The organism is Streptomyces sp. NPDC048424 (assembly GCF_040651555.1).
In the GTDB taxonomy this organism is placed as follows: domain Bacteria; phylum Actinomycetota; class Actinomycetes; order Streptomycetales; family Streptomycetaceae; genus Streptomyces.
The window spans coordinates 1-52,709 of record NZ_JBEZKE010000010.1; the positions used below are offsets into that span (position 1 = coordinate 1).

Sequence of the window (52,709 nt, forward strand, 5' to 3'; positions counted from 1 at the left end):
GAGCCCCGAGGCGTTCGGCGCCCTGCGGGGATCACCCCGACACACACCCGACCCCGCCCCAACCGGCCCGGTCCGATCCCAGCCCCTGCCACCATTCGGCTACGCCGCACAAATCCAGCCTCGCCGCACCATATTCAGCCCCTCCGGCGATTGAGGAGCGGGGTCCGGGGCGGAGCCCCGATCCTTGAGCCGCACCATCCAACCCCGCCGCACACCCAGCCCCACCGCATCACTCCAGCCCGGCCCCGCCAACTTCAGCCTCGCCGCACCAAAATCCAGCCCCTCCGGCGTTTGAGGAGCGGGGTGCGGGGCGGAGCCCCGATCTTTGAGCCGCACCATCCAGCCCGCCTCCGGCTTTGCCGCATCACTCCAGCCTCGCCGGCGTTTGAGGCGCGGGGTGCGGGGCGGAGCCCCGGCAGTGGCGCCGCGCCGGGAGACCGCGGCATCCCCCGGCCCGACACGGCCTAGGAGGCGGCCGGCAGGCAGCTCCGCAGGAGTTCGGGCGTGGCCTCTTCCAGGGAGCGGGCGAACACCCGCATCGGTGACGCGGGGACGGCCAGCAGCGAGGGCACGACCAGGACCCCGCAGCCGGCGGCCTCCGCGGAGGCCGCGCCGTCCGGCGAGTCCTCCACCGCCACGCACGCCTGCGGTGCGAGACCCAGCCGTTCCGCCGCCGCCCGGTACGGGTCCGGGTGCGGCTTGGTCCGGGTCGTGTCGTCGGCTGACAGGGTGAACGCGAAGGGGACATGGGCGAGCGAGCCGCCGACCACCGAGTCCACGACCACCCGCGGGGACGCGCTGACCAGGGCGAAGGGCACGCCCTGCGCCGCGAGCGCGGTCAGCAGCCGCTGGGCACCTGGCCGCATGGGCGCCCCTTCCTCCACCCGGCGGAAGAAGTGGTCGGTGAGGGCCGCCCCCACCTCGTTCGGGTCTCCCCCTCCCGAGACCCGTACGAGGTGTGCGGCGGTGTCCTCCACCGCGCGGCCGACCACCTCGGGGGCGTCCGCGTCGGTGAGCCGGTGGCCGAGGCCCTCGGCCACCTCCTCCGTGGCCCGCCACCAGAGCCCCTCGGTGTCGACCAGGGTGCCGTCCATGTCGAAGAGGACCGCGGCGAGGGCGCTCACACGGACCTGGCCACGACGAGCACGGGCCGCTCGGCGAGTCCCACGGCGGCCCGCGCACCGGGCACCAGGGCTCCCGCGTCCCGCGAGGGCAGGTCGGCCTTGACCGGTACCCCGCCGGGCAGTTCCAGGTGGAGCCGGGTCACTGAGCCGAAGAAGGAGGCGGAGACCACGGTGGCCGCGCCCTGGGCGTCGGCGGTCGCCGTGACGTTCTCGGGCCGTACGAGGACCTCCACGTCCGGGGTCGGGGGGACCGGGCCGTCCACCGGCAGGCGCGCTCCCGCCACCTCCACCAGGCCGGAGTCGGCGAGGCGTCCGGGCAGCCGGTTCATGGTGCCGACGAACTCGGCGACGAAGGGGGTCGCGGGGCGGTCGTACAGCTCGGCCGGGGCGGCGCACTGCTCCAGCCGGCCGGCGTTGAGGACGGCGACGCGGTCGGCCATCGACAGCGCCTCCTCCTGGTCGTGGGTGACGAACACGGTGGTGAGGCCGAGGGAGAGCTGGAGGCGGCGGATCTCCTCGCGCAGGTTCGACCGCACCTTGGCGTCCAGCGCGGAGAGCGGCTCGTCGAGCAGCAGTACGCGCGGGCGCAGGGCCAGGGCTCGGGCGAGCGCGACGCGCTGCTGCTGGCCGCCGGACATCTGGTGCGGGTAGCGGTCGCCGTGGTCGGGGAGGCCGACCAGGTCGAGGAGTTCGGCGGCGCGTTCGCGGCGCTGCGCCGCCCCGACCTTGCGGACGCGCAGTCCGAAGGCGACGTTGTCGCGGGCGTTGAGGTTGGGGAAGAGGCTGTACGACTGGAAGACCATGCCGGCGTCGCGGCGGTTGGCCGGGACCCGGGTGATGTCCTGTCCGTCGACGAGGACCTCGCCGGAGTCGGGCTGCTCGAAGCCGGCGACGACGCGCAGGGCGGTGGTCTTGCCGCAGCCCGACGGGCCGAGCAGGGCGAGGAGTTCGCCGGGCTCGACGGTCAGGTCGAGTCCGTCGAGGGCGACGGTGGAGCCGAACGCCCTGCGCAGGCCGCGGAATTCGACGCGCGCGCCGCCCGTCTGCTCGGTGCGGTCCGCGGGGGCGGTGCGGTCCGCCGGCTTCCCGGCCGCGGGGAGGGTGGTGGGCATGGGGGTCAGGACTCCTTGCGGGAGGTGGTGGCGGGGGCGGCCGCGGCGGTGGAGGGGGTGGTCCCCGCCCGTGAGAGGGCGATCAGCAGCAGCCAGGTGATGAGCAGGCTGAGGATGGAGACGGCCACCGACATGCGGGCCTGGGCTCCGGAGATCGAGACGATCCACACGGCGAACGGCTGGAACCCGAGGAGGGAGGCGATGGTGAACTCGCCGAGCACCAGGGCCAGGGTGAGGAAGGCGGCGCCGGCGAGCGAGGCCCGCAGGTTCGGCAGGAGCACGCGCAGGACGACGTACGGCCAGCTCGCGCCGCAGCTGCGGGCGGCCTCGACGAGCGTCGGCACGTCGACGGCGCGCATGCCGGCGTCGAGCGAACGGTAGACGAAGGGCAGTGCCAGGACCGTGTAGGCGAAGACCAGGACGAGGGGGAACTTCTCGTTCTGGACGGCGATGAAGGTCTGGTAGAGCGGGGTCCTCGACAGGTGTTCCGGGCCCCAGCGCAGCACCGTGGATATTCCGGTGACCAGGGCGATGGGCGGCACCACCAGCGGCAGCATGCACATCACCTCGACGACCGGGCGCAGCCGCGGGGAGCCGATGCGTACGGCCACCAGCGCGGGCACGGCGAGCAGCAGCGACAGTGCGATGGTCGCGGCGGCGAGGCCGAGGGAGAGCAGCAGGCTCTCGGTGAACCCGTCGGCGGAGAGCAGTTCGCTGTACGCCTCGAAGGTGATCCCCTGGCCGGGCACGTGCACGGTGAAGACGAAGGAGGCGAGGAGCGGGCCGAGGAAGTAGACGCCGGCGAGGGCGAGGACGGCTCCGCGCCAGATCCCGGGGCGGCGGGGGCCGCGGCGCCGGCGGGCCGGGGTGCCGGGCGGGGTGGAAGCGGGGGCCGGGGCAGGGTCCCGGGAGGCTCCTCGCGGGGTCCGGTCCGTGCGGTCGTCCGCCTGAAGCTCGGCCGGCGGGGCGGGTGGGTTCATCGCAGCCATCGGGCGCTCCGTCGCTGGAGGGGCAGGTAGACCGCCATGACCAGGCCGGCGATCAGGATCATGTCGAGGCCGAGGGCGAGCGCCACGTTCTCCTGGCCGGTGAGCACGTTCCCGGACAGCGCGTCCGCGATCTTGAGCGTGACGAGCGGTACGGAGCCGCCGACGAGGGCCGCGGCCGTGGCGTGGGCGGCGAAGGCGGTGCCGAAGAGCAGCACGAACCCGCCGAGCAGGGAGGGGGCGAGCACCGGCAGGCCGACGTGGCGCCAGAACTGCCATCCGGTGGCCCCGCTGCTCTGGGCGGCTTCGCGCCATTGCGGGCGCAGTCCGTCCAGCGCCGGGGCGATCACCAGCACCATCAGCGGGATCAGGAAGTACAGGTAGACCACGGTGAGGCCGGTGAAGGAGTACAGGTTCCAGCCGAGGCTGCCGAGGTCGGCGAGCTGGGTGACGACTCCGGAGATGCCGACGGTGGCGATGAAGGCGAACGCGAGCGGTACGCCGCCGAAGTTGGCGAGTACGCCCGAGGCGGTCAGTGCCGCGCTGCGCAGTCCCTTGGAGCGGGAGGTGACCACGGCCTGGGCGATCACGACGCCGAGTACTCCGCCGACGAGTGCGGTGAGGGCGGAGAGCTGGACGCTGCCGACCAGGGAGCCGAGGTAGGGGCCCTGGAGCGAGCGCGTGAGGTGTTCGCCGGTCAGCCGGGTGGCGCCGCTCGCCTGGTCGGTGCGGGTGACCGCGCCGAAGGCCATGGCGCCGAGGGGGATGCCGAAGCAGAGCCCGGTGAAGACGAGGAGCGGGAGGGCCGCGAGCCAGGTGCGCGGGCCGCGCCGCCGGCGGCTGGTGCCGCCGGCGGCGTGTGAGTCGGAGGTGGACATCAGGAGAGTGCCTTGTCCCACTTCTCGGCGAGGGTGGCCTTGGCCCGGTCGAGCTCCGTGGAGGCCGGGAAGGCGGGGGTGCCCTGGACCTGCGGGAGCTTGGTGACGGCGTCCTTGTCGGCGGTGCCGTCCTCGGTCATGACGGGCAGCAGCACCGGGCGGGCGTGTCCCTTGAGCCAGAGGTTCTGGCCCTCGGCGCTGTAGAGGAACTCCATCCACAGGCGGGCGGCCGCCGGGTTCGGGGCGTCCACGTTGATGGCCTGCGAGTAGAACTGGGCGAAGACGCCGTCGGCGGGGACGGTGACCTTCCAGTCGACGCCCTTGCCCTTGAACTGCTCGGCGTAGCCGGCGTTCAGGTAGTCCCAGTCGATGGAGATGGGCGTCTCGCCCTTCTCGACGGTGGCCGGGGTGGACTCGACCGGGATGAAGTTCCCGCTCTTCTTCAGCTGCCCGAAGAAGTCGATGCCCGGCTGGATGTCCGCGAAGGAGCCCTTGTTGGCGAGCGAGGCCGCGTAGACGCCGCCGAAGGCCGAACCGGACTTGGTGGGGTTGCCGTTGAGGGCGACCTTGCCCTTGTACTCCGGCTTGAGGAGATCGGCGAAGGTCTTCGGGCAGGTGGTGATGCGGGCCGCGTCGCAGCCGATGGAGACGTAGCCGCCGTAGTCGTTGTACCAGCGGGCGTCGGCGTCCTTCTGGGAGCCGGGGATCTTGTCCCAGGCGGTGACCTTGTACGGGGCGAAGAGCTTCTCGGCGGCGCCGCTGCGGGCGAAGGCGATGCCGAGGTCCAGGACGTCGGGGGCGCGGTCCTGGCCCTTGCGGGACTTGACGGCGGCTATCTCGTCGGCGCTGGAGGCGTCCGGGTTCTCGCTGTTCACCTTGATCTTGTACTTGGCCTCGAAGGCCTTGATGATCTCGCCGTAGTTCGCCCAGTCCGGCGGCAGCGCGATCACATTGAGCTTGCCCTCCTTCTGGGCGGCGGCGACGAGGGCCTCCATCGAGCCGAAGTCGGCCACCGAGGCCGCGGCGCCCGGCTGTACGCCGGTCTTGGTGGCGCCGGCGCCACCGGACTTCTGGTCGGGTGCCGCACCACACGCGCTGAGCGTGGTGAGTACGGCGGCGCTGAGCAGTACGGCCGCACCGCGACGGGCGGAGGAACTGAGCACGGTCTCTCCCGGAGACGAGGGTGGGTTCACTTGTCTGAACAAGTTGGCACCAGTTCGCCCGGGCCCGCTGTACGGACGGTGAACGGGACCTGTCCCCGGGAGCACGGCTCGACGAAGAGATGAGAATGACCGGAATACGTCGTGACAGGGCATGTTGGAATGATCATGAGTGCAGAATCGACGGGGTGATCCGTACACACCGACCAGGGGGCGAAGGGCATGGGCACGGTCCGATATCTGGAGATCGCCGATGCGCTGCGCCGGGCGATCCTCTCCGGCGAGCACCCGGTGGGCTCCCAGCTGCCCTCGGAGAGCGACCTGGCGGCCCGGTGGTCCGCGTCGCGCGGCACGGTCCGCCAGGCGGTGGCCACCCTCGCCGCCGAGGGCCTGATCGGTTCCCGGCAGGGCGCGCGGAGGATCGTTCTGCGCCATGAGCGCAGGCACAGCTTCGGCGAGCTGAACAGCTTCGCCCAGTGGGCCGAGGGGGTCGGGCACGAGGCCGCCAGCCGCTTCCTGTCCCGCACGCGCAGGCCCGCGACCGCCGAGGAGGCGGAGCGGCTCGCGGTGGCACCGGGCGCGGAGGTCCTCGCGGTGCTGCGGCTGCGCCTGCTCGACGGGGAGCCCACCATGGTCGAGCGGACGGCCTACCCCGACTGGGTCGCGGCGGCCGTGGAGGCGATGCCGGAGGACTGCCGCTCCATCATGGACCGGCTGGCGGACGACTCCGGGGTCGTCGCCCACTACGGCGAACACCTCATCGACGCCCTACCCGCCGGCAGCGAGGACGCCCGGCTGCTGGCGGTGCGGCGCGGCAGCCCGCTGCTGCGCCAGCGGCACGTCTCCGCCACGGCGACCGGTCGCCCGATCGAGTGGTCCGACGACCGCTACCGGGTCGGCAGCGTGACTTTCAGTGTGAGCAACTCGGCAGTAGCAACGCCCCTGGAACGGCGTACCGGCGACCGCTGATCGACTTTCGTCACGGCTCCCTGCGATCCCCCTCTCCGGCCCCCGCCGTTCGGCCCGGGGCAAGTGGTTCGTCACTTCCCCGGGCCAGGGGTCGTTAGGGCCTGGGGGGTTGATCCGGGGGACGAAGGGATGACGGTATGCGGCAGTTTCCTCTGGAAATGCACCATGTGGCGCCCGGCCGGGTGGTCGAGTGGCGGCTCCGGTCCACGGCGGCGGAGGCCGGCGGCACGGACGATCCGGCGAGCAGGAAGGCGTCCTTCAACCAGGACAAGCACTTCACCGTCGCCGAGGAGAGCCGGGCGGCCGACGACCCGGTCGCGTCCTGGGTCGCGGTCACCTTCGAGGTGACGGGCCCGCTCGACGAGGAGGCCCTCGCGCAGTCCCTGCTCTCCTTCGTCCGGCGGCACGAGGTGCTGCGGTGCGCCTTCCGCCGGCTGGCCGGCGAGCTGGCCTGCGAGCCCTTCGACCCCGCCGGACTCGCCCTCGACCCCCTGGACGTGGGCACCTTCGAGACCGCCGAGCTGCTGAACGGATTCCTCGTCGAACGGTTCCAGCAGAGCATCGACACCCTCGCCTGGCCGCTGTTCATCATGGGCGCGGTGATCCGCGACGACTCCGCGACGGTGTACCTCACCTTCGACCACATCGTCTGCGACGGCATGTCGATGCCGATCGTCGCCCGCGAGGTGATGACCGCGTACGAGGGCCTGTGCCGCGGCGAGGACGTCGAACTGCCGCCCGCCCCCAGCTACCTCGACTTCGCCGACGAACAGCGCCGCCGCTACCTGTCGATCGACGCCCGTGACGAACGCCTGGACTACTGGAAGGCCTTCATGGGCCCGGCCGGCGAGTTCTTCCCCCGCTTCCCGCTCGACCTGGGTGTCGAGCCCGACCGGATGTACCCGATCGTCAACGAGGCCTCCCTGCTGCTGGACGCCGGCGAGGCCGAGGTCTTCGAGAAGACCTGCCTGACGGTCGGCGGCAAGCCCTTCATGGGCGTGCTCGCCTCCGTCGCCGTCTGCCTGCGCGAGGCCGGCGGGCCGGGCGTCTACCGGGGGCTCATGCCGGTCAGCGAACGCGGCCGGGACACCTGGACGAACTCGGTGGGCTGGTTCGTCAACACCATGCCCATCGAGTTCGACGCCTCCCCCGGCCGCGACTTCGCCCAGGTCATGGCCTCGGTGCGGGCCGGCTTCAGCGAGATGATCGGCCATGTCGACGTGCCCTTCGTGCGGGCATGGGAGCTGCTGGCGCCCAAGGAGTTCGCCGCCCGCTCCTGGCCGCATCCGGTGAACTTCTTCTCGTACATCGACATGCGCAAGTGCCCGGGCGCCGAGCGCCACGAGGAGTGGCGGCCCACCACGCACGTGTGGTCGGCGCGCGCCAACGGGGCCTGCTCTTGGTTCCAGCGGGACACGGACGGGTTGCACATGAACTCCATCTACGTCGACACCCCGGCGGCCCGCCGGACCATGGGCGACTTCCAGGAGGTGCTGCGCCGCACCCTCCAGGACATCGTCCGCTCCGGCGGCTTCCGCCGGCCCATCGCGCTGACCCCGCCGCGGCGGCAGGTGGGCACCCCGCTGGACGTGGCCGCGTACGCCCGGCGCCGCTGACCCCGGAGGCCGGGGGTCGTCGTCCCGTGCTCAGAGGCGGGCCGCGCGCCGCAGGAGCAGGTTGCGCTCCTGCGCGTTGCGCGTGAGCGAGGCCGCGCGCTCGAACTCCGCCCGGGCCTCCTGCGGCCGGCCGAGCCGCTCCAGCAGGTCGCCCCGTACGGACGGCAGCAAGTGGTATGCCTTCAGGGCCGGTTCCTCCGCCAGGGCGTCGACCAGCGGCAGGGCCGCCTGCGGCCCTTCGGCCATCGAGACCGCGACGGCCCGGTTGAGCTCGACCACCGGCGAGGGGATCAGCCGGACGAGCCGGCCGTAGAGCGCCGTGATCCGCGGCCAGTCCGTGTCCTCGTAACGGACGGCTGCCGCGTGGCAGCCGGCGATGGCGGCCTGCACGGAGTACGGGCCGTTGCCGGCGCGGCTCAGGGCCCGGGCGCCGCGGGCGATGAGCAGGCGGTTCCACCGGGACCGGTTCTGGTCCGCGAGCAGCACCGGTTCCCCGTCGGGTCCGGTGCGGGTGGCGGTCCGGGACGCCTGGAACTCCAGCAGCGCGGCGAGGCCGTGCACCTCGGGTTCCCGGGGCATGAGGCCCTCCAGGACGCGGGCCAGGCGCAGCGCGTCCTCGCAGAGGGCGGGGCGCAGGAGGTCGTCCCCGGCGGTGGCCGAGTAGCCCTCGTTGAAGATCAGGTAGATGACCTCGAGGACCGAGGAGAGCCGTGCCTCGCGGTCGGTTCCGTACGGGACCTCGAAGGGGACCCCGGCCTTGGCGAGGGCCCGCTTCGCCCGCACGATCCGCTGGGCGACGGCGGGTTCGGAGGCCAGGAAGGCGCGGGCGATCTCCTGGGTCGTCAGGCCGCCCATCAGGCGCAGGGTGAGCGCGATCCGGGCCTCGGTGGCCAGGACGGGGTGGCAGGAGGTGAAGATCAGGCGCAGCAGGTCGTCGTCGATGTCATCGGGGTCCGCCGGTTCGGCCGGCGGCGGCACGTCTTCCAGGGTGCGGCCGACCTCGGCGAGCTTGCGCGCGTAGGTCTCCTTGCGGCGGACGAGGTCGATGGCGCGGTGCTTGGCGGTGGCCGTGAGCCAGGCGCCCGGCCGTTCGGGGACGCCGGACTCCGGCCACTGTTCGAGCGCCGCGACCAGGGCGTCCTGGGCGATCTCCTCGGCGATGCCGACGTCCCGCACGATCCGGGCGACGCCGGCGATGATCCGCGCTGACTCGATCCTGAACACCGCTTCGACCGCCTGGGCCGCACTCACTGCCGTCACGGCCACCCATCAGAGCAGCCGTGACGAGCCAGGGCAAACGCGGCGCCAGACGGCCTGACGCCCCGGGATCACATCTCCTCGACCTCCCGGACCTCGGCGCCGACGTTCCATTCGGCCGGGTGGATCTCGAGGAACCGCTTGGTCCACTCCAGGGCCTCGGCCTTGTCCTTGCACTGGATCAGGGTGTAGCCGCCGACGACCTCCTTGGTCTCGGTGAAGGGGCCGTCGGTGTAGCTGATCTTCCCGCCGGACCAGTTGACCCGGGTCCCCTCCGGGGTGCGGAGCAGCCCGGCCGTGTCGAGCAGGACCCCGGCCTTGGCGATCTCCTCCATGTAGGCGCCCATGTTCTGCAGGAACTCAGGCGGGAACTCGGTGTCGGTCGTGAGCTCCTGCTCATTGATGCGGATCAGCGTCAGGAAGCGCGGCATGGTGACTCCTCGGTCGGGAGGGCGGGGGCTGTCCCCGCCTCTCACCCCTGCGTCGAACGGGAGACGCCCCGATCGACAGCTCCCGGGAAATTCTTCGAAGATTTTCCGGGGACGGCCACCGGACGTCAGCGGCTGTCACCCGTCCAGTCCCAGTGGCGCGGATCCCCGGCGCGGCGGCGGTAGTGGGCGCGGCCGCCCGCTCCGTAGCGACCTATCTCCGTGGGGAGCCCGGCCTCCTCGGCGAGCTGGGGCGCGCTCCAGCCGGTGATGTCCAGGAGCAGCCCGTCGAGCGGCCCGCCGACCAGTTCGCCGTATGCGCGGTCGGGGCGCGGGCCGGGGTCGGGGTCCTCGTGGTCGGCGCCGTAGACCCGGCGCCGGAGCATCCTGTCGTCCATGCGGATCAGCTTCACAGGCGCCACTGACAATGCGGCGATGATGGGGGCCGCCCTCCCGATCGAGGGGGCGTACGAGCGAGGAGCGACACGCATGGCACGTCGGGTGCACCAGCCACTGGAGAACCAGGAGTTCGATTTCATCCTGTCGATGACGACCGGGCCCGTTCTCGCCTACTTCTGCGGCAGCTGGCCGAAGGCCGTCGAGGCCTGCCGGGCGATGGACGCGGTGGTCGGGGAACTGACCGAGGAGTACGGGACGCGGTTCACGGCCGTCCGCACCGACATGACCCGGTGCCCCGAGCCGACCCGGCGCTACGGGGTGACCGCGGCGCCGACCGCCGTGCTCATCAAGGACGGCGAGGCGGTCGCGAGCCAGGCGGGCCCGATGACGCGCGAGGAGTTCCGGGCGTTCCTGGACGCCCATCTCTGAGCCCGGGAGCAGGCCAAGGGGCAACGGGGCAACGGGGCAACGGGGCCGGCGCTATTTCCTGTACAGTCGTCCAGGAAATATCGTCCCCTGCAGTCCCCCATTCAGCCCCAGAAGTGGAGGCGGCCATGCACACGGTCGCTCAGATCCTGATCGGCCTCGTGGCCGCGCTGCACGTGTACTTCCTGGTCCTGGAGATGTTCCTGTGGCAGCGCCCGCCCGGCCGCGCGCTGTCCGGCTTCGACGCCGACACCGCCCGTCTCACGGCGCCGCTCGCCGCCAACCAGGGCCTCTACAACGGCTTCCTGGCCGCCGGCCTGATCTGGTCGCTCGTCATCGACTCGCTCGCCACGCAGGTCTTCTTCCTCGTCTGCGTGATCGTCGCCGGGGCGTACGGGGCCGCGACCGCCAACCGGCGGATCCTCGTCGCACAGGCCCTGCCCGGCGCCCTCGCCCTCGGCGCGGCGCTGCTGGCCGCGTGAGCCCGGCGGACTCCCGCGCACCGGACCCGCGCACGGCCCGGACGAAGGCGCGACTGAGGGAGAGCCTGCTCGCGGAGTGCGCCACCACACCGCTCGGGGAGGTGAGCGTGGCGGCGGTGGTCCGCCGGGCCGGGGTCGGCCGGGCCACGTTCTACCTGCACTACGAGGACCTCACCGCGCTGGCCGTCGACGCCTGTGCCGATGTGGTGCACGCCGCGGTGGACGCCCTGCACGCCTGGCAGACCGGCCCGGCGGCGCTGCCCCCGGTGCGGCCGCCCGCCGAACTGGCCGCTTTCCTGGCCGGGGCGGCCGAGCGGGGGCCGCTCTACCGCACCCTGCTCCTCCCGGGCGGCGGCGGCCCGCTCGGCGACCGCCTCCACCGGGAGCTGCGCGAACGCGCCCGCGCCGAGCGCGCGGCCGTGGGAGCCCCGCGCCCGGAGCTGGTCGCCTCGGCGGTGGCCGCCGCCTTCACCGGCGTCCTCGCGGACTGGCTGCACGGCGCCGTCCCCGCCGGTCCACCGGCCCTGGCGGACCACCTGTGGCGCCTGCTCCTGGCCCTCCACCGGGCCGGGTAGGGGAACGGTCCGGGCCCCGGACGTGCCAGAGCCCCGCCGGGGACCGGCGGGGCTCAGCTCACGGGCCGGGCTCGTGAAGCGGCACTACTGGAGGGGGACCACCTGCTCTGCCTGCGGGCCCTTGGGGCCCTGGGTGACGTCGTACTCGACCTTCTGGTTCTCCTCCAGCGACTTGAAGCCGGTGGTCGCGATGGCGGAGAAATGCACGAACACGTCCGGGCCGCCGTCGTCCTGCTGGATGAACCCGAACCCCTTCTCCGAGTTGAACCACTTCACGATGCCTGTTGCCATCTGGCTGATCCTTCTCAACGTTCCACTGCGGGCCGCATATGCGGCCGTCTCGATCCTGCCCAACGGTCCCTTACAGCACACGCTGAACGCGGCCAACCGTGGCGCGGCGCGCATTCGAACTTCTGGTCGGTCTGTCCGTGAAAAGGGGGAGCAGCTCCTTCCGGAGGCCTTCCGGAAGGCCTTCGAGAGGGGACGGACATGAGCGGGTTCGCGACATTCAGGGTGCCCGACCGGGTGACGGGGACGGCGGCGGACGAGGCGCTCGGCCGGGCGATGACGGCCGCCTGGCAGCGCGACGGGATCTTCCAGGTCGCGGCCGACGCCGGGCAGCGGGCACGGACACGTGAGGCGCTGGCGGCGAGCCGCCGGTTCTTCGCCCGGCCGCCGGCGCAGAAGGCGGCGTACGTCAACGACACCTCGTACAGCGGCTACATCGCCTCCGGCGAGGAGGTCACCGCGGGCGAGCGGGACGCGTCGGAGATCTTCACCATCACCCCGGACCTGACGGCCGGGCGCGGACTGCCGTGCCACGGGCCGGTGCCCTGGCCCGATCCCGGCTACCGCGCGGCCATGGAGGCCTACCTCGCGGGGGTGGGGACGCTCGGCGAGCGGCTGCTGCGGCTGGTGGCGCTCGGGCTGGGCCCCGGCATCGGGCTGGGGCCGGCCGGTGTCGACCGGCTCGCCGGGCTGACCCGCGGCGGCTGGCACCACATGCGGGTGCTGCGCTTCCCGGCCGCCTCGCGCACGACGGAGCGCGGCATCGGCGCGCACACCGACTACGGGCTGCTGGTGATCGCCGCGCAGGACGAGGTCGGCGGGCTCTTCGTGCGCCCTCCGGTGGCCGGCGAGCGCCGCCCCCGCAACTGGCTGCCCGGCGAGAGCACGGCGGGCTTCGCCCAGGACTCCCCCGGCTGGTCGTACGTGACCCCCGCGCCCGGGGTGCTGACGGTGTTTCCCGGGGACATCCTGCAGTTCCTGACGGGCGGCGCGCTGCTGTCGACCCCGCACAAGGTGCGGCTCGCGGACCGGGAGCGCCACACGCTCGCCTATTTCCACGAGCCGCGCTTCGACGCCGTGGTCCGGCCGCTGCGGCCGGAGCCGGGGGACGACACCGAGATCCACTACGGGGAGCACTTCACCCGCATGTTCATGCGCTGCTATCCGCAGCGGGCAACGACACGGCGGATCGAGGCCGAGGGGCTGCTACGGCGGCTCGGCGCGGTCCGCTGACCCTGCAGCCCAGGCAGTCGGCGTGCCCGGTGTGGGCGGTGGTGTCACGGGTGCGCCAGTCCCAGTCGGCCTCCGGGCGGGGGCCGCTCGGCTTGCCCCATCCGGCGAGGTGGAGCAGCCAGGTGACGATCCCGGCCACGGCGACGATGCCGAGGCCGAGCCAGATCCCGGGCGTCCAGGCCGCGCACACGGCGGCGCCCGCTCCGGCGAAGCCCAGCAGGGCCAGGGTGGTACCGGTCCAGCCGGCCACCGTGTGGCCGAGATCGACGTGGCCGTGCGCGCTCATGGTTCTCCCTGGTCGGACGGTCGGCAGTAGGCTCGGAGAGAGAATTCATTTATCTCACGAGCTAAGTAACTTAGATGCTAAGGAGTATCTGCGTGGAGGGCAAGCCCCGCCCCCCGGCCACGGCCGCGGAGGCGATGTCGCGCATGGACCAGTACGTCGCCCTGGGCATCGTCGGCCAGCAGGAGGTGGCGCAGCGGCTCGGGCTCAACGTCACCGACCTGACCTGCCTGGGCCACATCCTGGGAGCCGGGGACGCCCCGCTGGCCGCCGGTGACCTCGCCGAGCTGGTGGACCTCACCACCGGCGCCGTCACCGGGGTCCTCAACCGCCTCGAACGCGCGGGGTACGCGCGGCGCCGGCCGGACCCCGCCGACCGGCGCCGGGTACGGGTGGTGGCCGAGCCCGAGGCCGCCGCCCGGGTCGTCGCGGTCTACCAGCCGTTCTACGACCGGCTCGGCGCCCTGTTCGCCGACTACACCCCCGACGAGGTCGCCGTGATCGCCGACTGGTTCGAGCGGGCCGCGGTCGAGGTCCGCGCCCACTGCGCCCAGGTGCGCTCCGGGGAGCTGGACACCGGGGAGGCTTAGGCCCCGCTGGTACCATGGGCGGTTGACCAACTTCTTCTCATCTGCTTCTTGCTTCGAAAGGCCCTGCATGAGGAACCCGTCAGTTCACGGACGCTTCGGTGCGAAGGGCGGTGCCCGGACCGGAGCCAAGTCCGGCGGCAAGACCCCCCGGAGCATCGGGCCGCAGGGCGAGTTCACGATGCACGAGCCGAAGGTGCCGGGCCTGGCGCCGGTGCAGTCGTTCTCGGAGCTCGACCTGCCCCTTGAGCTGGTGACGACCATGGCCTCCCTGGAGGTCAAGGAGCCCTTCCCCATCCAGGCCGCGACGCTGCCGAACGCACTGGCCGGGCGGGACGTCCTCGGCCGCGCGCGGACCGGCTCCGGCAAGACCCTCGCCTTCGGCCTGGCCCTGCTGGCGCGTACGGCGGGACAGCAGGCGGACCCGAAGCGCCCGCTGGCGCTGATCCTCGTACCGACGCGCGAGCTGGCGCAGCAGGTGACCGAGGCGCTGGAGCCGTACGCGGCGGCCCTGAAGCTGCGCATGGCCACCGTGGTCGGCGGGCTGTCCATCGGGCGGCAGGTGAGCGCCCTGCGCACCGGCGTCGAGGTCGTGGTGGCCACCCCGGGGCGGCTCAGCGACCTGGTCGGGCGGCGGGACGTGCACCTGGAGCGCGTGAAGATCGCCGTGCTCGACGAGGCCGACCAGATGTGCGACATGGGCTTCATGCCGCAGGTCACCGAGATCCTGGACCAGGTGCACCACGCGGGGCAGCGGATGCTGTTCTCGGCGACCCTGGACCGCAACGTGGACCAGCTGGTGCGCCAGTACCTGAAGGACCCGGTCTCGCACTCCGTCGACCCGCAGGCGGGCGCGGTGACCACGATGGACCACCACGTGCTGCACATCCACGCGGCCGACAAGATCTCGGCGGCGACCGAGATCGCGGCCCGGGACAACCGGGTGCTGATGTTCCTCGACACCAAGCACGGGGTCGACCAGTTCGTGAAGCACCTGCGGGCCATGGGCGTACGGGCGGAGGGCCTGCACAGCGGCAAGTCGCAGCCGCAGCGCACCCGGACCCTGGCCCAGTTCAAGACCGGGGACCTCACCGTCCTGGTCGCGACCAACGTCGCCGCCCGCGGCATCCACATCGACGACCTCGACCTCGTGGTCAACGTGGACCCGCCCGCCGACCACAAGGACTACCTGCACCGGGGCGGCCGCACCGCCCGCGCCGGCGAGACCGGCCGGGTCGTCACCCTCGTCACCCCGAACCAGCGCCGGGACATCGTCCGGCTGATGGCCGACGCCCGGATCCGGCCGACGATCACGCAGGTGCGGTCCGGTGAGGCGGCGCTGAGCCGGATCACCGGCGCCAAGGCCGCCCCCGGGGTGCCGCTGGCCGGCTCCGCGCCGACCGACGCCAAGGGCCGGCCCTCGGGTTCGGACCTCGGCTTCCGCGGTATCGGCACCCGGCCGGGCCGGCCAGGGAAGGGCAAGGAGTCCCGCAAGACGGTGGAGGCCCGGCAGCAGGCCGAGGCCCGCCGCGCGGCCCGGGTCCGCCGGGGCATCTGACGGCCGGGCCGCGGCGCTGCCGCGGCCGGCCGTTTCACCGTTTCAGACCGCGGTCCGCCTGCGCAGGCGGACCGCGGCGGCGTTGCGGACGCGGCGGGTGCGGGCGCCGGCGGCGAGCAGGCGCAGGGCCTCGTACGAGGTGAGCGACTGGGCGGCGGTGCGCTGGCACCAGTCGGAGGCCGCGGTGAGCTCCGCGGCGGACCAGGGCTCGCCCCGGGTGATGGCCTTGAGCAGGATCCACTCCCGCAGCCGGCGCTCGGGGAACGCCCGCCCCGCGAGCGCGTCGGCCATCGCCCGGGCCCAGGCGGGGAAGGCCTCGTCGGCGAGCAGCCGCGCCGCCCTGCGGTCGAGGTGGGTGACCACGGCGCTCTCGGCCATCACCGGATCGGGATCGCGCAGCACGGCTGCCACGGCCTCGGCTTCGGCGCTCTCCCCCGGCGCGACGGACAGCGCCTCCAGGTGGCGGCCGTAGCGCCAGTGCTCCGGGGGCGTGGCGGCGTCGGAACGGTTCATCGGGCGACGCCCTCGCGCACGCGCCCGGCCCAGCCGCCGTCCGGCAGCGGCTCCCAGTCGACCTCCACGGTCAGCCCGTGGTACTCCCGCGCGATGGCGGTCACGGTCGCGGTGGCGGTGGCCTTCGCCTGGTCGGCATCGACGACGGCCGGGTTCGGCCGGCCGCAGCCGACGCCGGCGATCGACTGCGCCCAGCCACCCGCGACCGGCAGGACCAGGACCCGCTCCGGCATGCCTATGGCGGGCCGCTGCTGCTTCTTTCCTCTCCCCATGGCACCCATTCCACACGACCTCCGTGAACGGCCGGTCGTCAGGGTGCCGTCAGGGCGTTCTCAGCCTGCCGGGGCCAGTAGCAGGGACTCCGCGCCGACCGGCCGGTATCCGGCGGCCTGGAAGGCGCGGATGCTGCGCGCGTTGCCGGTGGCCTGCTGGGACCAGACCGGCTGCCCGTCGGGGACGAGGTGGCGGGCGGCGCGGGCCAGTTCCCGGCCGAGTCCCCGGTGGCGGACGCCCTCGTCCACCTCGATCGCCGTCTCCCAGCGGCCCGCGACTCCGCGGCCGAGGACGAGGACTCCGCCGTCGGCCGACCAGACCCGTACGTCGTCGCGGCGCCTCAGGGCCCGCCGTACCCGGGGGTGGTCGGGGTCGGCCATCTCCCTGAGCTCCAGCGGGGGTTCGCCGGACAACGGGCCCGCGACGGTGAGCAGGTCTATCGTGTCGGTGCTGCGTCCGGTGCGGTCCAGCAGCGCGGCCAGGAAGCGGGGGTTCATGGTGGCCGCGAGCGCGTCGCAGTCGAGGGCGGCGAGGGTGGACCGCACCCAGTCGGGGTCCTCGTCGGTGAACACCACGGAGTGCGCGGTGAAGGCGATGACGCCCGCGTCGCGCCGGTTCTCCTGCGGGACCACGGTGGTGCCGCCGTCCGGGGGCGGGAACCGCCCCTCGGCCGCCGCGTCCAGGATCTCCGTCAGCGTTTGTCCCATGCCGTCAGCCCTGCCGCTCGCGTGCCATGTCCGCGCTCCCGATTCGTGGTTGCTACACATGATCTCAGGTGCGGTACGGGGCCGTTCGGCCGGGGCCGGCGGAGAACCGGGGACGGCGGAGAACCGGCGGCGCCGGATCCGCCGGGGCGCCTGCTCTCCGCCTCGCCGGTCACTCCTCGCGCGTCCGGCGGTCCTGACGGGCCTCGTGCGCCTCGTGACCGCCCGCACCCTGGCCGCCCTCGTGCTCGGGCTCGGGCAGCGGAGCCCCGGTCTCCAGCAGGGTCTTGAGGCTCGACGCGAGCATCGGCCAGGCCCGCCCGCACATGCCGATCAGGGTGCCGCCGGGCTCGAACCCCTCGTGCAGGATGGTCAGCCGTGCCAGGGTCTCGCCGACCGGTTCGATCTCGTACGTCACCTTCGTGCGCCGCTCCTCGGCCAGTTCGGCCCGCAGCTCCTCGGCGATCCCGACCGAGGCCGCCCACTGCGGGGTGAAGGTGTGCCAGGTGTAGGAGAGCACGCGGTCCGGGATGCAGTCGAGGACCACCTGTTCGGGGTCGCTGGTGCGGGCCCCGCGCTCGACCCAGTCCATCGCCGAGCCCACCGCCCAGTCGGTCTCGAAGCTCAGGCCCCAGTACCGGCGGGTGAGGGCGGGGTCGGTGAGAGCCTGCCAGACCCGGGCGGGATCGGCCTGGATGTACAGGGTGTAGGTGATCGCACTGTCGCTCATGGCCCCATGCTGCGGGACCGGGGACGGCTGGCGCCGGATTTCCCGATCATGGCGGCCGCCGAGGCCGGGACGGGGCCCGCCCGCGTCACCAGCGCACGCCGTCCTCAGGGAGTTCCGTGGGCGGCGTCCGGGTGGGGACGGGGAGGGACAGCCGGGCGCGGGCCGTGTGCACCGCCGCGAGTTCGTCCGCGCCGGCCGGGCCCCAGTCGCTCAGTTCGCGGACCTGTTCGGGAGTGGCCAGCAGCCGGGCGTACGACGGGTCCGCGGCCGGCGGGAGGCCGGTGAGGCGGGCCGCGGTACGGGCGTGGGCGCCCCGGCCGACGTGCCGGTATCCGAGCGGGACGGCCCCGGTGGACGGTCCGGCCGTCGGGGGCGGCAGACGGGCCGCACCGTTGGCCCGGGCGATCAGGAGCAGGACCCGGCCGTCGGGGCCGAACAGCCAGCCGCGGTGGTCCCGTACGGGCAGCTGCGCCGGGACCGGACCCGGGTGCCAGGTGCCGTGCTGCGGGGTCCGCCGGGTGCGGAGCACTCCGAGCCGGTCGAGGGCGGTGGGCGCGGTGGGCCGGCCGTCCTCCAGCAGGGCGGTGCCGGAGCCGTTGACGCGGGAGCGCAGGGCGGACAGGGCGCGGCGGGCGTCACCCGCGTCCATCAGGGCGGGCAGGTCGGCCGGCTCGGCGAAGTGGATGCCGAGGACCTCCTGTTCCGGAAGGCGGACGGCGTCGATCCGCTCGGCGGTCCAGGTACCGCCGTCGTAGACGTGCAGGATCTCGCCGGGGAAGCGCATCTCGGGCGGGAAGCCGGGGGTGTCGGCCGGGATCCAGTCCACGGCGAGGCCCCGCGGGTAGTGGCCGTCGATGCCGAGTTCCTCGCGCAGCTCGCGGGCGGCGGCCGCGGAGGGGGCCTCGCCCGCGTCCACGGCTCCGCCGGGGAGCAGCCGGTCGGCGCGGTAGTCGACGCTCTGGACGAGGACCCGGCCGTCGGTGTCGGTGATGAGGACGACGGCCGCGGTCCACACGGCGGCGCGCGAGGCGCCGTACTCCGCGGGGGTCATCCAGGTGCCCGCCCGCTCGTGATCGTCCCGCGCGGCCCGGTCACACGCGGCCCGTTCGGTCAGGGCCCGATCGATCGCGGTCTGATCGGCCTCCGCCTGATCGGTCTCCGCCTGATCGGTCTCCTGATCGATCTCGGCCTGGTCGATCGCGCCCTGGTCGGTCAGCTGCGGCATCGGACTCCGTTCACCGTGGGTGGACCCGCCGACTGTGCAACAGCGGGCGCGGCCCCCGGGTTACGGCGGCCCGCGCGCCGCGGCCTCCGACCCTCGCCTTTGCCACCCCTATACCTCCTTATTACGCGGTTATGCCGTCCTTGGTACCTTCCGCTGGCGGACTGGCGGCATGAAAACCGCCGGTCCGACCACGTCACCGCACGCGCCGGCCGGACCGAGGAGAGACCTCCATGCGACGCGCTTCCCCCACGGAGGCCGCGGCTTCACTCGTAGCCCCGGCAGCCGGCGGGAGCGGCGGCCGGCTGGCCGGGGTGGACGCCGTGCGCGGTATCGCCGTCCTCGGCATGTTCGCCGTGCACGTCGGTCCTGGCCCGCAGCCCGAGGGCGCCGGCTACGTACTCGTCGCGGCCGACGGACGCGCCCCGGCGCTCTTCACCCTCCTCGCCGGCTTCTCCCTGGTCCTCGCCCAGCGCGGCCCGGACGCGGAGCGGCAGCCCGACGGCTGGGACCGGCGCTGGCGTCCGCTGCTGATCCGGTGCGCCGTGCTCGCCGTACTCGGGCTGCTCCTGGCCTCGTTGTGGCCCGGGATCCTGGTCATCCTGGCCTTCTTCGCCGTGTACTTCCTGGCCGCCGAGCCCTTCACCCGGCTGTCAACACCGGTGCTCGCCGCCGTGGCGGGCGGCTCCGTGGTGGCGGGTCCGCTGCTGTCGTACCTGCTGGGCCCGGTCCTCGGGTACGGGTCGTCCGGGCGGGGCCTGGTCCCGGAGGCCGCCGACCTGGCGAGTTGGTCCGGGCTGGGCACGGTGGTGTGCGAGCTGCTGCTCACCGGGGCGTATCCGCTGGCCACTTACTTCCCGTACGTCCTGGCGGGGATGGCCCTCGCCCGGCTCTTCGACGTGCGGGAGCGGGCGGCGGCCCGGCGGATGGCGGGGTGGGGCACGGCAGCCGCGGTCGCCGGATACGGCTCCGCCTGGCTCGCCTCCCACGTGTTCGGGTCCCGGCAGCGGCTGCTGGAGGCGATCGCCCTCCACCACCCGGAAGCCCTGGCCGCCGCCGACCCCGTACGGGAGGTGCTGGCCGGGCAGTTCGGCGCCGTGCCCAGCACCTCCTGGGACTGGCTGCTGCTGGCCGATCCGTACAGCCAGACCCCGCTGGAGACCCTCGGCAACGCGGGTGTGGGGTGCGCCCTGATCGGCCTGTGCGCGCTCGCCTCCCGGCACCGGCCGGGCGCGCGCCTGCTGCGGCCACTGGCGGTGCTCGGGGCGATGGCGCTGAGCGCCTACGTGGTCCACGCGCTGGTGCTGGCCGGTCCGGCGCACGGCGCCGCGTCCTGGTCCGCCTGGCTGGCCTTCAGCGGCGCGGCGCTGGCCCTGACGTGGGCCTGGCAGCGGATCTGGGCGGACAGCCCACTGCGCCGCGGCCCACTGGAACACGTGCTCCGCCTGGCCACGGGGGCGGGCAGCCGCACGCTCCTCGGCGGCGCGGAACGCGGAAGGTGACCCCGGCCGATCGGCTCCAGAGCCCCCCACCCCCGTGGAGGGGCTCCGCGCCGACCGGGACCTCCCGTACTCCGCCGCGGACATGACTGCGTTTCACCGGGTCACGTGCCGTCCGCACCGTGCGGGAACGATCACCACGCTATGGCCGGAAACGGCGCCCGGCCCATGGCAGAGGACGCCAGCAAGGGGACCGGACGCGCCAAGGGGGGACCCGGCGCGCCACGTTGGGGCCGGCGGCCGCCACGGTACTGCGATGACCTGGCCATTCGTCCTCGTCTATGCTCGGCCCCTGTGGTCCCGAACACGCACCAGGGCACGACCTCCTCCGCCCTCACCCGTCTGAACGTCAATACGGCACGTCTGCTCGGGATACCTCCGGCCGGGTACGCGCACCTGCTGGGTCTGGCCCCGGAGCACCTCAACGACGACCTGTGCCGGCCGCCCGCCCTGACGAGCATCCGCATCGCCGAACTGGCCACCGTCCACGCCCACTGGACCGAGGTGGCCCAGGTCATGACCCGGCAGTCGGACATCGGCAGCCTCGGCGTCTGGGACTACCTGTTCACCTCCGCGCCGACTCCGCTCGAAGGGGCCCGGGACGCCTCGGCCCACCTCGCCGCGGTCGTCGACACCGGCACGGACAACCTGTGGGTCACCGAGGAAGACGGCGAGGTCACCATCAGCCACCTCAACGAGGCCGATCTCACCCACGAGGCGGCCTGCGCCGTCCGCGCCTGCGCGCTCGGCCTCTACCAGCGCCGACTCGGCGAAGCCGCGCGGCGGACCCTCGTACCCGTCCGCGTCGCGCTGGCCGCCAGGACACCCGCCCGGCACGACGCCCTGACCGAGCTCTACGGCACCCGCAGCATCGAGTTCGAGGCCCCGGTCAGCTCGATCACCTTCCGCACCGAAGACCTGAACGCCCCCTCTCCGCACGCCCAGCCCGGCCTGTCGAGCGTGCTGCGCAGGCACGCGGACCAGACCCTCGCCTCCGCCGTACCGCTGCGCAACTGGCTGGACCTCTTCCGTACCGCCGTCGCCTCCCTCCACGGGGAAGGCGACCTGACCCTGTCCACGGCGGCGCGGCGCATGGCCATCAGCACGCGGACCCTCCAGCGCCGCCTCGACGAACACGGCACCACGTGGAGCCACGAGGTCGAAACCGTGCGCCGGGAGCAGGTCACGCGGCTGCTCCACAGCACCGACCTCAGCATCGACGCGATCGCCGCCCGGAGCGACTACGCCGACGCGCGCGCCCTGCGCCGGGCCGTCCAACGCTGGTACAACACCACCCCCGCAGCCCTGCGCCGCACCGGCCATCCGCACGGCGGCGGCGCGCGGACCGAACGGGGTGACGAGCCGGTTCAGCGGTGGAGCCGCTGCGTCCAGTCCGGCGGAACCCGATCGGCCGGTCCGGGCACCGACTGATCCTCGGGATGGCCGCGCGGCGGCGTCAGCTCGGGCCCGGACTCGTACATCTCGTTGCGGTCGTAGTCCCAGAACCAGTCCTCGCCCGGTTCGAAGCTCTGCACCAGGGGGTGGCCGGCGGACTTCCAGTGGGCGGTGGCGTGCTGGGCCGGCGAGGAGTCGCAGCAGCCGATGTGGCCGCACTGGGCGCAGCGCCGCAGGTGGAACCACCAGCCGCCCACCGCGTCGCAGTCGCCGCAGCCGGTACCGGCGGGCGGGACGCTCGGGTCGATTCCCTTGATGTCGGTCATACGGGCTCCTCGGCGGTCTCGGTGCCGGTTGCGGGTGCGCTCTCGGCTTCGCTCGCGCTTTCGGTTTCGGCTTCGGCTTCGGATTCCGGTGCGGTCAGCGGCAACAGCACCTGGAAACGGGTGTCACCGGGCTCGGATTCGACCTGGAGGCTGCCGTGGTGCTTGTTGACGACGATCCGCCAGGAGATGTCCAGGCCCAGTCCGGTGCCCTCCCCCACCGGCTTCGTGGTGAAGAAGGGATCGAAGATGCGGCTGCGGATGTCTCCGGGGATACCGGGCCCGGTGTCGCGGAACTCCACCAGCAGCCGGTCCCCCTCGCGCGCCGTGCGGACCGTCAGCGTGCCCTCGCCACCCGCGCTCCCCATGGCGAAGACGGCGTTGTCGATGAGGTTGGTCCACACCTGGTTGAGCTCCGCCGGGTAGGCGGGCACGTCCGGCAGGGAGCGGTCGTAGTCCTTGACCACCCGGATCCGGCGGCCGATCTTCCCCGACAGCATCAGCAGGGTGCTGTCCAGGAGTTCGTGGACGTCGACGACCCGGTGCGGGGCCCGGTCGAGCTGCGAGTACTGCTTGGCCGCGTCCACGAGGTGGGAGATGCGGGTGGTGGAGTCGTCGATCTCGTCCATCAACAGCTCGGTCTCGACGGAGTAGTTGAGCCAGCCGATGGCCGCCGGCAGGATGTCCTCGGCCACGGTCGCCGCGACCTGGTCCAGCCAGTCCGTGTCCAGTCCGGCCTGTACGAAGGTCGGCGCGATCCGCCAGCCCTCCTGGATGTCGTGGTCGTCGAGCCAGTCGGCGAGCTCGTCCTCCCTGTCGGAGGCCTCCAGGGGGCTCAACGCCGGTGCTTTGGCCACGCGTTCGACGGTGCGCTCCTGGATCTCGATGAGGTCGGCGATGGTCTCGCGGGAGTAGCCGCCCTGGGAGATGACGGCCAGCTTGTGCCGCATCTTGCCGACCCGTTCGCGCAGGGTGGCGGTGGCCCGGACGGCCGCCGCGGCCGGGTTGTTGAGCTCGTGGGTGAGTCCGGCGGACAGCGATCCGAGCGCCAGGAGCCGTTCGCGCTGGCCGATGGCCCGCTGGGTGTTCTTCGCGCCGAAGAAGAGCCCTTCCAGCAGGTGGGCGGCCATCGGGAACCATTCCTGCATGAAGTCGGCGAACGACTGCGCGGGCAGCACGAAGAACCGCGTCTTCTCGGTCACCCGCATCGAGTTGGTGTAGGTCTGCGGCACCCGGTCGCCCAGGTAGGCCTGCATGGCTCCGGCGTACACCCCGCGCTGCGAGGTCCGGCTCACCTCGACGTCGTCGCCGCCGACCCGGCGGGACAGTACGACGGTGCCCTCGATCATCACGTAGAAGCACGTCGCCGGGTCGCCTTCGGTGTACACCGGACCGGCTTCGAACCGTTCCACGCGCCCCTCGGCGCACAACCGTCCGAGCTGCTCCGGGGAGAGCTTCTCGAACAGGAACAGCGAGGCGATCTCCTGCGGGCTGCAGGGCATCGCCTGCCCGCTCATGACTGCTCCAGGTACCGGTGGACGAGCATCACGGCCATGGCTCCCTCTCCGACGGCGGACGCGACGCGCTTCGCGGACCGGGCCCGCGCGTCGCCGGCCACGAACACGCCGGGAATGTTGGTCTCCAGGTGGTAGGGCGGCCGGTCCAGCGGCCACTCGGCCGGTGGCCGTCCGTCCGCCGTGAGGTCCGGTCCGGCCAGGATGAAGCCGCGTTCGTCGCGCAGCACCGTGCCGTCCAGCCAGTCGGTCAGCGGGGCCGCGCCGATGAAGACGAACATCCACTGCGCGTCGACGAGTTCCGTGGCGCCGCTTTCCACGTCCCGCAGGACCAGCCGTTCCAGGTGCTCCTCGCCGTGCGCCGCCTCGACGACGGTCCGGGTGCGCACCGAGATGTTCGGCGACTCCTGGATCTGCTGGATCAGGTAGTACGACATCGACGCGGTCAGGGACTCCCCGCGCACCAGCAGCGTCACCGACTTCGCGCCCCGCGCCAGGTACATCGCGGCCTGCCCGGCGGAGTTGGCCCCGCCGACGATGTAGACGTCGTACCCCTGGCAGGAGGACGCCTCGGTGAGCGAGGAGCCGTAGTACACGCCGCGGCCGGTCAGGTCGTCGCAGCCCGGTGCCTGGAGCTGCCGGTACGAGACGCCGGTCGCCAGGATGACGCTGTGCGCGGCGACCGACGAGCCGTCGGAGAAGCGGACGACGCGCGCCGGGCCGTTGACCTCCAGCCCGGTGACCTCGCGCGCGGTGAGGATCTCGGCGCCGAACCGGCCGGCCTGGCGGCGGGCGCGATCGGTGAGCTGGGCGCCCGAGACGCCGTCGGGGAAGCCGAGGTAGTTCTCGATGCGGGAGCTCTGCCCGGCCTGCCCGCCGGTGGCCGACCGCTCGATGAGTACGGTTCGCAGCCCCTCGGAGGCCCCGTACACGGCCGCGCCGAGCCCGGCCGGGCCGCCGCCGATCACGACGAGGTCGTAGAACTCGGCGGTCGGCGTCGTCGCGAGCCCCACGTGGGCGGCCAGGTCGGGCGCCTCCGGCTCGACCAGTACGGTGCCCTCCGGGGTGATCACCAGGGGCAGCCGCTGCCCGTCGACCCCGGCGGCCTCCAGCAGGCGCAGGCCCTCGGGCTCGTCGGATGAGTACCAGCGGTAGGGCACCTGGTTGCGGGCCAGGAACTCCCGCACCTGCGAGGAGCGCGCCGACCAGCGGTGCCCGACCACCTTGGTGGCGGGTACCGGCCGGTAGTCGCTGGAGCGCCAGGCGGTGAGCAGGTCGTCCACGACGGGGTAGAGCTTCTCCTCCGGCGGGTCCCACGGCTTGAGCAGGTAGTGGTCGAGGTCGACGACGTTGATCGCGTCGATCGCCGCGTTGGTGTCGGCGTACGCGGTCAGCAGTACGCGCCGGGCGCCGGGGTACACGTTCAGGGCCTGTTCGAGGAACTCGATGCCGTTCATCTGCGGCATGCGGTAATCGGCCAGGATCACGGCCACCAGGTCGCCCCGCAGCTTCAGCTCGCGCAGTGCCTCCAGGGCGGACTCACCGGACTCGGCGCGCACGATGCGGTACCCGGCGCCGTAGCGGCGCCGCAGGTCACGGGCGACGGCACGGGAGACTCCGGGATCGTCGTCCACGGTCAGGATGACGGTCCGTGCTGCGTCGGCGACCTCTGCCATACGTCTCCCACGACGGCCTGGACCAGCGGCACGGCGAGCCGCCCGCCCCGGTTCCCGCCCATCGTATGTTCGATCGCCCGAATCTGCCCCGGGAACGGATCCCCGGGGCCCCGGACCGGTCCCGCGCGGCCGGCGAAGCCCGCCGAAGCCGCGCAAACGGCCCCCGTCGGTGGCGAAGCCCGGACCCGCGCCGCAGCGCACGTACGACTCGGCCCCCGTGTGCGCGGAGGCGCGGGGCACGGTCCCCCCGTCGATCGTGGCCCTGTGCCACCTGGCCGTCGCTTCCGGTGCACGACGCCTACGTCGTCCGGTCGGGGCGGATCGTCCGGTGGCTTCGGCCCGGCTGGCGGGTGGGGGTGGGGTGGTTCGGTTGGATGGGTGGGACGGGGCTCGATCGGGGTTCCGTACAGCCCTCCATCCCCAGGGAGTTGCCATGGCCAAGATCGCCCTCTTCGGCGCGAGCGGCAGCATCGGAACCCAGGTGCTGCGCGAAGCGATCCGGCGCGGCCACGAGGTCACCGCGGTCGTACGCGATCCCGCGAAGCTCGCGGACTCCGGCGGCGGGGCCACCGCGGTGGTGCGCGGCGACGTGCTGGATCCGGCGTCCGTGGCCGGGGCGGCGGCCGGGCAGGACGTGGTGATCAGTGCGTTCGGCCCCGGCTCCGGGGACCCCGCCGTCCTCGTGGACGCCGCGAAGTCGCTGATCGGCGGGGTGCGTTCGCTCGGCACGGACACGCCCCGGCCGCGGGTGGTGGTAGTCGGCGGGGCGGGTTCGCTGCGCACCCCCGGCGGCCCGCTGGTCTGGGACCAGGCGGGCGTTCCCGAGCCCGTGCTGGCTCTGATGCACGCCCACGGCGACGCCCTGGACTTCCTGCGGACCGTGCCCGTGGAGGAGGTCCACTGGACCTGCCTGAGCCCGGCCGCGCAGATCGCTCCGGGCGAGCGCACGGGAACGTACCGGCTGGCACTCGACGACCTCGTCGTCGACGACGAGGGCCGCAGCCACATCTCGACGGAGGACTACGCCGTCGCCGTGCTCGACGAGATCGAGCTCGACGCGCACGCGGGCCGACGTTTCACCCTCGGCTACTGAGCTCCCCGAAGGCCCCGGCTCCCCCGTGGGGTTGCTCCCCGTGGGGTTAATGGGTGGATGGCCCCGCTCCGGATACTTACAGTGACGAGGCACCACGTCGTCGAGCCGGAGCGGATCATGCGCACCCACTATCCCCGTACGCCACACCTGCCCTGGTCCCCCGGGGCCTCGGCGGACGACGTCCGGGCCGTCGGACTGGAGGGGCTCGCCGGGCGCGAGGTGGTGGTGACGGAGAAGCTCGACGGCGAGAACACCACCCTGTACGCCGACGGCCTGCACGCCCGCTCGCTCGATTCGGCGCACCATCCCTCGCGGGCATGGGTCAAGGGCCTCCAGGGCAGGATCGGCCCGGGGATTCCGGCCGGCTGGCGGGTGTGCGGGGAGAACCTCTACGCCCGGCACTCGATCCCGTACGAGGATCTGGACAGCTGGTTCTACGGGTTCTCGGTGTGGGACGGGGACCACTGCCTGGACTGGGACCGGACCGTACGGTTCCTGCGGGGCCTCGGGGTGCCCGCGCCGCGCGTGCTGTGGCGGGGCACCTTCGACGCGCGCACGCTGCGCAAGCTGAAGCTCGACACCGCGCGGGAGGAGGGCTACGTCGTGCGGACGGCGGCCGGTTTCGCTCGCGAGGACTTCGGGCGGTGCGTGGCCAAGTGGGTGCGGGGCGGGCACGTACAGACCGATACGCACTGGATGTTCGCCGAGGTCGTACCCAACGGGCTCGGTCCGGCGGCCCCGTTGTGGGCGGTCCGGTCGGGAGCCGAGCCGGACGTGGCGGGGCTGGCCGCCGCCGTCGGGGCGGGAGGGGCGGGCGGGGCCGCCGATGGGGATGAGGCCGCCGGTGACGTGGCGGGTGACGTGGCCGAGGTCGCCGCCCGGCTCGACGGGGCGGGGCGGGCGGGCGAGGACCGACTGGCCGGCGTACTGGCCGCCCTGCTGCGGCGCGAGCCGCGCGGCCGGATCGCGGCGCGGCTCGCCGCCGGACCGGCCGGGATGGGACTCGCGCGCCGGGTCGGCGACCTGGTGGGCCTGTACCCGTACCTGCAGCGGCCGTTTCCGGACGCGGACCGACGGGCCGGACTGGTCCGGATGGCCATGGCGGCCGATCTCGGGGTGCTGCACGCGCTGGCCGGGGCGCTGGCCGACGGGCCGCAGGCGCGGGAGGCCGTGGAGTGGTCCGCCCTGTGGGCCGAGGAGGCGGGGCTGCTCGGCGGCCAGGACCCGCTGAACGCCTTGCGCGCCGCCCTGGGGGAGCCCCTCGCCGGGCTGGACGCGGACGCGGCCGACCGTTGCTGGGCGGAGGCCCGGCGCGCGTTCGGGCAGGGAAGGATCGCGGCCGCGCGCCTCGGTTGGGGTCCCGGAGTCGGCTGCGTGGCCGTCGAGGAGGCGGTGGCGGCGACCTGGCAGTGGCGCGACGGAACGTTTCCCCGACTGGTGCAGCTCAGCGGCCCCTCGGGCAGCGGGAAGAGCACCTTCGGTCGCGGCCTGCCCGGTGTGGACGCGTACATCAGTCTTGACGACCTGCGCACCGCCCGGGGTTCCCGCGCGGACCAGCGGGCCAACGCGGACGTGCTGGGCCAGGGCCTGGACCGCCTCGACGCCGCCCTCGCCCGGGGCGGAACCGTGGTGTGGGACGCGACCTCGCTCACCGACCAGCAGCGCGGCCTGGCCGGCTCGGTCGCGCGGCGCCGCGACGCGCTGGTCACCCACGCCGTGGTGCTGGTCGACGAGCCGGAGCTGCTGCGCCGCAACGCCGTGCGCACGCACCCGGTGCCGGGGCAGGTGCTGGCCACCCAGCTGCACCGGTTCAATCCCCCGTACGCCGGTCAGGCGCACCGTACGTGGTACATCGGCGCGGGCGGGGACGTCGAGGACACGGCGGGCGGCCTCGCGGACGGCCCGGATCCGATCTGCGGGGAGTTCTGATGCGTACCAGTGAGCAGCTCTACCACCAGGTCCGCTGGGACCCCCGGTTCGATCCGGCGCGGTTCGTGCTCGGCCTGCTCCAGCGCGGGGCCGCGCCGAAGCGGGTTCCGCTGCCCTCCTTCGTGCCCGGCGGCGACATCCCCTGGCACCGGGTGCTGTTCGTCGAGGCGGACGGCGAACTGGTCTGGGACCGGGCCACGGGCGTGGACCGGATCGACGTCAGCGCGGCGGGGCGGGTCCGCGATCCGCGCCTGCTGCGGGCCCCGTTCTTCACCGCGCGCACCCCGTACGCGTGGGACCCGGCCGGCGGCGGCGCCTGGCGGCCCGCGCAGCCGCCGCCCTCCGGCCCGGCGGCGGGCCCCGCCGCGGTGCGGCTGCTGACCTGGAACGCGCTCTGGGACCGGTACGACGCCCCGCGCATCGCCACCGCCCGGCGCAGGCCGTTGCTGCTGGCCGATCTGGCGGCCGCCGACGCGGATGTCATCGCGCTGCAGGAGGTCGAGCCCGAGCTGGTCGGCATGCTGCTGGCGGCGCCGTGGGTGCGGGCCGGGTACACCCTCGGCACGGATCCCGGCGGCCGCGACGTCGCCGAGTGCGGGCTGCTGGTACTGAGCCGGCTGCCGGTGCGGGAAGCGGGGATGCACCTGCTCGGCAGGCACAAGGCGGTCACCGCCGTGACGGTGGACACCGCGGCCGGCGCCCTGGTCGTCGCCGCGACGCACCTGACCAGCGACCACACCGAGAACGGGCACCTGCGGCGGGACGCCGAACTGGCCCGGCTCGCGGAGGGCCTGGGCGGCATCGAGGCCGCCGTGGCCCTGCTGGGCGACTTCAACGACGGCCGCCACGGGGCCGAGGGGCCCGCGGCCGCACTCGGCATGCGGGACGCCTGGAGCGAGGTCCACGGGGCCGCGGACGGTACGCCGACCTTCGATCCGGTGGCCAATCCGCTGGCCGCGGTGGGCTCGCTGTCCGGGCGGGCGGCCCGGCTGGACCGGATCCTGCTCGGGTCCACGGGGGCGCGGGTGACGCGGGCGGCGCTGCGCGGCGACGCGCCCGCCGCGCAGGGGCTGTTCATCTCCGACCACTTCGGTGTCGAGGCGACCGTGGAGTTCGGGGCGCCCGGCGGCGGGCCGGCGCGGCTCGACGTACCGGCGACCGCGCGGACGGCGGTGGCCTGGCTGCCGCCGCAGCTGCCGGAGGCGGTGCGGGAGGTGCGCGAGCGGCACGACCCGCAGGCCGGCCGCTGGCCCGCGCACGTGAACCTGCTCTTCGGCTTCGTGCCGGAGTCCTCCTTCGACGAGGCCCTGCCGCTGCTGGCCGAAGCGGCCGCCGGGGCGGCGCCCTTCGACGTACGGCTGGAGGGCGTGCACAGCTTCGGGCACCGCGAGGACGCCACCCTCTGGCTGGATCCGGCGGCGGCCGGAGACGGGCCGTGGCAGGAACTCCGGCGCAACCTGACGGAGCGGTTCCCGGGCTGCCGGGGGCGCGCCGAGGGGTACACCCCGCACCTGACGCTCGGGCGCAGCCAGGACCCGCAGCGGGCGGTCGTGGAGTTCACGGCCCGGCTCCGCGGCGCCGTGCCCTCGCGGGTCGGGGAGCTGGCGGTGCTCTCGCGGCGCGGGGACGGACCGATGCGGGTCCGCGCGGCGGTGGCACTGGGGACGGGCGAGGTGCGCTGGGAAGCGGAACCGGAACCGAAGCCGGAGCACGCGCCCGGTGAGGCGCACGGTCGTGGACCCGGCCGGGCCGAGCAGGTCACCGCCCGCGTCCGGGCCGCCCTGGGCGGGGCGGAGGTGCACCTGGCCGGATCGCGCCGGATGGGCTGCGCGCTGCCGGAGGCCGACCTGGACCTGGTGGCGGTGCTGCCCGGGCCGGACGAGGTCACCGCCGTACGGGACCGGCTGGCGGCGGCCCTGCCGGAGGCCGGGCCGCTGCGCGAGGTGACGGGGGCGCGCGTGCCGGGTGTGCGGTTCCGCGTCGGGGCGCTGTCCGTGGACCTGGTGACGGTGGCCGCGAACGGCCTGGATCCCGCACATGCGGTGGCACGGCGGGTGGAGTTGGGTGAGGCGGCCGCCGTCGCGCTGAGCGCGGTGAGCGACGCCGATGCCGTACGGGAGCGGGTGGGCGCGGAGCACGCCGCGTTCGCCCGGCTGGCGCGGGAGGTGAAGGCGTGGGCGCGGGCCCGCGGGCTGGACTCGGCGCCGTTCGGCGGGCTGCCGGGGCTGGCCTGGGCGGTCCTGGCGGCGCGTACGGTCCAGGAGGCCGGGGCGCTGCCGCCGGACGAGCTGCTGCGGGAGTTCTTCGGCCGGTGGGCCGCCTGGGACTGGCGGGAGCCGGTGGGGCTGTTGCCGTCGGCCGTGGCGCCGGCGGATCCGGCTGCGGCGGACGGGCAGGATGCGGTCGCGTCGGCCGGACCGGACCCGCTCCCGGTCCTCGATCCGGTCACGGTGCTCACGCCCTCGGAGCCGGTGCGCAGTTGCACCGCCCAGGTGGGGCCGGGCCTGCGCGACCTGCTGGTCCAGGAGTTGTACCGGGCCTGGGAGCTGCTCGAGGCCGGCTCCGACCAGGCCGGCCGGACCCTGCCGGCCCCGCCGCCGCTGCACCGCCGGCACGCCGCCTGGGCGGTGGTCACCGTACGCGCGTCCGGCGGGGAGTTCGAGGAGACCCTGGGCCGCGTGCGGGGGCGGCTGCGGGCGCTGCTCGGCGCCCTGGAGGCGGCCGGTGTCACGGACGCGCACGCCTGGCCGCGCCCCTTCGAGTCCGGCCCGGGCCTCGCCCGTTACGCGATCGGCCTCGGCTCCGCCCCGCCGGACGCGGCGGAGCTGGCCGCGCAGACCGGCCCGTGGCGGGCCGGCCTGCCGGGGGTCGAGGTCACCCGGGCGGCCTGCGGCGAGGTGCCGGACCTGGCCTGACGTGGGCCGCCCCCGGGCGGGATCAGACCTCGATGACGATCTTTCCCGGGGTGTGCCCGCCCTGGCTCAGTTCGAAGGCCGCGGCGAGTTCGGCCAGCGGGAAGGTCTTGGCGACCGGCACCTTCAGCTGTCCGGCGTCGGCGAGCCGGCCCAGTTCGGCCAGGTCGCTGCCGACCGGACGGACCCAGACCCACTGGCCGCCCGATCCGAGCACGCTGGGATCGGCGATCGAGGCGTGCCGGCCGTCGTCGTGGAGCACTTCCCGGGTGACCCCGCCGACGCCGCCGACGAAGTCCGCGACGACGGTGGGCCCGTCGGGCACGAGGGCGCGGACGCGGTCGGCGAGCCCGTCCCCGTACTCGACGGGTTCGCCGCCGAGTTCGCGCACCCGGTCGTGGTTGCGCGGGGAGGCCGTGCCGATGACGCGGGCGCCGAGCGCCCGGGCGATCTGCACGCCGAGGGAGCCGACACCGCCCGCGGCGCCGTGGATGAGGACCGTGTCGTCCTTGCCGGTGCCGAGGCGGGTGAGCAGCTGGTACGCGGTGAGCCCGGCCAGCGGGAGCCCGGCGGCCTCGGCCCAGCTCAGCGAGGCGGGCTTGTGCGCGAGGGCGCGCACGGGCACGGTGACGAACTCGGCGAAGGTCCCGCCGTGCACGTAGTCCTTGCGGGCGTAGGCGATGACCTCGTCGCCCTCGGCGTACTCGGGGACGTCGATGCCGACGCGCTCGACGGTGCCGGCCACGTCCCAGCCGGGGATCACCGGGTAGACGACGTCCATCAGGGCGTCGAGCCCGCCCGACATGATCTTCCAGTCGACGGGGTTGACCCCGGCGTACTTCACCCGGACGAGCACCTCGCCCGGGCCGTACTTGGGCAGCGGCAGCCGGATCTCGGAGAGCACCTCCGTCCCGCCGTACGTCTCGTACGCCATCGCCCGCATGGTTTCCTGGCTGCTCCGGCCCGACTGGGACATGTACCCGACCTCTCCGTGTGCTGGTGGACCCGCCCCCGGTCCATCCCACCACGCACGCCGCGCCCGCCCCACGATGCGGGGCGAACGCGGCGCGGCGCGTCCCGCACGGCGCGTCCCGCACGGCCCGGCCCGTCGGACGCGGCCGGTCACCCGTGCACGGGGAAGGCCGCCTGGAAGTCGAGCCGCGCGTCCGCCCCCTCGGCGATCCGCCCGAGTACCCCGTCCAGCTCCAGGTACGCCTCCCAGCGCTCGGCACCGGTCTGCGTGGCGAGGCGGTCCACGACGAGGTCCTCCAGGTCCTGGACCCGCTTGCCCTTCCACACCTTGTCCGCGAGGCTGACCAGCAACTCCTCCACGGTCACCCCGTCTTCGCCCCACGCGGCGCGCGTCGCGGCGCCCGGCCAGCCAGTCGGCCGGCTCGTACGCGACGTCGTGCACGAGCCGCAGGTGCGCGGCCAGCCGGGGCGGGGCGGCCGGCGCGCGCAACAGCGCGGACACGGTGGGCGGAAGGGGCCGCAGCGGCGGTTCCCCCGGGGTGTCGAGCGCCCTCGACAAGGCATCGGTACGGGACATCGGATCATCCTGGGAACGCCGGACGATCACTCGTACTCGGTACCGCCCTTACGGGTCAGGTAGGCCGGGCTGACCGCCTTGGCGATGGCGCGGCCGCCGACGACCGGGCTGTAGCGCTCCGCCGAGGGACGGATCACGACGCCCTCGCGCAGGTGCACGGCCCGCCCGGACACGGTTTCGCGGCCGCTCGCCAGCTCCAGCACGGTGTCGAGGTCGTACGGGCCCTCGTACAGCCGTGGCACCAGCGGCAGTTCCCCGTCCGCCAGGACGGCGGTCGGGTCCAGCCAGCGCACCTGCCCGTCGATCTCGGCGGACACGTCGAAGACGGCGTACCCGGGTGGTGTGTCGGCGGTGCGCACGTCGGTCCCGTAGGCCAGGTCCTGGACGCCCGCGCCGTACACCTCGGCGAAGATGCCCACCCGGGTGGCGCCGAGGCGGGCGGCCAGGGCCGCGGCGACGGCCGGCACGCCGTGGCCGCGTACGGCCCGCCAGTAGAGGTTGCGCTCGTCCTCCTTGAGCGCCAGCCCCTTCGAGCCGAATCCCTTGGAGGAGACGATCGACCGCTCCTCCTGCGCCACGTACGTGAACAGGCAGGCGGTGCCGTGCAGTTTCTCCGTGAGGACGACCTGCTCGCCCGGCTCGAAGATGTGCGGGTAGCGCTGGAGGTTCTCGATGTCGACCCACGGCATCAGGTCGGCGGCGGCTTCGACGTCGCCGCTCATGGTGGTGGGGATGGGCGGGGACCATTTGGTGATGCCGAGCAGTTCCGCGAAGTCCGTGCCCTCCTTGGCCGCCTGCACGAGGTCGACGTCGGCGAGCGCGCGCGGGCGGCACACCAGGCCCTGTGAGAGTTCGCCGCGCAGGCGGACCGCCTTGACCCGGTCGGCGGAGCCGCCGGCCAGCCGTCCGGTGAGACCGAGCTCCTCGATCAGCTCGGCCGGCAGCACGGCCTGTTCGGGTATGTAGAGCGCGAACTCGCCCGTGCGGTAGGCACCCTTGGCGATCACGGCGCGGTACAGGCCCACCTGGGCCAGCTCCAACGCGTCGGCGTTCGGGTGCTCGTGGACGGTCAGCTCTTCGGCGGTGACCCTCAAGGTCGACATGGACGGCTCCTGCAGTCGTCAGGGACGCGGACGACGTGCCGGTCCTTCGGCGCGTCGGTGACGATCACTCTCCCGGGCGCCATTTTCGCTGGTCCAGCGATTATCACGGTGTTAGCCTGCCGCACCGCGCGCGCTGCTCCGGCATCCGCTGTTCCACCTTCCGCAGGAGGCTTCCGTGTCACGTCGTCGTCCGGTCACCGTCATCACCGGCGGCAGCAGGGGCATCGGTGCGGCGACCGCGCTGCGGCTGGCCGCCGACGGGCACGACCTGGCCCTGGGCTACGTCCGCGACGAGGCGGCCGCCGAGGCCGTCGCCGAGCGGGTACGGGCCACCGGGGCCCGCTGTGTGACCGTACGCGGTGACACCTCCGAGGAGTGCGCCGTCGAGCGGCTCTTCGACATCGCGGGCGCCGAACTCGGCACGCTGACCGGCCTGGTCAACAACGCCGGGGTGACCGGCCCGCTCGGCCGGCTCGCCGACGCCCGGACCGAGGACCTGCGGCGCGTGGTCGAGGTGAACCTCCTCGGGTACCTGCTGTGCTGCCGCCGGGCCGCCCGGGACATGGCGGAGTCCGGCGGCGGGGCGATCGTGAACGTCTCCTCGGCTGCCGCCACCCTCGGCAGCCCCGGGGACTACGTGCACTACGCGGCGACCAAGGCGGCCACCGACGCGCTGACCGTGGGCCTCTCCAAGGAGCTCGGCCCGGACGGGATCCGGGTCAACGCCGTGGCTCCCGGCATCATCGAGACCGACATGCACGCGGCGATGGGGGATCCCGACCGGCCGGCACGGGCCGCGGCCGCGATCCCGCTCGGGCGGCCCGGCCGGCCCGGGGAGATCGCCGGGGCCATCGCCTGGCTGCTGTCCCCGGACGCCTCGTACACGACGGGAACCGTGCTGCGGGTCTCCGGCGGCCGCTGAACCGCCGGAGGCCGCGGCAGGCCACCGCAGGCCGGGCGGCCTTACCTCATGGCCGCCTGCGTGGCGGGCCCGTAGACGCCCTGCGGGTCGCCCTTGATGGACCGGTCGCGCTGGAGCTGGCTGACGCCGCGCTTGGTCTGGCCGTCGAAGACGCCGGTGACGGAGACGTACGTGAACCCCTGCCCGTAGAGCATTTCCTGCAGGGCGCGCACCTCGGGCCCCTTGTCCCCCATCCGCAGGGTCACGGGGGCACCGGCACCCGACGGTCGCGGCGCCGACGCGCTCGGCGAGGGCGTCGGCTCGGGCCCCTCGCTCGCCTTCGCGCTCGCGCTCGCGCTCGGCTCCGCCGTCGGGGCCGTCGGGGTCGCCCCGGCCCGTGCGGACGCGGCCGGCCCGGGTTCCCCGCCGGCGCCCGCGTCCGGGCTGCGCGCCGGGAGCACCGGCACGGACAGCTCGGGCGGCCGCCCTGCCCGGGGCGGTTCCGGCTCCGGCCCGCTCAGCAGGAGCACCGCGGCGCCGACCACGGCGAGCGCGAGCAGGGTGGCGACGGCGAGCGGAAGCCGACTGCGGCTGCGGCTCCCGCCGTCCAAGTCATCGCGCGGGCCTGCGGGAGCGACGGCAGGGGCGGAAGCCGGAGCGGGGCCACCGGCTTGCGGGGCGCGCGCCGGGCCGGGGAAGGCGAGGGGTCCGGTCTGCGGCCAGGTGGGCGCCGTCGGCCGGGGCGGCCGGCCCGAGGGGCCGACGTACGGGCGTACGAGCAGGTGGTCGTCGGGGACGAGCCCGCTCTCATCAGGGTCCTGGGACATGGTGGCTCCCCGGCTGGGACGGGGGCCGGCGCGGCGGTGCGGTGCCGGCCCCCATCCGGCCGGTCAGGCTCTGCGCCGCCGGGCGGCGGGAGCCAGGGGGGCACCGGTGGCGGGGACGCCGGGGGTGCCGAGTGCCGGAGAACCGCCGACCGTGGCCGGGGCGGGCGATGTGCGAACGGATGGGGACATCTGGCGTATCTCCGAAGTGCGGCTCAAGCGGTGGTTCTTGATCGGCGCACTCTTTCCCTCCGGCAGGGCCCGGGTCAAGCCGGATGTCCGGTATCCCCCTGGTCGTCCCGTCTGTCGGTGCGGCGGACCGCCGTGGCCCAGACGGTGCACGCCGCCCCGAGCATCAGGGCGGCTCCGCCGAGCGGGGCGGCGGGTGCGGAGATGCCGTCGACGGCGAGGCCGCCGAACAGCGCGCCCGCGGCTATGGCGAGGTTGAACATGGCCACCATGAGCGAGGAGGCCGCCTCGGGCGCGTCCGGGGACGCCTTGATCATCCAGCCCTGCACGCTCACGGAGACCCCTCCGTAGGCGAGTCCCCAGGCGAGCAGCAGCGTGGTCCCGGCGACCGGTCCCGGGAGGACGGCGATCAGCGCGAGGATCACGGTGAGGCAGGAGCTGACCACGAGCAGGGTCCGGTACGCGTCGCGGGTCCCGGCCAGGAAGTTGCCCGCGACACCGGCGACGCCGTAGCCGAGCAGGAGCGTGCTGACGTATCCGGCGTCGATGCCGGAGACGTCCTGGAGGATCGGCCGGACGAAGGTGTAGGCGGCGAACTGCCCGGTCACCACCAGGAAGGTGACGATCACCCCGGCCCGGACGGCCGGGTTCTCGCGGAGCAGGGCCGGCAGTTCCGGGAAGGTGATGTGCCGGGTCGGCGGCAGCGGGGGCAGCAGCAGGAGCAGCGCGGTCAGCGTGACGAGGCCGAGGACGCCGACCGCCGCGAAGGCGGTGCGCCAGCCGCCGATTTCGCCGAGCAGGGTGCCGGCGGGTACGCCGAGCACGGACGCGGTGGGTACGCCGCCGAAGACGAGCGCGGTCGCCCGGCCCGCCTGGTGCGCGGGGACGAGGCGTACGGCGAGTCCGCCCGCGATGGCCCAGAATCCGCCGACGCTGACGCCGACCAGCAGGCGGGCCGCGAGCACCACGGCGAAGTTCGGGGCGAGGGCGGCGGCGAGGTTGGCGGCGGCCATCAGGGCGATGAGCACGCACAGTACGAGCCGCCTGTCGAGCCGGCCGGCGCCGACGGTGACCAGCGGGGCGCAGCATCCGGCGACCAGCCCGGGGACGGTGACCATCAGCCCGGCGGTCCCGTCGGAGACGCCCAGGTCGGCGCCGACCGGGGTGAGCAGCCCGACGGGGAGCAGTTCGGAGGTGATGAGGCAGAAGATCCCGAGGGCGACGGCGCACACGGCCGCCCAGCCCTTCCACGGTGCGGGTCCGCTCCCCGTCCCGGGTCCGCTCGCGTGTCCGGGTCTACTCCCGCGTCCGGGTCTGCTCCCCGGCTCGGATCGGGCTTCAGGCAGGGACGCGGCCGGGGGCGGGGACGCGGGGCGGCCCGTGGGCTCCGGGGGCGGCGTGGGGTTGCCGGGCGCGGCGGCTGAGGTCATGGACGGGCACTCCGTACGGGCGTTCGACGGGCAGGACACGGCGGCGCGGGGCGCCGGAGGTCGCGCCTCCCCCGTCACCCGCACTGCCGTTCCAATTTCCCACACGCCCCGACCGCAACCACGGGGGCCGTGTCACCCACACGCGTGAGGCGGGGAACCGGGCGGGCCGAACCGTACGGCAAGGTGGTCGGATGCAGTTACGCCGGGCCGTGCCCCTCTCCCTCGTCGCGCTCCTCGCGAGCGCCGGCTGTGTCTCCGTCGCACCGCAAGATTCGGCTCCGGTTCCCGTACGCGGTTCCGTTCCGCCCGCCAACGCCCCCGAGCTCCCCACCCCCCTGGCGCTGCCCCTGGGGGAACTGCCCGCGACCCCCGAGACCGACCCGCACCCGGACCCGGAACCAGCGGCGGAACGGGGTCGCGCCCCGGAGCCCGAGCCGTCCCGCGAGCGGGCCCGTGCCAAGACGGTGCCGCCCCGGCGGACGCGGGTGCCCGGGCCCGCGACCGCGCACCCGCACCCGCGTCGGCGGCCCGCCCCCGCGCCCCGCATGGACGAGCTCTGCGCGGCCGCGGACGGGGTCGTACCGCCGTCCATCGTCGACCTCTGCCTGCGGCAGTACGGCCGCTGACCCTCCCCGCGCCGGATGCGAGGCTTGACCCTCCCCCTGTGTCAGACCTTGCAGTGGAGCACGACATGTTCACCATCGGAGACTTCGCCAAACACGGCCGGGTGTCGGTCCGCATGCTGCGTCACTACGACGCCCTCGGACTGCTGCGCCCGGCGCGTGTCGACCCCTTCACCGGCTACCGCTTCTACGAGGCCGGGCAGCTCGCCCGCCTCAACCGTGTCATCGCGCTCAAGGAACTCGGCTTCAGCCTCGACCAGGTCGGGACGATCCTCGACGAGCGCGTGGGCGCGGAGGAGCTGCGCGGCATGCTGCGGCTGCGGCAGGCCGAGCTGGAGAGCGCCATGGCCGCCGCGGCGGCCCGGCTGGTCCAGGTCGAGGCGAGGCTCCGGACCATCGAAAGCGAGGGAACCATGCCTGCCGACGACATCGTCGTGAAGAGCCTCCCGCCCGTCCGGCTCGCCGAGCTGACCGGCACGGCCGCGAGTTTCGACCCGCAGGACATCGGTCCGGTCATCGGCCCGCTCTACGACGAGCTGTGCCGCCGCGTCGAGGAGGCCGGGGTCGTCCCGACCGGTCCCGGCACCGCCTACTACGAGGACGCGCCGGGCACGGATTCCGGAACGGCGATCCTCGTGCACGCCGGTCTTCCGGTGGCGGCCTCGGTCCGCGCCGAGGAGCTCGGGGGCGAGGTGCGGATCGTCACGCTGCCCGGGGTGGAGCGGGCCGCGACCGTGGTGCACCGGGGCGCGATGGACGGCGTACTGCCGACCGCGCAGGCCCTGGCGCGGTGGATCGACGCGCACGGCCACCGCTCGACGGGGTACGCGCGGGAGCTGACCCTCTCGTGCCCGCAGGACCCGGACCAGTGGGTCACCGAACTGCAGGAGCCCCTCGCCGCGCCCTGACCCCGTGACTCCGTGACGCCGGAGGCATCAGGGACGGCGGCCGCAGACGTGGGCGCACCGGCGCGCCGTGTCCCGCCGCACGGTACGGAACCTGCGCAGGGTGCTGTGGCCGCGCCGCTTCCACTCACCCCGCGGCAGGGCGGCCCGCTGACCGCCGCCCGCGATCAGGGCGTTGACCGGGGTCATCGGGTCGGCGGCCATCGCCTTGGCGAACAGGACGCCGACGACGAGCGGGACCAGCGCCACGGCCAGGGCCGAGCCTGCGGTGGTCACGTGCTGCATGCGCGGGCGGACGGTCGCGCTGCGCGGGGCCTCGGAAGTCATGACCCCATTCGACCAGCGGCGGCCCGGCGGGGAATCGGGGCGGATACTCAGGCCGTTGGGCACAACGTACTCAGACGGGCGCGGGGGGCCCGACGGGCGCGCGACGAGCGGGGAGGGTGTGAGCCGATGACGGTACCCGGGCAGGGCTTCGAGCCCGCGACCGGCGACGGCCCGGCCGCGCCACCCGGCCGGCGGGAGGCCGAGCTGCGCACGGCCTACGAGGGGCTGCTGCAGATCCGTCGGCTGGTCAACGGCCCGGCGGGCGCGGAGGTTCCCGCGCCGTGGGAGGTACGGCAGCTGCCGCGCGCGGTGGCCCTCGTACTGGAGGCGGCGGGGATCCCCCCGTCGGCACTGGACGCGGAGGGCCGGCGCACGCGGACGGGCTACCGCGTGGCCGCCGGTCCGGAGCCCGGGCGGGTGCAGGTGACCTGGCTCGGGCCCCCGGGCGGCGGCGCGGCCGAGGAGGAACAGGAGCGGCTGGCGGCCTGCGCGGCCGTACTGGAACGGCTGGGCTGGGTCTGCCTCCTGTACCGGGGCCCGCGCCGGCGCCGCTTCCTGGAGGTGGAGCCCGCTGCGGCCGCCCGCTAGGGTGCGCCTTCCGTGCCCGCGCCCGGGCGCGCCTCCTGGCGGAAGGAGGCCGGCTGCCGGAAGCCCTCGCGGTACCGGCCGGGGCGAGGCGGGCGGGCCGGGCGAGGCCGGGCCGGGCCGGGCCGGGCCGGGGAGAAATCCGGTGGCCGGGAGCTCCCCGTCCCGCGAGACTCGCCCGATGGGCATGCTCGACACACAGGCGGACCGCGTCGGCCGCGGGGAGACCGTGGAGTTCCGGCCGACCGGCGGATCCATGGAGCCGCTGGTCCGCAGCCGGCAGCGGGTCCGGGTCGCGCCGGCCGATCCGGCGTCGGTCGAGGTCGGCGACATCGTCCTGGCCCGCGTCTCGGGCACGGTGTACCTGCACCTCGTCTCGGCGGTGGACGCCCCGCGCCGGCGCGTGCAGATCAGCAACAACCACGGCCATGTCAACGGCTGGACCGGCTACGACCGGGTGCTGGGCATCTGCCTGGCCGTGGACGGCGTACCCCGCCCGGGCGCCGCGGCCAAGGTGCGCCGGCCCGTCGTCCGGCCCGTCGCCCTCGCCACCCGTCGCCTGGACCTGCTCCCGCTGCTCCCCTCGCACGCCGACGAGATGAGCCTCGTCCTGGCCGACCCCGCCCTGCACGCCTTCACCGGCGGTGCACCGCTGTCGCGGGAGGAGCTCCGCGCCCGCTACGAGCGGCTCAGCGCCGGCTCCCCCGAGCCCGCGACCGTGTGGGCCAACTGGGTCCTGCGGCTGCGCGGGCAGGGGCGGTTGGTGGGCACCGTCCAGGCCACGATCGTCCCGGCGCGCGGCCTGGCCGAGCTCGCCTGGGTCGTCGGCACCCCCTGGCAGGGCCGCGGCTTCGCCTCGGAGGCCGCGCGGGCCGTCGCGGACTGGTTGGGGCCGCTGCCCGTCGACCTGCTGGTCGCACACATCCATCCGGACCACGTCGCTTCGGCGGCGGTCGCCGCGCGCTGCGGACTGCGCCCGACCGGGCGGCTCCAGGACGGCGAGGTCCGCTGGGAGTCCGGCGACGGCCGGGGCGAGCGCCTCGGCTCAGGCTGAGCAGGACCACGTGGACCGCTGCGCCGCGGGTCCGGGCGTAGGGCGGGACCGGCCGGGGGCCGGGCTCTGGTGCCCGGTCTTCAGGCGTCGAAGCGGCGGTTGCCGGTGAGTGACCAGACGGCGGAGATCCGGCCGTCCGTGACCGCGAACATGTCGATGCCGCTCTTGACGACGACGTCTCCGCCGCCGGCGTGGCTCTCCAGCCACCGGCAGGCCATCTCGCCGCGCTCGGAGTCGACCAGCGGTGCGGCGTCGGCGGCGAAGGTCAGGCCGGTGAGGGCGAGGCTGTTGGCCGAGATGAACGCCGTCAGTTCGTCCCGGCCGAAGGTGGCGGCGGAACCGGTGCCGTCGAAGTCGTCCGCGAAGTGCAGCCGGAAGCCGGGGGCGAGGATCTGCTCGGCGAGGGCGAGGTCTCCGTTCCAGAGCGCCGTCCAGCCCTCCACCAGCCGGGTGCCGGCCTCCCGGGTCAGCGGCGCGGAGTCGGTGGTGGGGATCGTCGTCACAGACATGGGTGCCTTCCAGGGTCGGTTCGTGGTCACCCAGCCTCCGGGCCTGGGGCGACAACCCTCTGTCGGTGTTTAGCCCTCCGGACAGCGGCTCAAGCGAAACTGTAGAGCTCGTCGAGTGCCACGAAATCCCGTCCGAGGGTGCCCAGTTCGGACAGGTCCACCGGACGCGGCTCCACCGTTTCCTCCAGTGCCCGCGCCTCTCGGATGCGGTCGAGGCGAAAGCCCCGTACGGCCGAGTCCAGCCGGCACCAGCCGACGAGGTACCAGGGGTCGCCTCCGAGGAAGCCCAGGGGTTCGACGGTGCGGTCGGTGACCTCACCCTGCGGGTCGGCGTAGCGCAGGTGCAGCAGCCGGTGGGTCGAGAGCGCCTCGCGCAGGGTGTGCGGGAGCGCGGTCGGCCGAGCGGAGTGCACGGCGAGCCGTACCCGGGCGGCGAGCTCGCGCGCGGCCTGGCGTTCGCGCTGCGGCATGACGGCGAACACCTTGTACAGCGCCGAGTGGGCGTCCGCGGCGAACGGCGTCCCGGACAGCCCGTGCAGGGCGACGGCCAGGGCCGCCGCCTCGGCCGGGGTGATGGTCAGGGGCGGCAGGGTGTGGTCCTTGTCCACCACGTACCCGCCGCTGCGGCCCGGTTCGGCGTAGACCGGCACGCCGGACTGCTGGAGGGCGCTGAGGTCGCGCTCGATGGTGCGGGTGCTGACGCCGAAGCGCTCGGCGAGCCACCGGGCGCTGCGCGGGCGGGGCGAGACCGCACGTAACTCCTCCACCAGGGCGTACAGACGCTCGGTACGGTTCACAGCCAAGGACCGTAGCCGATGCCCCGGGGCCGGACCACGGTGATTCGGGCGGAACGGTTCTACGTTCGGGCCTCAGGCGTAGCGTCCGGCCAGGGTGGCCACCGTTTCGGCGAGGGCGCGGCGCAGTTCGGCCGGGCCGAGCACCTCGGCCTCGGTGCCCAGCCTGAGCAGGTCTCCGACGGCGACCGCCTCGGACTCGACGGGCAGCAGCACCCGGACCCAACCGTCCGCGTCGGCCGGGCCGGCCTCGGCCAGTGCCCGGTTGCCCGCCGCCCCGAACTGCACGGGGAGCAGCCGCTGTCCGAGCGGGGACAGGCGCAGCTCCGCCGTGTGCTGGTGGAGTACTGCGCCCAGGCGACTTGTGGACTCCTGCCAGTACGCGGCGAGTTCGAACCCGGCGGGTCGTTCGAACCCCTCCGCCGCGGTGTCCACGGCCAGGAACCGGGAGACGCGGTAGGTCCGTACGGCGCCGTCCTCCACCTCGGCGACCAGGTACCAGATGCCCGCCTTGAGGACGAGGCCGAGCGGGTGCAGCTCGCGCCGCACCTCGCCGCGCCAGCGGCGGTAGTGGGTGCGCAGGACGCGCTGGTCCCATACGGCCTGGGCGATCTGTGCGAGGTACGGGACGGGGTCGGCCTCCCGGAACCAGGCGGGCGCGTCGAGGTGGAAGCGGTCCTGGATCCGGCGGGCCCGTCCGGCGAGTGCGGCGGGCAGCGCGGCCTGGAGCTTCAGCTGGGCGGCGGCCAGGTCGGCGCCGAGGCCGAGTTCCCGCGCGGGTCCGGGGGCGCCCGCCAGGAAGAGCGAGCCGGCCTGGGCGTCGGTGAGGCCGGTGAGGCGGGTGCGGTAGCCCTCGGCCAGCCGGTATCCGCCGGCCGGTCCCCGGTCGGCGAGGACGGGGACGCCGGAGGCGCCGAGGGCCTCGACGTCCCGGTAGACCGTGCGCACGGACACTTCCAGCTCGGCGGCGAGCTCGGGCGCGGTCATCCGGCCGCGGTTCTGCAGCAGCAGGAGCAGGGAGAGGAGGCGGTCGGCGCGCATGGATGCCATTGTCCGCCCTACCTGACAGAAGGTGTCAGGTACCCCTGCCAGCCTGGGGACACAGCCTGATCAACGGCCGGGCGGAGCAGACCGCCCGGCCGACTGACGACCGATAGGACAGCGATGCCCACGCCCACGCCCGTGCCCATGCCCGTAGAGACCAGTGGCCGCTTCACCTTCGCCAACTGGGAGGAGAACCCCGTCGGATCCGCGGAGGCCGTACCGCGGCTCGCCCACGCCCACGTCACCAACGCCTTCACCGGCGGGATCGAGGCCGCGGAGACCGCCTGCGACTACACGATCGCCTACACCGGGGAGAACGTCGGCAGCTACAGCGGCATGGAACTGCTCACCGGCAGCGTCGACGGCCGCAAGGGCAGTTTCGTACTGGAGGAGCGCGGCACCTTCGACGCCGGCGGCACCGTCTGCCGCTTCGAGGTCGTGCCCGGCTCCGCCACCGGGGACCTCGCCGGCCTGACGGGCTCGGGGGGATTCACGTACCGCCACGGCGAATCCTCCGTCGCCTACTCCTTCACCTACGACCTGGGGTCCACCGCATAGTCGATCCCGCACCCGCCCGGACGGGAATCGGTGAATCAGGGGCAGCGCCGTACCGCGGTCGGCAGGATGGGCGCATGGACCGTGGGGATGTGGGGCAGGGCGGGTCCCGACCGATGGTGGTACGGGTACCCGTGGAGCCGGTGGAATCCGCGGTGGAGGCCGACGCGGTCGACGCCGTGGCGCGTACCGCCAGTGTGGTGGTGCGCGGCCCGTTGTTCGGGGTGGCGGCGCAGGGCGTCGGGGACGAACCGCGGTGGCGGGTGGTGCTCGCGGTGACGGACGGCTGCCCGCAGCAGGCGCGCGACGGGCTGAACTCGCGGCTGTGGTTCCGCGCGAAGGACGATGCGCGCGACCGGACGGAACGGCGGGCACTGCTGGCGGCGGTCGCCCGGCTGGAGAGCGAGCGCGTCGACGAACTCGAAGTGGCGGGGACCCGGTACCGGGTCGTACGCGCCGAGGAGTACGCGGGCGCGGGCCCGGACGGCATCGAACAGCCGCGTCCCACCGATCCCGATCCGCTCTTCCCCGATTGGAACCGCGCCGCCAAGGGACCGGGGGTCGACGACGACCTGCTCCTGGACCCGGACGCACCGGTCACCCCCACCCAGGCCGTGGAGCGGCTGGCGCTTCGAGGCCTCTGCTACACGGGCGAACGGTTCCCCGAGGACGTGCGCTCCGACGCGCAGCGGGCGCTGGACACCCACCCGGACGTACTGCTGCTGCCCCCGACGTTCACGGTCGTGGAACAGACCGCCGCCCGCGGCTGGCGGCCGGTCAGCGGCCCGCACGCGAACGCGCACGAGGCCCGCAAGTCGCTGGACTTCACCCTGACATGGATGTGGCCGCGCTTGCACGGCCACATCCCCGCCGACGCCGACCCGCAGGCCGACGCCCGTACGTGGACGGCGAAGGACGGGGCATCGGCCGTCCCCCGAACGGCGGAGCTGGCCGCGTACGCCGAGGCCGCCGACGCCCTGCGGGCCGGCCGCGTCAACCAGCTGGCGTTCCAGGACACCGTGTACCGGATCGCCCGCACGCGCCGCCTGCTGCGCTGGGGCCCCGACGGGCCCGAGGGCCCACGCCCGTCCGACACCAACGGCCAGGACCCCGCACGCATCCACCTGCCCCTCGACGAGGACGGCCGCATCCTCGCCGAAGACTGACCGGAACGGCGCCGCGCGGTGGGCGCCTGACGCCTCATCCGGGTGAAATCTTTCCTCCTGTCGGGGATCGATGCTGGTCACATGGGGTGAAAGGACCGCTCGGCTCGTTTCCCGACACCGGGTGGGAAGCGTTGTTGGAGATGTGAGTACCTCAAGCACCGCCCCGATACTGCCCGCCGCTCTCGCGCCCCTGGCCCCTTCCACCGTGCACGACTCGGGCGCTGACACCGCGCCCGGCGTCATAGACATCCGCTCCTGCACCACCCTCGGCGCCACCCTGATCGTCCGCCTCAGCGGGGAGATCGACCACTTCAGTGCCGCCCCGCTGCGGGCGCTCCTGGCCTCGGCGGCCGACGACGGCTGCACCGGCCTCGTGCTGGACACCTCCGACGTCACCTTCGCCGACTCCGGGTTCCTGGCCATCCTCGACTGGTGGCCGCGGCACGGACGCCGCCTCAGGCTCGCGAACCGCTCCCGGGCGGTGGAACGCCTGCTGCGGGCGGCCGCCGCGACGACACCGCAGCCGTCCCACCCGGCCTCGCTGACGGCGCAGGCGACGTCATGACCTTCATACTCCTGACCTGCACTCCGATACTCGCGGCGGTCCTCCTGCTGTACAGGGAACGGGCTGAGCCGCGGTACTGCCGCCCTCCCCGGCCACCGCTGACCACACGCCCAAGGACCCTGATCCACTGCCCCAAGGCGCCCCCGATCTACGGCGCGATGGTGTAACCCCGGCCAGGTGGGCCCGCGATGACCGCGGGCCCACCTACTGGCTCTGGCCGGACCGGGCTGCACGCCGACCGCCGGTCAGCCGAAGCTGCGCCTGCGGTCGCCCGTCTGCTGCGGCGGGATGCGGTGCAGCCGACGGCGAGTACGCCGGCTCGGGCCGGTCCGGCGTGCGTCCCCGTCACCGGACCGGGCTGCGCCCTGGTCGGGCTCCGCGGGTGCCACCGTCGGGGCGAGCGCGATCGCAGCGATGACCGCCGTCACCACAACAAGGATGATTCCGATACTCACGGACATGATTCCCGCCTTTCGCGTTGACCCTTACCTCTGTAGCTACTCAGCGTTTCCAACACCGGCTGCGATAAACACGTTGAGTGATGTTTAGGGTGGGTCATCGCCCGCCGACGAGCCACGACGGACCGTCACATCCCCGCGTACCGCCGGGGCAGTGACGCTGTGACGGGATTCAAGCGATGAGCAGGCGGAGGCCGAGATCGGCTGCGTCGAGGTCGGCGAGGGCCCTGTTGCGCTCGGCCCACCGGCCGGAGTCGAGGTCGGCGCCGAGGCTTCGGACCGCCCGCCGCTCGGCCTCCGGCCCGACCCGTGTCCACACCGACATCGCGCGGCGCACGTGCTCGTCCAGATACGCCCCCGGCCGACGCCAGTACGCCTCGAACAGGCCGTCCGCGCAGTCCCACGGGACGGGCACCGGCTCGGCGCGGGCGCCGATCGCGTCGGCCATCCCCGCCAGCGAGGGAAACCCTGCGAGGACGGTGGCGAACTCGGGCAGGTAGTCACGGGTGAGCCAGAACCGGTCCTGCCATCGGGGCTCGTCGGTGTCGAACGTGAGCACCACCACCCGGCGGGCCACGCGCCGCATCTCGCACAGCCCCGCCATCGGGTCCCCCCAGTGGTGAACGGTGGAGACGGCCATCGCGACGTCGAAGGAGCGGTCCTCGAACGGCAGGCTCTCCGCGGCGGCGGCCAGACACGGCGCCGAGCCGGCCGGCCGCTGCCCCCGCATGACCGCCGACGGCTCCACCGCGGTCACGTGGCGGTCCGTAGGCTCGTAGGAGCCGGTGCCGGCCCCGACGTTCAGCACCGTCTGCGCGTCCCCGAGCGCGTCCCAGATCTGCGCGGCGATCCGTGGCTCGGTACGGCGCGTCGCGGTGTAGGCGCCGCCGATCGCGTCGTACAGCCGTGCACCGAGCATCTCCAGTTGCTCCTCCGGTGTCACCTTCAGTCCCTTCGCCCGTGCGTCGAGTTCCCTGTCGATGGCCGCCACCATGGCGTCGGCGCGATCACGCCGCTCCAGCAGCAGGTCGCGCAGTCGGCGCAGGTGCGCGACCGCGTCGGTGGTCGGGTCGTCGACCAGTTCCGCGACCTCCCGCAGCCCGAAGCCCAACCGCCGGTAGGCCAGCACCTCCCGAAGCCGCTCGACGTCGCCCGCCGAATAGGCCCGGTACCCGGCCGTGGTCCGCGCCGACGGCCGGACGAGCCTGATCTCGTCGTAGTGGTGCAGCGTGCGGACGCTCACTCCGGCCAGCTCGGCCACCCGTCCCACGGTCCAGTGTTCTTCCACGGCACCGACTATGCGGCCTGACGCCACGTGAGGGTCAAGGGCGTTCGCCGCCGGGGATGTTGATGCGGATCCGGGTCGTCATCGGCGGCGTCGGAGCACCTGGCCAGGCACGGGGAGAGAGGTCAGGCCGCGGGGTGGCCCGTCAAAGCGGCGCCGCAGGCGCTGCAGTAGCGGGCGTCCGCCTCGATCGCGTGCCGGTGGCACCGGCCGCACACCAGGTGCACCGCGCACGGTCGGGGCGCGGCGGCGGGGGTGGTCCGGCCGATGCGCATTCCGCGGCGACGGCGGTGCACGGTCAGGACGAGCAGTCCTTCGGAGCCGGCCAGCAGCGCCCGGGAGGTGCCGCGCGGCAGCATGCCGAGGAATCCGGGGGCCAGCTGGGACTGGGTACCGTCGAGGGTGAGCGTGCCGGTTCCCCCGAGGACGACCAGCATCACGTCGACCTCCTCCTCGGTGTGCGGCGCCCCGCCGGTCCCGGGCAGGTGGCGCACCAGGTTCGCGTCCAACTGCCGGTCGACGCCCTCCAGCCGCCACAGCGCGCCGCTCTGCCCCTGCGCCACCGCCGCGACCAGACCCGCGACCGTCACGAACTCCGCCCCCCGCACAGCCTCCATTGCCGTACCTTCCGTGCCCGAGCCGAACCCACCACACCACACATGATCGCCCACCCGGACCCCCCGGCGGGAACGGAGGCCCGGACGGCCGGCGCGGTACGGCCTGCTGCGCGTGCGGACGGCTTTCCGCTCCGCCCGAGCCCGCCTTACCCGAAGGGGTGACAGCCCTGACCTCGTCGGTCCGCGGACGCGACCGGTGGGCCCGTACGGCATCATCTGGATCATGACGCACCCCCACCTGCCGACCACCGAGTCGGCCGTCGCCGCGATACGTGCCGTCGCGGCCGAGTACCGGCTGACCATGGCCGTCACCGACGACATCGGCGCCGACCAGACGTCACGCAGGACTTCCGCACCGTTGTTCGCCGTCGTCGATCCCGACGGCTCACTGCCGCACGAAGCATTCGTGGAACTGGGCGGCAGCCCCACGGTCAGCATCCGGATCTTCCCCGACGACGACGCGACGATCACCGTGGACGGGGTGGAGTTCCACGACGTCCCCCGGGACTCCGTCCCACCGTTCCTGACGTCCGTCTACGGCGGACTCGCCTTCGTGCAAGGCCGGTTCTTCCCGCCGGGCTACCGGCTCCACGTCCCCCTTCCCGGCGACGAGACCTACAAGGAGCGCATCCTGGGCGCCTCGCTCACGCCCTGGCTCTCCGGACGCGTCCGCTAGGCGGGCCGCCGCGTCTGGCGGGAGCCGACTCGCACGGACGGCGCGGCCCGCACACCCGGCCCCGTACCGGTCAACCCTGACGATCGTCGGGGTACGGGGCTGCCGTTCGGCCGGGGCGCCCGACCTGCGGTGTTCCTACCGTCGGCGGCATGGATTCGATCAAGCGATACGACAACGGACACGGACACCGGTACCGATGGGGTCGGCGCATACCGATGGCGGTCGCGTCGGCCGGGCTGGGGGCTGCGGCCGTGGTCCGGCTGGCACCCGGCGACGCCCTCGGCACGAACGAACCGGTGCACGTCACCGCGGGCTTCTCGGTGCGGGCCTACGAGGCACTGACCGCGAGCACGGCAAACGGGCCGTCGTGGTCCGACACCGCCCTGGAAGCGGCGAGCGAGGGCACGCTGATGCTCCTGGGCCTGCTCCTGGCCTGGGTCGCGTGGACCGCCTGGCGACGGCGTGACGCGACGGGCCTGGCCGGGGTTTCGGTCGCCGCCGCCGGGACCGTCGTCGCCTACGGGCTCAGTGAGGCGGTCAAACTCCTCGTCGATGAGGAACGCCCGTGCAGGGCCCTGTCGGGCGTCTCGGCCCTCGCCCCGTGTCCCGAGCCGGGCGACTGGTCCTTCCCCAGCAACCACGCCACTCTTGCCGTCGCGCTGGCGGTCGGCGTGACCTTGGTACGTCCTCGGCTCGCCGTCCTGGCACTGCCGGTGGCCGGGGCGGCCGCTCTGTTGCGGGTGCTGGTCGGGGTGCACTATCCGCACGACGTCCTGGCGGGCGCGGTGCTCGGCGCGGCGGCCGTGGCGACCGTACGGCTCCTCGTCCTCCCGATCGCCGTACGGGCGGTGTCCGCTCTCCTCCTACGGCAGGCGGTCGGGCGGCACCGGGACCACGCCGGCCTCGTGGGCGACCACGGCCGCCGCGGCCCGGTTGTCGACGCCGAGGCGCGCGAGGATCGAGCTGACGTGGGCCTTCACCGTTCCCTCCGCCAGGCGCAGGCGGCGCGCGATCTGCCCGTTGGAGAGACCGCTGCCGAGGAAACCGAGTACGTCCCGCTCCCGGGCCGTCAGGGCCTCGACGCGGGCGCGGGCGGCGGAGCGGCGGCCGGCTCGGACGCCCGCACCGCCGGCGGCGAGATGCGCGACGACGCGGGCCGCGACCTTCGGTGACAGGTAGGCGGCGCCGTCGGCCACCGCCCGGATACCGGCGATCAGTTCCTCCGGCTCGCCGGACTTGATCAGGAAGCCGGTGGCGCCTTCGCTCAGAGCGCGCAGGATGTACTCGTCCTCGCCGAAGGTCGTCAGCATCACAACGCCCGTGTCGGGGACGGTCCTTCGGATCTCGGCGGCGGCCTCGATCCCGCCGGTCCCGGGCATCCGGATGTCGAGGACGGCCACCTGCGGGCGGTGGCGCTGGGCGAGTTCCACCGCTTGGTGGCCGTCGGCCGCCTCGGCGACGACGGTGAGGCCGGGGTCGGTGGCAAGGACCGCGCGGACACCCGCGCGGATCATGGGCTCGTCGTCGGCGATCAGGATCCGGATCATCGGACGGCCTTTCCGGTGTAGTCGTCGGTGGAGACCAGGCGGCCGGCCCGGAAGCAGAGACGGTAGATGTCCCCCGAGCGGTCGTCGAACGGGTCGCCGGTCTGTACGTAGAACTCGCAGACCGCGTCGTGTGGTGCGGGCGCGGGCGCCGCCGGGCGGCGGGTCGTCTGGCGCTCGGGCAGGTGGGGTGCCACGTCCGCGCGCGGCTGGCCGACGTACAGGAGGGCGTAGTCCCGGGGTGCGAGCACCGACTGGCGCGCCGTCACGGTGTCCCACGCCCGCACCCCGCCGATGAGCAGCGCGGTGGTGGACAGCGGCACCAGGACGGCCGCGGCAGCGGTACGGCCCAGTCGGCGCCGGGCACTGCGGTGCTCGGGAGGCAGTGCGCCGGCCGGCCCGCCGGGCTCGGCTCGGCGCGGCGGGGGCACGGCCCCGGGGCGGTGCGGGAGCACGGCCCGGACGGCGAAGGCGCTGCCCTCCGGGCCCTCGGGACCCTCGGCACCCTCGGGGCCCGATGTGAAGGTGCCGCCGGCCAGTCGGACGCGTTCGTCCAGGCCGATGAGCCCGAAGCGGTGGTTCTCGCCGGGTGCGGAGGTTCGGGGCCTCGGGGTGGGGCGGATGGCGTGGTCGTGGTGCGCCGCGGACGCGGCGGGCACGGGCTCGTTGGTCACACTGACCTCGGTCCGTGCGTCCAGGTGCCGGACGACGACGGTCGCCCGGTGCCCGGGCGCGTGCTTGGCCACGTTCGTCAGCGCCTCCTGGACGACGCGCCGCACGGCCCGTTCGATGGCCGGCAGTGCTTCGCCGGAGGCCGGTTGGCCCTCCACGTGCAGCCGTACGTCAAGCCCGGCCGCGGCCGCCCGGTCCACGAGGCCTTCGAGTGCGGTGAGCCCGGCGTCGGGCTCGGGCTCCGGAGCCGTGTCCGAGGGCTCGCGCAGGACGCCGATCACCTCACCGAGCCTGTCGACGGCGGCTCCCGCCCGGGCGCGGATGTCCCGGGCGGTGGCCCGGTGGTCCTCGGACAGGCCGGGGGCCAGCTTCAGTGCCCCCGCGGACAGGGCGATGAGGCTGAGGTCGTGGCCGAGCAGGTCGTGCATGTCCTGTGCGATCCGGGTCCGCTCGCGCAACCGCGCCTGCTCGGCGACCAGATGCTGTTCCCGTTCCAGCCGCGCGGCCCGCTCCCACCCGGCCCTCACCAGTTCGCGGTACTGGCGCAGGAACCGGCCCGCGAACCACGGCAGCATCGCCGCCACGAGGAGCAACCCGACGAACTGGCTCGCCCAGCCCAGCCACGCCGGCACCAGGAGCACCGCCACGACGGCGGCCGCGAGCACTCCCGCCAGGGCCGCCGCCGTGCTCCGGTTCCGTCCCGGCTGCCAGCCGGCGAGGAAGGCGCAGACCGCCGCGGGTATCCCCCACCACAGGGTGACGACGCCCGTGCCGACGGCCACCACCGCCCCGATGAACAGACCTGCGGACAGCACCGGTGCCGGCACCCGGGCCTTGATGATCACTGTTCTCACGCACGCGACCCTACGGAACTCCACGGCCCCCGCGGCACTGCCGAAAGTCCACTACCGCCGCCCCGGGCCGAGCCCGTAGGGGCGGGTGGCGAAGTGGACGTCGTACCGGGCCTGTTCCGGCAGCAGCGCGTCGAAGGGCTCCTCGCCCCGGCGCACCCGGCCGAGGGCTCGGAAGTACCCGAAGCGGTCGATGCCGGGGGTGAGCACCACCAGCAGGTCGGCGCCCTGCTGCGGGGCGGCGGCGAAGGCGTGGACGGTTCCCGGGGGTACGACCACCAGGCCGCCGGCCCGCACCGTCTCGGTCCGTACGCCGTCCGGCCCGGCCAGGCGGAACCGGGCGGCACCTTCCACGACGTAGAACGCCTCGGTGGACCGGGCGTGGTGGTGGGGGCCGGCGCCGTCGGCGCCGGCGGCCAGCGTCAGCCGGTTGGCGCCCAGTGCGCCGCGGGTTTCCGTGCCGTCGGCGAGCAGCCTGAACCCGCTCCCTCCGGTCAGCGCGACGTGTTCGGCCTGCTCGGGCTGCACGACGAATGCATTCACGGAGCGTTCCCTTCCGGACTTCCGGACCAGCGTGTCCGTGTGTCGGTGTGTCGGTGTCGGTGTCGGTGTCGGTGATCCCATTCGACCCGGGGAAGAGCAGGCGAACCAGCCCCGGTTGACGATCCCTGAGATCTCGTATCGAGATGACCGACGCACGGCACACGGGGGCAGGGCATGGAGCTGCGGCAACTGAGGTACTTCGTCACGGTGGCCGACGAGGGCGGCTTCGGCCGGGCCGCGGAACGGCTCGGCATCGTCCAGTCCGCGGTCAGCACCCAGGTGCGCCGGCTGGAGCGGCAGCTGGGCGTGACGCTGTTCGACCGGACCGCCCGGCGGGCCGTCCTGACCGGCCCGGGCGAAGCCCTGCTGCCGCAGGCCCGGGCCGTGCTCGACGCAGCGGACCGTACGAGGGCGCTGGCGGCGGAACTCGCCGCAGGCACGGCCGGACTGCTGCGGCTGGGGGCCGTCCACGGCCCGGGTGAGCGGATGAACCGGCTGCTGCAGCGGCTCGCGCAGCCCGCCGGCGCCTTCCGTGTCGTCCTGCGCCACCTGCCGGTCGCCGAACGCCTGCGGGCGGTCCGCGACGGCGAACTCGACGCCGCCTTCGTACGCGGCACGCTCACCGCCCCGCCGGGCACCGACCTGCTGCCGGTGTGGCAGGACCCGCTGTACGTCGCCGTCCCGGCCGCCCACCCACTGGCCGCCCGGCCCGCGCTGTCGCTGGGCGACCCGGCCGGACTCCCGCTCCGGCTCGCCGACCGCGCGGCGAACGCCCCGTTCCACGACCTGGTCACCG

The 52,709-nt window shown here is 74.0% G+C and carries 56 protein-coding genes and 1 pseudogene (1 of these 57 running past the window's edge); 24 read left to right on the forward strand and 33 right to left on the reverse strand.

The features are described from left to right. Positions 1-464: 464 nt before the first annotated feature. From AB0D29_RS16255 to AB0D29_RS16275, 5 genes are read right to left on the reverse strand one after another with little or no spacing between them, the layout of a single operon-like run. Positions 465-1,124: an HAD family phosphatase gene (locus tag AB0D29_RS16255; protein ID WP_362854722.1), complete on the reverse strand. Its 660-nt coding sequence runs from the start codon at positions 1,122-1,124 to the stop codon at positions 465-467. Then, the gene (locus AB0D29_RS16260; protein ID WP_362854723.1) at positions 1,121-2,236 is read right to left on the reverse strand and encodes an ABC transporter ATP-binding protein; all 1,116 of its coding nucleotides are present in this window, start codon (positions 2,234-2,236) and stop codon (positions 1,121-1,123) included. Before AB0D29_RS16260 ends, AB0D29_RS16255 begins: the two co-directional genes overlap by 4 nt. A 5-nt stretch (positions 2,237-2,241) precedes the next feature. Next, positions 2,242-3,225: an ABC transporter permease subunit gene (locus tag AB0D29_RS16265; RefSeq protein WP_362854724.1), complete on the reverse strand. Its 984-nt coding sequence runs from the start codon at positions 3,223-3,225 to the stop codon at positions 2,242-2,244. After that, positions 3,213-4,100, reverse strand: coding sequence for an ABC transporter permease subunit (locus AB0D29_RS16270; RefSeq protein WP_362854725.1), 888 nt, complete (start codon positions 4,098-4,100; stop codon positions 3,213-3,215). The genes AB0D29_RS16265 and AB0D29_RS16270 overlap by 13 nt, the downstream gene beginning before the upstream one ends. Then, the gene (locus AB0D29_RS16275; protein ID WP_362809523.1) at positions 4,100-5,263 is read right to left on the reverse strand and encodes an extracellular solute-binding protein; all 1,164 of its coding nucleotides are present in this window, start codon (positions 5,261-5,263) and stop codon (positions 4,100-4,102) included. The genes AB0D29_RS16270 and AB0D29_RS16275 overlap by 1 nt, the downstream gene beginning before the upstream one ends. Positions 5,264-5,482: 219 nt before the next feature. On the opposite strand from AB0D29_RS16275, the gene AB0D29_RS16280 reads away from it, so the two are divergent. Both AB0D29_RS16280 and AB0D29_RS16285 read left to right on the forward strand, forming a co-directional pair. Continuing rightward, positions 5,483-6,229 (forward strand): GntR family transcriptional regulator, encoded by a 747-nt coding sequence (locus AB0D29_RS16280; protein ID WP_362854726.1) that lies wholly within the window; start codon positions 5,483-5,485, stop codon positions 6,227-6,229. 137 nt (positions 6,230-6,366) lie between these two features. Beyond that, positions 6,367-7,845 carry a condensation domain-containing protein gene (locus AB0D29_RS16285; protein ID WP_362854727.1) on the forward strand — a complete coding sequence of 493 codons (1,479 nt, stop codon included), beginning with the start codon at positions 6,367-6,369 and terminating at the stop codon, positions 7,843-7,845. Between the two features lie 30 nt (positions 7,846-7,875). Here the strand turns inward: AB0D29_RS16285 and AB0D29_RS16290 are convergent, their stop codons facing one another. From AB0D29_RS16290 to AB0D29_RS16300, 3 genes are all read right to left on the reverse strand, one after another. Then, the gene (locus tag AB0D29_RS16290) at positions 7,876-9,096 is read right to left on the reverse strand and encodes an RNA polymerase sigma factor (protein WP_362855113.1); all 1,221 of its coding nucleotides are present in this window, start codon (positions 9,094-9,096) and stop codon (positions 7,876-7,878) included. A 77-nt stretch (positions 9,097-9,173) separates the two neighbouring features. Then, positions 9,174-9,533 (reverse strand): YciI family protein, encoded by a 360-nt coding sequence (locus AB0D29_RS16295; protein WP_362854729.1) that lies wholly within the window; start codon positions 9,531-9,533, stop codon positions 9,174-9,176. 125 nt (positions 9,534-9,658) lie between these two features. Beyond that, on the reverse strand, positions 9,659-9,928 hold the full coding sequence (locus tag AB0D29_RS16300) for a hypothetical protein (protein WP_362854730.1): 270 nt from the start codon (positions 9,926-9,928) through the stop codon (positions 9,659-9,661). A gap of 91 nt (positions 9,929-10,019) precedes the next feature. Between AB0D29_RS16300 and AB0D29_RS16305 the strand changes: the two genes are divergently transcribed. From AB0D29_RS16305 to AB0D29_RS16315, 3 genes are all read left to right on the forward strand, one after another. Continuing rightward, the gene (locus AB0D29_RS16305; RefSeq protein WP_362854732.1) at positions 10,020-10,358 is read left to right on the forward strand and encodes a thioredoxin family protein; all 339 of its coding nucleotides are present in this window, start codon (positions 10,020-10,022) and stop codon (positions 10,356-10,358) included. 125 nt (positions 10,359-10,483) lie between these two features. Further along, entirely contained in the window at positions 10,484-10,837 is a 354-nt protein-coding gene (locus tag AB0D29_RS16310; RefSeq protein ID WP_362854733.1) for a DUF1304 domain-containing protein, read from the forward strand. Then, a complete protein-coding gene (locus AB0D29_RS16315) occupies positions 10,834-11,412 on the forward strand; it encodes a TetR/AcrR family transcriptional regulator (RefSeq protein WP_362854734.1) in 579 nt (192 codons plus the stop codon). Before AB0D29_RS16310 ends, AB0D29_RS16315 begins: the two co-directional genes overlap by 4 nt. An 84-nt stretch (positions 11,413-11,496) precedes the next feature. Here AB0D29_RS16315 and AB0D29_RS16320 read toward each other — a convergent pair whose 3' ends face one another. Continuing rightward, the gene (locus AB0D29_RS16320; protein ID WP_362854736.1) at positions 11,497-11,703 is read right to left on the reverse strand and encodes a cold-shock protein; all 207 of its coding nucleotides are present in this window, start codon (positions 11,701-11,703) and stop codon (positions 11,497-11,499) included. Positions 11,704-11,901: 198 nt separating this feature from the next. Between AB0D29_RS16320 and AB0D29_RS16325 the strand changes: the two genes are divergently transcribed. Continuing rightward, the gene (locus AB0D29_RS16325; protein WP_362854737.1) at positions 11,902-12,933 is read left to right on the forward strand and encodes a 2-oxoglutarate and iron-dependent oxygenase domain-containing protein; all 1,032 of its coding nucleotides are present in this window, start codon (positions 11,902-11,904) and stop codon (positions 12,931-12,933) included. Here the strand turns inward: AB0D29_RS16325 and AB0D29_RS16330 are convergent. Continuing rightward, entirely contained in the window at positions 12,851-13,219 is a 369-nt protein-coding gene (locus tag AB0D29_RS16330; protein ID WP_362854739.1) for an HGxxPAAW family protein, read from the reverse strand. The two genes, AB0D29_RS16325 and AB0D29_RS16330, sit on opposite strands and share 83 nt — an antisense overlap. 92 nt (positions 13,220-13,311) lie before the next feature. Between AB0D29_RS16330 and AB0D29_RS16335 the strand changes: the two genes are divergently transcribed. Both AB0D29_RS16335 and AB0D29_RS16340 read left to right on the forward strand, forming a co-directional pair. Continuing rightward, positions 13,312-13,806 carry a MarR family transcriptional regulator gene (locus AB0D29_RS16335; RefSeq protein WP_362854740.1) on the forward strand — a complete coding sequence of 165 codons (495 nt, stop codon included), beginning with the start codon at positions 13,312-13,314 and terminating at the stop codon, positions 13,804-13,806. Between the two features lie 178 nt (positions 13,807-13,984). After that, positions 13,985-15,361, forward strand: coding sequence for a DEAD/DEAH box helicase (locus AB0D29_RS16340; RefSeq protein ID WP_362855115.1), 1,377 nt, complete (start codon positions 13,985-13,987; stop codon positions 15,359-15,361). 42 nt (positions 15,362-15,403) lie between these two features. Here the strand turns inward: AB0D29_RS16340 and AB0D29_RS16345 are convergent, their stop codons facing one another. From AB0D29_RS16345 to AB0D29_RS16365, 5 genes are all read right to left on the reverse strand, one after another. Beyond that, entirely contained in the window at positions 15,404-15,874 is a 471-nt protein-coding gene (locus AB0D29_RS16345; RefSeq protein ID WP_362854741.1) for a hypothetical protein, read from the reverse strand. Beyond that, positions 15,871-16,146 carry a hypothetical protein gene (locus AB0D29_RS16350; RefSeq protein WP_362854742.1) on the reverse strand — a complete coding sequence of 92 codons (276 nt, stop codon included), beginning with the start codon at positions 16,144-16,146 and terminating at the stop codon, positions 15,871-15,873. The genes AB0D29_RS16345 and AB0D29_RS16350 overlap by 4 nt, the downstream gene beginning before the upstream one ends. A 60-nt stretch (positions 16,147-16,206) precedes the next feature. Next, the gene (locus AB0D29_RS16355) at positions 16,207-16,854 is read right to left on the reverse strand and encodes a GNAT family N-acetyltransferase (protein ID WP_362854744.1); all 648 of its coding nucleotides are present in this window, start codon (positions 16,852-16,854) and stop codon (positions 16,207-16,209) included. Between the two features lie 169 nt (positions 16,855-17,023). Further along, on the reverse strand, positions 17,024-17,581 hold the full coding sequence (locus tag AB0D29_RS16360; protein ID WP_362854745.1) for an SRPBCC domain-containing protein: 558 nt from the start codon (positions 17,579-17,581) through the stop codon (positions 17,024-17,026). Positions 17,582-17,666: 85 nt separating this feature from the next. Next, complete coding sequence (locus AB0D29_RS16365; RefSeq protein WP_362854746.1) at positions 17,667-18,806, reverse strand: NUDIX hydrolase; 1,140 nt, start codon at positions 18,804-18,806, stop codon at positions 17,667-17,669. Between the two features lie 230 nt (positions 18,807-19,036). Here AB0D29_RS16365 and AB0D29_RS16370 point away from each other — a divergent pair, with 230 nt between their 5' ends. Both AB0D29_RS16370 and AB0D29_RS16375 read left to right on the forward strand, forming a co-directional pair. After that, complete coding sequence (locus AB0D29_RS16370; protein WP_362854748.1) at positions 19,037-20,305, forward strand: DUF418 domain-containing protein; 1,269 nt, start codon at positions 19,037-19,039, stop codon at positions 20,303-20,305. 291 nt (positions 20,306-20,596) lie between these two features. Continuing rightward, the gene (locus tag AB0D29_RS16375) at positions 20,597-21,733 is read left to right on the forward strand and encodes a helix-turn-helix domain-containing protein (RefSeq protein ID WP_362854749.1); all 1,137 of its coding nucleotides are present in this window, start codon (positions 20,597-20,599) and stop codon (positions 21,731-21,733) included. Here AB0D29_RS16375 and AB0D29_RS16380 read toward each other — a convergent pair. Genes AB0D29_RS16380 through AB0D29_RS16390 form a run of 3 tightly spaced genes read right to left on the reverse strand, consistent with a single transcriptional unit; the run spans position 21,670 to position 25,210 of the window. Further along, positions 21,670-22,023 carry a UBP-type zinc finger domain-containing protein gene (locus AB0D29_RS16380; protein WP_362854750.1) on the reverse strand — a complete coding sequence of 118 codons (354 nt, stop codon included), beginning with the start codon at positions 22,021-22,023 and terminating at the stop codon, positions 21,670-21,672. The two genes, AB0D29_RS16375 and AB0D29_RS16380, sit on opposite strands and share 64 nt — an antisense overlap. Continuing rightward, entirely contained in the window at positions 22,020-23,537 is a 1,518-nt protein-coding gene (locus AB0D29_RS16385; RefSeq protein ID WP_362854751.1) for an ATP-binding protein, read from the reverse strand. The genes AB0D29_RS16380 and AB0D29_RS16385 overlap by 4 nt, the downstream gene beginning before the upstream one ends. Next, complete coding sequence (locus tag AB0D29_RS16390; protein ID WP_362854752.1) at positions 23,534-25,210, reverse strand: FAD-dependent oxidoreductase; 1,677 nt, start codon at positions 25,208-25,210, stop codon at positions 23,534-23,536. The genes AB0D29_RS16385 and AB0D29_RS16390 overlap by 4 nt, the downstream gene beginning before the upstream one ends. Before the next feature lie 433 nt (positions 25,211-25,643). Here AB0D29_RS16390 and AB0D29_RS16395 point away from each other — a divergent pair, with 433 nt between their 5' ends. From AB0D29_RS16395 to AB0D29_RS16405, 3 genes are all read left to right on the forward strand, one after another. Further along, complete coding sequence (locus AB0D29_RS16395) at positions 25,644-26,303, forward strand: NAD(P)H-binding protein (protein ID WP_362854754.1); 660 nt, start codon at positions 25,644-25,646, stop codon at positions 26,301-26,303. A gap of 117 nt (positions 26,304-26,420) precedes the next feature. Continuing rightward, positions 26,421-28,232 carry an RNA ligase family protein gene (locus AB0D29_RS16400; RefSeq protein ID WP_362855116.1) on the forward strand — a complete coding sequence of 604 codons (1,812 nt, stop codon included), beginning with the start codon at positions 26,421-26,423 and terminating at the stop codon, positions 28,230-28,232. Continuing rightward, positions 28,232-31,147 (forward strand): poly(A) polymerase, encoded by a 2,916-nt coding sequence (locus AB0D29_RS16405; protein ID WP_362854756.1) that lies wholly within the window; start codon positions 28,232-28,234, stop codon positions 31,145-31,147. Before AB0D29_RS16400 ends, AB0D29_RS16405 begins: the two co-directional genes overlap by 1 nt. A 22-nt stretch (positions 31,148-31,169) precedes the next feature. On the opposite strand, the gene AB0D29_RS16410 is transcribed toward AB0D29_RS16405, so the two are convergent. From AB0D29_RS16410 to AB0D29_RS16420, 3 genes are all read right to left on the reverse strand, one after another. Beyond that, positions 31,170-32,087: an NADP-dependent oxidoreductase gene (locus tag AB0D29_RS16410; protein ID WP_362855117.1), complete on the reverse strand. Its 918-nt coding sequence runs from the start codon at positions 32,085-32,087 to the stop codon at positions 31,170-31,172. A 179-nt stretch (positions 32,088-32,266) separates the two neighbouring features. Next, a complete protein-coding gene (locus tag AB0D29_RS16415) occupies positions 32,267-32,476 on the reverse strand; it encodes a hypothetical protein (protein ID WP_362854757.1) in 210 nt (69 codons plus the stop codon). A gap of 243 nt (positions 32,477-32,719) precedes the next feature. Further along, positions 32,720-33,796 (reverse strand): RNA ligase (ATP), encoded by a 1,077-nt coding sequence (locus AB0D29_RS16420; RefSeq protein ID WP_362854759.1) that lies wholly within the window; start codon positions 33,794-33,796, stop codon positions 32,720-32,722. Positions 33,797-33,971: 175 nt separating this feature from the next. On the opposite strand from AB0D29_RS16420, the gene AB0D29_RS16425 reads away from it, so the two are divergent. Beyond that, complete coding sequence (locus AB0D29_RS16425; protein ID WP_362854760.1) at positions 33,972-34,718, forward strand: SDR family oxidoreductase; 747 nt, start codon at positions 33,972-33,974, stop codon at positions 34,716-34,718. 41 nt (positions 34,719-34,759) lie between these two features. On the opposite strand, the gene AB0D29_RS16430 is transcribed toward AB0D29_RS16425, so the two are convergent. Further along, on the reverse strand, positions 34,760-35,524 hold the full coding sequence (locus AB0D29_RS16430) for a peptidoglycan-binding protein (RefSeq protein WP_362854761.1): 765 nt from the start codon (positions 35,522-35,524) through the stop codon (positions 34,760-34,762). A 263-nt stretch (positions 35,525-35,787) separates the two neighbouring features. Then, positions 35,788-36,942, reverse strand: a complete 1,155-nt coding sequence (locus AB0D29_RS16435) for an MFS transporter (protein ID WP_362854762.1) — start codon at positions 36,940-36,942, stop codon at positions 35,788-35,790. Positions 36,943-37,331: 389 nt separating this feature from the next. Here AB0D29_RS16435 and AB0D29_RS16440 point away from each other — a divergent pair, with 389 nt between their 5' ends. Both AB0D29_RS16440 and AB0D29_RS16445 read left to right on the forward strand, forming a co-directional pair. After that, positions 37,332-37,766, forward strand: a complete 435-nt coding sequence (locus AB0D29_RS16440) for a hypothetical protein (protein ID WP_362854764.1) — start codon at positions 37,332-37,334, stop codon at positions 37,764-37,766. A 65-nt stretch (positions 37,767-37,831) separates the two neighbouring features. Further along, positions 37,832-38,671 (forward strand): MerR family transcriptional regulator, encoded by an 840-nt coding sequence (locus tag AB0D29_RS16445; protein WP_362855118.1) that lies wholly within the window; start codon positions 37,832-37,834, stop codon positions 38,669-38,671. 27 nt (positions 38,672-38,698) lie between these two features. On the opposite strand, the gene AB0D29_RS16450 is transcribed toward AB0D29_RS16445, so the two are convergent. Beyond that, on the reverse strand, positions 38,699-38,995 hold the full coding sequence (locus tag AB0D29_RS16450) for a hypothetical protein (RefSeq protein ID WP_362809609.1): 297 nt from the start codon (positions 38,993-38,995) through the stop codon (positions 38,699-38,701). A gap of 126 nt (positions 38,996-39,121) precedes the next feature. On the opposite strand from AB0D29_RS16450, the gene AB0D29_RS16455 reads away from it, so the two are divergent. Further along, positions 39,122-39,583 (forward strand): hypothetical protein, encoded by a 462-nt coding sequence (locus AB0D29_RS16455; RefSeq protein ID WP_362854765.1) that lies wholly within the window; start codon positions 39,122-39,124, stop codon positions 39,581-39,583. A 511-nt stretch (positions 39,584-40,094) separates the two neighbouring features. Next, positions 40,095-40,634: a GNAT family N-acetyltransferase gene (locus tag AB0D29_RS16460; RefSeq protein WP_362855119.1), complete on the forward strand. Its 540-nt coding sequence runs from the start codon at positions 40,095-40,097 to the stop codon at positions 40,632-40,634. 80 nt (positions 40,635-40,714) lie between these two features. Here AB0D29_RS16460 and AB0D29_RS16465 read toward each other — a convergent pair whose 3' ends face one another. The 3 genes from AB0D29_RS16465 to AB0D29_RS16475 form a co-directional block, all read right to left on the reverse strand. Then, positions 40,715-41,143, reverse strand: a complete 429-nt coding sequence (locus tag AB0D29_RS16465; protein ID WP_362854767.1) for a nuclear transport factor 2 family protein — start codon at positions 41,141-41,143, stop codon at positions 40,715-40,717. Between the two features lie 89 nt (positions 41,144-41,232). Next, positions 41,233-41,940, reverse strand: a complete 708-nt coding sequence (locus tag AB0D29_RS16470; RefSeq protein WP_362854769.1) for a WYL domain-containing protein — start codon at positions 41,938-41,940, stop codon at positions 41,233-41,235. A 72-nt stretch (positions 41,941-42,012) separates the two neighbouring features. Further along, positions 42,013-42,978: a transcriptional regulator gene (locus tag AB0D29_RS16475; protein WP_362854771.1), complete on the reverse strand. Its 966-nt coding sequence runs from the start codon at positions 42,976-42,978 to the stop codon at positions 42,013-42,015. A 147-nt stretch (positions 42,979-43,125) separates the two neighbouring features. On the opposite strand from AB0D29_RS16475, the gene AB0D29_RS16480 reads away from it, so the two are divergent. The 3 genes from AB0D29_RS16480 (at position 43,126) to AB0D29_RS16490 (ending at position 45,267) form a co-directional block, all read left to right on the forward strand. Next, on the forward strand, positions 43,126-43,539 hold the full coding sequence (locus AB0D29_RS16480) for a DUF3224 domain-containing protein (RefSeq protein ID WP_362854773.1): 414 nt from the start codon (positions 43,126-43,128) through the stop codon (positions 43,537-43,539). A 74-nt stretch (positions 43,540-43,613) separates the two neighbouring features. Beyond that, complete coding sequence (locus AB0D29_RS16485) at positions 43,614-44,702, forward strand: DUF5954 family protein (protein ID WP_362854774.1); 1,089 nt, start codon at positions 43,614-43,616, stop codon at positions 44,700-44,702. A gap of 142 nt (positions 44,703-44,844) precedes the next feature. Beyond that, on the forward strand, positions 44,845-45,267 hold the full coding sequence (locus tag AB0D29_RS16490) for an STAS domain-containing protein (protein ID WP_362854776.1): 423 nt from the start codon (positions 44,845-44,847) through the stop codon (positions 45,265-45,267). A gap of 245 nt (positions 45,268-45,512) precedes the next feature. Here AB0D29_RS16490 and AB0D29_RS16495 read toward each other — a convergent pair whose 3' ends face one another. From AB0D29_RS16495 to AB0D29_RS16505, 3 genes are all read right to left on the reverse strand, one after another. Further along, a complete protein-coding gene (locus tag AB0D29_RS16495; RefSeq protein ID WP_362854778.1) occupies positions 45,513-45,728 on the reverse strand; it encodes a hypothetical protein in 216 nt (71 codons plus the stop codon). Positions 45,729-45,897: 169 nt separating this feature from the next. Further along, complete coding sequence (locus AB0D29_RS16500; protein WP_362855121.1) at positions 45,898-46,995, reverse strand: MerR family transcriptional regulator; 1,098 nt, start codon at positions 46,993-46,995, stop codon at positions 45,898-45,900. 140 nt (positions 46,996-47,135) lie between these two features. Next, a complete protein-coding gene (locus tag AB0D29_RS16505) occupies positions 47,136-47,627 on the reverse strand; it encodes a hypothetical protein (RefSeq protein ID WP_362854780.1) in 492 nt (163 codons plus the stop codon). Positions 47,628-47,850: 223 nt separating this feature from the next. On the opposite strand from AB0D29_RS16505, the gene AB0D29_RS16510 reads away from it, so the two are divergent. Both AB0D29_RS16510 and AB0D29_RS16515 read left to right on the forward strand, forming a co-directional pair. Next, complete coding sequence (locus tag AB0D29_RS16510; RefSeq protein WP_362854781.1) at positions 47,851-48,303, forward strand: hypothetical protein; 453 nt, start codon at positions 47,851-47,853, stop codon at positions 48,301-48,303. Between the two features lie 410 nt (positions 48,304-48,713). After that, positions 48,714-49,109, forward strand: a pseudogene (locus AB0D29_RS16515) (phosphatase PAP2 family protein); the annotation flags it as partial. A 57-nt stretch (positions 49,110-49,166) separates the two neighbouring features. On the opposite strand, the gene AB0D29_RS16520 reads toward AB0D29_RS16515, so the two are convergent. Genes AB0D29_RS16520 through AB0D29_RS16530 form a run of 3 tightly spaced genes read right to left on the reverse strand, consistent with a single transcriptional unit; the run spans position 49,167 to position 51,913 of the window. Continuing rightward, positions 49,167-49,850 carry a response regulator transcription factor gene (locus AB0D29_RS16520; protein ID WP_362854783.1) on the reverse strand — a complete coding sequence of 228 codons (684 nt, stop codon included), beginning with the start codon at positions 49,848-49,850 and terminating at the stop codon, positions 49,167-49,169. Then, positions 49,847-51,373 carry a histidine kinase gene (locus tag AB0D29_RS16525; RefSeq protein ID WP_362854785.1) on the reverse strand — a complete coding sequence of 509 codons (1,527 nt, stop codon included), beginning with the start codon at positions 51,371-51,373 and terminating at the stop codon, positions 49,847-49,849. Before AB0D29_RS16525 ends, AB0D29_RS16520 begins: the two co-directional genes overlap by 4 nt. A 51-nt stretch (positions 51,374-51,424) precedes the next feature. Next, entirely contained in the window at positions 51,425-51,913 is a 489-nt protein-coding gene (locus tag AB0D29_RS16530) for a cupin domain-containing protein (RefSeq protein WP_362854786.1), read from the reverse strand. 174 nt (positions 51,914-52,087) lie between these two features. Between AB0D29_RS16530 and AB0D29_RS16535 the strand changes: the two genes are divergently transcribed. Further along, positions 52,088-52,709: the 5' portion of a LysR family transcriptional regulator gene (locus AB0D29_RS16535; protein WP_362854787.1), read on the forward strand. It continues 263 nt past the right edge of the window; the window shows 622 of its 885 coding nt (coding positions 1-622); its start codon is at positions 52,088-52,090; the stop codon falls past the right edge of the window.

What these genes read in the sequence shown, in the direction of transcription:
- AB0D29_RS16260 (WP_362854723.1), bottom strand. Translation starts at nt 2,236, where the DNA reads ATGCCCACCACCCTCCCCGCGGCCGGGAAGCCGGCGGACCGCACCGCC.
- AB0D29_RS16265 (WP_362854724.1), bottom strand. Translation starts at nt 3,225, where the DNA reads ATGGCTGCGATGAACCCACCCGCCCCGCCGGCCGAGCTTCAGGCGGAC.
- AB0D29_RS16270 (WP_362854725.1), bottom strand. Translation starts at nt 4,100, where the DNA reads ATGTCCACCTCCGACTCACACGCCGCCGGCGGCACCAGCCGCCGGCGG.
- AB0D29_RS16280 (WP_362854726.1), top strand. Translation starts at nt 5,483, where the DNA reads ATGGGCACGGTCCGATATCTGGAGATCGCCGATGCGCTGCGCCGGGCG.
- AB0D29_RS16285 (WP_362854727.1), top strand. Translation starts at nt 6,367, where the DNA reads ATGCGGCAGTTTCCTCTGGAAATGCACCATGTGGCGCCCGGCCGGGTG.
- AB0D29_RS16295 (WP_362854729.1), bottom strand. Translation starts at nt 9,533, where the DNA reads ATGCCGCGCTTCCTGACGCTGATCCGCATCAATGAGCAGGAGCTCACG.
- AB0D29_RS16300 (WP_362854730.1), bottom strand. Translation starts at nt 9,928, where the DNA reads ATGGACGACAGGATGCTCCGGCGCCGGGTCTACGGCGCCGACCACGAG.
- AB0D29_RS16305 (WP_362854732.1), top strand. Translation starts at nt 10,020, where the DNA reads ATGGCACGTCGGGTGCACCAGCCACTGGAGAACCAGGAGTTCGATTTC.
- AB0D29_RS16310 (WP_362854733.1), top strand. Translation starts at nt 10,484, where the DNA reads ATGCACACGGTCGCTCAGATCCTGATCGGCCTCGTGGCCGCGCTGCAC.
- AB0D29_RS16320 (WP_362854736.1), bottom strand. Translation starts at nt 11,703, where the DNA reads ATGGCAACAGGCATCGTGAAGTGGTTCAACTCGGAGAAGGGGTTCGGG.
- AB0D29_RS16325 (WP_362854737.1), top strand. Translation starts at nt 11,902, where the DNA reads ATGAGCGGGTTCGCGACATTCAGGGTGCCCGACCGGGTGACGGGGACG.
- AB0D29_RS16330 (WP_362854739.1), bottom strand. Translation starts at nt 13,219, where the DNA reads ATGAGCGCGCACGGCCACGTCGATCTCGGCCACACGGTGGCCGGCTGG.
- AB0D29_RS16340 (WP_362855115.1), top strand. Translation starts at nt 13,985, where the DNA reads ATGCACGAGCCGAAGGTGCCGGGCCTGGCGCCGGTGCAGTCGTTCTCG.
- AB0D29_RS16345 (WP_362854741.1), bottom strand. Translation starts at nt 15,874, where the DNA reads ATGAACCGTTCCGACGCCGCCACGCCCCCGGAGCACTGGCGCTACGGC.
- AB0D29_RS16350 (WP_362854742.1), bottom strand. Translation starts at nt 16,146, where the DNA reads ATGGGGAGAGGAAAGAAGCAGCAGCGGCCCGCCATAGGCATGCCGGAG.
- AB0D29_RS16355 (WP_362854744.1), bottom strand. Translation starts at nt 16,854, where the DNA reads ATGGGACAAACGCTGACGGAGATCCTGGACGCGGCGGCCGAGGGGCGG.
- AB0D29_RS16360 (WP_362854745.1), bottom strand. Translation starts at nt 17,581, where the DNA reads ATGAGCGACAGTGCGATCACCTACACCCTGTACATCCAGGCCGATCCC.
- AB0D29_RS16365 (WP_362854746.1), bottom strand. Translation starts at nt 18,806, where the DNA reads ATGCCGCAGCTGACCGACCAGGGCGCGATCGACCAGGCCGAGATCGAT.
- AB0D29_RS16370 (WP_362854748.1), top strand. Translation starts at nt 19,037, where the DNA reads ATGCGACGCGCTTCCCCCACGGAGGCCGCGGCTTCACTCGTAGCCCCG.
- AB0D29_RS16380 (WP_362854750.1), bottom strand. Translation starts at nt 22,023, where the DNA reads ATGACCGACATCAAGGGAATCGACCCGAGCGTCCCGCCCGCCGGTACC.
- AB0D29_RS16385 (WP_362854751.1), bottom strand. Translation starts at nt 23,537, where the DNA reads ATGAGCGGGCAGGCGATGCCCTGCAGCCCGCAGGAGATCGCCTCGCTG.
- AB0D29_RS16390 (WP_362854752.1), bottom strand. Translation starts at nt 25,210, where the DNA reads ATGGCAGAGGTCGCCGACGCAGCACGGACCGTCATCCTGACCGTGGAC.
- AB0D29_RS16395 (WP_362854754.1), top strand. Translation starts at nt 25,644, where the DNA reads ATGGCCAAGATCGCCCTCTTCGGCGCGAGCGGCAGCATCGGAACCCAG.
- AB0D29_RS16400 (WP_362855116.1), top strand. Translation starts at nt 26,421, where the DNA reads ATGCGCACCCACTATCCCCGTACGCCACACCTGCCCTGGTCCCCCGGG.
- AB0D29_RS16405 (WP_362854756.1), top strand. Translation starts at nt 28,232, where the DNA reads ATGCGTACCAGTGAGCAGCTCTACCACCAGGTCCGCTGGGACCCCCGG.
- AB0D29_RS16410 (WP_362855117.1), bottom strand. Translation starts at nt 32,087, where the DNA reads ATGCGGGCGATGGCGTACGAGACGTACGGCGGGACGGAGGTGCTCTCC.
- AB0D29_RS16420 (WP_362854759.1), bottom strand. Translation starts at nt 33,796, where the DNA reads ATGTCGACCTTGAGGGTCACCGCCGAAGAGCTGACCGTCCACGAGCAC.
- AB0D29_RS16430 (WP_362854761.1), bottom strand. Translation starts at nt 35,524, where the DNA reads ATGTCCCAGGACCCTGATGAGAGCGGGCTCGTCCCCGACGACCACCTG.
- AB0D29_RS16440 (WP_362854764.1), top strand. Translation starts at nt 37,332, where the DNA reads ATGCAGTTACGCCGGGCCGTGCCCCTCTCCCTCGTCGCGCTCCTCGCG.
- AB0D29_RS16445 (WP_362855118.1), top strand. Translation starts at nt 37,832, where the DNA reads ATGTTCACCATCGGAGACTTCGCCAAACACGGCCGGGTGTCGGTCCGC.
- AB0D29_RS16450 (WP_362809609.1), bottom strand. Translation starts at nt 38,995, where the DNA reads ATGACTTCCGAGGCCCCGCGCAGCGCGACCGTCCGCCCGCGCATGCAG.
- AB0D29_RS16455 (WP_362854765.1), top strand. Translation starts at nt 39,122, where the DNA reads ATGACGGTACCCGGGCAGGGCTTCGAGCCCGCGACCGGCGACGGCCCG.
- AB0D29_RS16465 (WP_362854767.1), bottom strand. Translation starts at nt 41,143, where the DNA reads ATGTCTGTGACGACGATCCCCACCACCGACTCCGCGCCGCTGACCCGG.
- AB0D29_RS16475 (WP_362854771.1), bottom strand. Translation starts at nt 42,978, where the DNA reads ATGCGCGCCGACCGCCTCCTCTCCCTGCTCCTGCTGCTGCAGAACCGC.
- AB0D29_RS16480 (WP_362854773.1), top strand. Translation starts at nt 43,126, where the DNA reads ATGCCCGTAGAGACCAGTGGCCGCTTCACCTTCGCCAACTGGGAGGAG.
- AB0D29_RS16485 (WP_362854774.1), top strand. Translation starts at nt 43,614, where the DNA reads ATGGACCGTGGGGATGTGGGGCAGGGCGGGTCCCGACCGATGGTGGTA.
- AB0D29_RS16495 (WP_362854778.1), bottom strand. Translation starts at nt 45,728, where the DNA reads ATGTCCGTGAGTATCGGAATCATCCTTGTTGTGGTGACGGCGGTCATC.
- AB0D29_RS16505 (WP_362854780.1), bottom strand. Translation starts at nt 47,627, where the DNA reads ATGGAGGCTGTGCGGGGGGCGGAGTTCGTGACGGTCGCGGGTCTGGTC.
- AB0D29_RS16510 (WP_362854781.1), top strand. Translation starts at nt 47,851, where the DNA reads ATGACGCACCCCCACCTGCCGACCACCGAGTCGGCCGTCGCCGCGATA.
- AB0D29_RS16520 (WP_362854783.1), bottom strand. Translation starts at nt 49,850, where the DNA reads ATGATCCGGATCCTGATCGCCGACGACGAGCCCATGATCCGCGCGGGT.